The organism is uncultured Helicobacter sp. (assembly GCF_947367035.1).
Taxonomy (GTDB): domain Bacteria; phylum Campylobacterota; class Campylobacteria; order Campylobacterales; family Helicobacteraceae; genus Helicobacter_D.
The window spans coordinates 1-57,120 of the sequence record NZ_CANBCA010000002.1; the positions used below are offsets into that span (position 1 = coordinate 1).

Below are 57,120 nucleotides of genomic sequence, written 5' to 3' on the forward strand. Positions count from 1 at the left end.
CAAAAGTCTTAAAGTATTAGTGATTTGTGTGCGAGATTTTGAAAGCCGTTTTGCAACCTCTTCGTGTGTAATTCCATAGTCTTCAATGAGCTCTTTATAGGATTGTGCAAGATCAATGGGATTCAAATCTTCTCTTTGAATATTCTCAATTAAGGCTAATTCGCGGAGTTTTTCTTCTTGCACATCTACAATAATTGCTTTAATACTTTCTTTTTTTGCTAACTTACTTGCGCGTAATCTTCTTTCGCCAGCAATTAAAAAGTAGTGATCTGCGTGTTGGCTATCTTCATAAACCAAAATAGGTTGTAATAAACCGTGTTCTTCAATAGAAATAGCAAGCTCTTGCAAACTAGCGGAGTCAAAAATCTTACGCGGTTGCAAAGGATTGGGTTTAATTTTATCTAAATCAATTTCTACTACAAGTCCAGAATTATCATTTAAATCATTTTGGTAAGCTTCCTCTACTTCACCTAATATTGCGCTTAATCCACGCCCTAACCCTGCATTTTTTTTTGCCATTAAGCCCTCTTTTCTAAGATTGCTCGTGCTAAATTTTGATAGGCGATATTACCTTGAGAACGTACATCATAGAGAATTACAGGTTTTCCAAAGCTTGGAGATTCTGCAAGTTTAATATTTCTAGGAATTGCAATTGCATCTTTAGAGTTATCTTCTTTAATAAGCTGTCCATTAAAATGCTGCAATAAATCCGCATAAACTTGCCGTGAAAGGTTATTTTGTGCGCTATACATTGTCGGCAATAATCCTTTAATTTCTAAAGTAGGATTGATTTCTTTGCGCAATAATTTAATCGTATTTAACAACTGCGCCAATCCCTCTAAAGCGAAAAACTCACATTGAATAGGAATAATAACAGAGTGTGCTGCACTAAGTGCATTAATAGTTAATGGTCCAAGTGCAGGTGGAGAATCTATAATAATATAGTCATAAGCGTCCATAATATCTTCAATCTTCTTTTTCAAAATTAATTCTCGCCCATTGCGCTTTTGACTATAAAATTCTTTCTCAATTCCAACTAATCCAATATTTGAGGGTGCTAATTGCAAAGTAGGAATTGAGGTTTTTTGTATAATTTGTGAAAGTTTTTTTGTTCCAATTAAAACATGATAAATATTGAACTCTATGCTATTGCGATGGAAACCTAAACTCGTTGTAGCATTTGCTTGTGGATCAACATCTACTAAAAGTACTTTTTTTTCTTCCACTGCAAGTGAAGCAGCAAGATTGACAGCCGTTGTTGTTTTACCTACTCCACCTTTTTGATTTGCAATACAAATCACTTCACACATTCTTCCACTCCACTATCTTAAACTATAAATCTTTTCACCTTCAATGAGAACAGAACCATCTTCACAAAGCAAAGCATTATTCAAGGAAGCTAGTTTCCCTTTATGATGAAAAGTATAATTAAAATTATTCGAAAATTCTAACGAATATCTGCTGAAAATTTGCTTCCAACTAGATTTTTTTTTGTCATTTTCTAATCTCTCTACAAAAGATTCTAAAATTTTTTCTTTAGAAATTTTTATATCTAATTTACCAAAATCTTGATTCTCAACTTCTAAATTTAATCCGATTCCGCAAAGGATTATTTCCCCTAACGTTGCACATAAAACTCCCCCTATTTTCTGATGACTCATATACAGATCGTTAGGCCATTTTAACCAAACTTTTGAACCATTCTCTTGCAAAATCTCCTTAAATATAAATCCCATATAAATTGAAGTAGATTCTAAAGGCAAGTCCTTTGGTAACGAACTTATCTCAAGCGCAAAAGAAAAATATAACCCATTCTTAACATTTTCCCATACACTTCCGCGACTACCAATCCCACTATTTTGCCGATTTGCCACTATCATTATAGGTGGTTTTAATTTCCCCTTTCGGATTCCCTTGCTTAAGAAAATTTGAGTAGATTCTATACAATCAAATTCTAAAATCTGCATTTTATTCCAAAATATCTCCTAATTTCAAACGTTTTCCCTGTAAATACTGATAAGCACTCATAGCCTTTTTAGATGGAGCCTGTAGGGATTCTATCCAAACACTCCCATTTTTACAGCCTATTTTTATTTGTTCTTTTGTGATATACAAAATCTCTCCCGCAGGGTTTTGACTCACAGATTCCGCCATTTTTACTCCCTTTAATTTCAAACCATTTTTCAAATAAATTTCTGGCCACCCTTCATAAGCACGTGCCTTTTTAACTAAAGAAATTGCATCATCAAAACAAACTTGCCCAAATTCTTTTTTAATTTTTTTACAATAACTCACATCAGCTTCTATTTGCTTTAAAGGCAGAATAAAATCACATCTTTCTAAGTACTCTATTGTTAAATTCGCCGCCATTTTTGCGAGCTTTGAAAACAATTCTGTTTGACTTTGAAACTGATTTCGAATGACTTTGAAACCCAAAATATCGCCGCAATCCAATCCCTCATTCATTTTCATTGCAGTAACACCAAAATATTTTTCGTCTTTTAAGATGCTTTGTTGGATTGGACTAGCACCACGAAACTGCGGTAAAATAGAAGCGTGTAAGTTGATGCAAGTTGCAATCTCTAATATGCTTTTGGGCAAAATCTTACCATACGCTGCCACAATGATTCTATCGCAAGGAATCTGTTTTAACTTTTTTACAAAATTATCGTCTAGTTTAGTAGGTTGAAAAATTGGAATCCTAGAATCTCTTTCCAATAATAACTTTTTAGTCGCTGGCATTTGTAAGCGCATATTTCTTCCTGCTCTTTTATCTTCTTGACAAACCAATGCACAAACTTGATGGTATTTTAGTAGGGATTGTAGAATCATTGCTGCATAATCTGGTGTTCCCATAAAAATCACTCGCATAAGAATATTCCTTCTTTAAATCTTTATTTGGGCTAAAGATAATAACAAAATTATATTTAATTCTAAGAGAATAAGATTCGCAAATAAATAAAATTACAAAATTAAATTTGTAATAGTAAAATAAAATTCCTTTAATAAGTCTCTAATAAATCAAATTCTTTTATAATGGTCTTCTTTGATTTCAAAGGTGCAGCAAACTCATTACCTCTTTGATAAATTGGTAAAATACTAGAGCTGTAATCAATAGATTCCTCTCCATAAGCATAGTATCTTTGGGATTCTACTTGGGGCATTTTAGTGGAATCTTGCGTAATATTTTTCATTGTTTCTTGTGATTTCATTAAATCTCGTGGTTTGGTAGATTTAAAGTTATTTTGCGATATTTGAAACATCATTGCTTGAGTTTCTTTGCTTTGAAAATAAGATTCTAATTGTTTAACGCGCATTGCTACCTCTTGATAATATTTTTCAGCTTGTATATTGGCTTGCTCATTTTTTTGCCAACTATAACCCTTATTGTAAGATTTAATAATATTTTTCCAATTTCCGTTATGTTCTTTTTGCCAATATTTCAGTTCTGTAATGGCGATTTGCTCTGCAAAATTATCATTTTCAACCAACATAGCCCCCACCATATTTTGCGTAAAACCATTTTGCTTCAATTTCGGATAGCGATTGATCACACCCGGAATATAAGCGTGAAAGTTTCCTGCGCTTGGGTCTTGAAAGTTCATTTTATATTCACCCGCACAAGATTCTTTCCAAGCAATTGCTGCAAGTGTTAATCCGAATCCCTCGTGTTCTCCTGCCAAATAAGAACGCAATAGGACTTCTTTTTGCGATTCTGAAAATTGCGCCAAAGGAACACACGAATTTTTAAACTCTATTTGTGGTAACGCAAAATTCAAAGTAACCGCAATACATAAAATAAAAATCCATCGCATAAAAACTCCTTTTAACAGGATCTTAGCAATTTTTGTTCCTTATTTGAGGTTTGCGATTCTTAATTCAAAAGTTGCAATCGTTCCATTAGTATCTAAGCGATTTTGCAACGAGATTCTACCACCCAATGCATTGGCCGCATTTTTAGCGAGAAATAATCCAAGCCCTGCACCACTTTTATTACCTGCACGTTTAAAAGGAGCATAAATGTTTTCTAAATCTGAATCAATTCCACAACCTTCATCTACAACAACAATGCGTAGAATTTCCTGATGAATGATTTGACTTGTCAACAAAACACTTTTACCCTTTGGAGTAAATTTAAAAGCATTTTGTAAAAAATTTTGCACGATTTGAGTAAGAAGTGTTGGTTTAATTGTAATTAAAAGTTCATTAGTTTCAAGCTTACAAATAAATTGCTTTTGCTCCTTTTTACTAAGAATATGAAAATTATCTGCAATGTTTTGTAAGATTTTATGAACATCTACAAGACTAGATTTTTCAAACTGCGCACTTTCTTGCCTACCTAAATCAAGTAAAGTTTTAATAATTGCATTCATCTCATTGATACTTTGAATATTCTCTCTTAAGGCATTAATATACACTTCCTTTTCTCTTTCTTTAATCAGTGTTACTTCGCATTTGGTTTTAATAACTGCCAAAGGAGTTTTAAGCTCGTGTGCAATTCCAATAAATAATTGCTTTTGTCCTCCAAAATAACTTTTGATTCTCTGCAAAAGATTATTAATAGAAGTCACTAAGGGATAAAATTCCAAAGGCAAATCTTGACTATTTAGAATCTCTAAATCGTGTTCTTTGAGTTTGCTAAGCGTAATTGAAAGTTTTTGTATCGGTTTATAGAGAATATTTGAAAAAGCAAGTGCGAAAAGCTGGATTAGAATGAACGCAAAAAAAATTACTAGAATAATTCCCTTAAAAGTAGAATCTAAAAATCTAACATCTTGAGTAATATCCTTAGTGATTTTAAGCACTTTATTTGTTTTATAAGGAGAAGAAATTGAATAATAAATGTTATTTTGAACTTTTGATTTTGTATAAGTATTTTTAGAAATTTTTTTATCTAAAACTTCAATAAACAGGGACTCTCTTTGAAGAGGATTGGAATTTTGAATATAAAAATTCTGTCCAATTTGATAGTTAATATTATTTTTTAAAATATGATTTAGCTGTTTTTCAAGTTCAGATTCAATATGTCCATAAGTATTAAAATAGAGATAAATATAAAGTGCAGTAGAAAACATCGCCAAAAGAGCGATAAAGGAGATTGTAATCTGCTTAGTATAATCCCCTCTTATACTCCTTTTGGATAACAAAATCTATAACCCCTACGTCTAACCGTTTCAATTGTAGCAATATTAAGCGGTTTATCCATTTTTTGGCGAATTTGGTTGATTGCCACTTCAATGACATTAGGCGTTACAAGCTCTGGTTCTTCCCAAATCGCATCTAATAATTGTTCTTTTGAAACAATTTGGTCGCGATGGCGTGCAAGATGAGTCAATACTTCAAAAGGCTTCCCTTTAAGCTCAATTTCTTGATTTTTATAAGTGATTTTTTCTTCATCTGGATTAATAATCAAATCTTCAATTTCAATCAAGTTTGTCCCACCAAAACGCAAACGCGCTTCGATTCTTGCAACCAATACATTAAAGTCAAAAGGCTTAGCTAGAAAATCATCTGCTCCAGCTCTTAGTGCTTCTACCTCACTTTCCGCATCATCACGTGCAGAAATAATAACAACTGCAGTGCGTGGAGATTTATTTTTAACCTGATTAATAATTTCAAGTCCGCTACCATCTGGCAACATCCAATCTGCAAGCACTAAATCGTAATTGCGAATGCTGATATAATATTCTCCATCTTTTAAGTTTTCTGCCACATCGGTTTGATAATTAAACTCATTTAAGCCCTCTGTGATTGTCTTATTAAGACTAATTTCATCTTCAACGATTAAAATTCGCATTCCTTTTCCTTATTTTATGTTTGATTTAAAAAATTGTGGTATTGTAGCATAGTTTTAGCTATTTTTAAACAAATTTTTATGAAAAATTAAAAAATATTTAATATTAATATAAAAAGTAAATTCTTAAAATATCTTAAATCTTCTTTTAAGAATTTATGAAAAATTACATAAAAATAGCCAAAATCTTTTCTTTCATATTAGAATCCCCAAACAAATTTCCATATTGATTCTATCCTCCGCTTTGCAATAGTATCAAGAATCTTACCCGAATCTCTTTAATACAAACTTGTTAACCGCTAATTGATTTATTAGGAACCATTATTATAGCTAACTTAAGAATATTACAATATAACTACACTCTGCGATTCTTCAACACATCGGCAATAAGAAAAGATAGCTCCACTGCCTGACTAGCATTCAAACGCGGGTCGCATTGCGTATTATAATTACAACCCAAATTCTCTTCTGTAATAGCTTGCATACCTCCCACACATTCTGTTACATCCTCCCCCGTCATCTCCAAATGCACACCTCCAGCATAAGTGCCAATACCTTTATGAATCTCAAAAAATGCTTTCACTTCCTCTAAAATACTATTAAAAGAACGTGTCTTATAACCACTGCTAGCTTTGATGGTATTGCCGTGCATCGGGTCAATGCTCCAAACAATCTCTCTCCCTTCATTTTTAATAGATTCTAATAATTTAGGTAATTTTTCCTTGATGGCTTCTGCACCCATACGAATGATGAAATTTAAACGTCCTGCTTCATTCTTAGGGTTTAGAATCTCACAAATACCTAAAACATCTTCTTTACTTGCTTGAGGTCCAATTTTTACACCCAATGGATTTTCTACACCGCGCAAAAATTCTAAATGCGCCCCATTAAGATTCCTAGTCCGCTCACCAATCCACAACATATGCGCAGAACAATCATACCATTCATTTGTCAAATGATCTTTACGAGTTAGAGCCTCTTCGTAATTTAAAAGTAAAGCCTCGTGAGAAGTAAAAAACTCTGTTTCACGCAAAGTAGGAGTATTTTGTGCAGTGATTCCACAAGCCTCCATAAATGCTAAGGCTTGTGTAATTTTATCTGCCATACTTTGGAATCGCTCACTTTGCGCACTATTCACAAAATTAAGATTCCATTTTTGCACTTGATTTAAATCTGCCAATCCCCCCTGTGCAAAAGCTCGGATTAAGTTAAGTGTAGCAGAAGATTGATGGTAGGCTTGCAAAATTCGTTTAGGGTCTGCCTCTCTCGCAGTTTTTTCAAATGCGATTCCATTAATAATATCACCCCGATAGCTTGGCAATGTTACACCATTAAGAGTTTCCGTATCACTAGAACGTGGTTTGGCAAATTGTCCTGCTAAACGACCCACTTTAACAACAGGACAAGCTCCCGCATAGGTTAGAACAACTGCCATTTGCAAGATGACTTTAAATAAATCACGAATCCGTATCGCATTAAAGTCTGAAAAACTCTCTGCACAATCACCCCCTTGCAATAAAAATGCTTCACCCTTAGAAACCTTTGCTAAATGTTGTTTAAGCGTTCTTGCTTCACCAGCAAAGACAAGAGGAGGATATTTGCTGAGCTCTTCTTCAACTACTTCCAAAGCATTTAAATCATTATAAGTGGGTTGCTGAAGAGCAGTTTTGCTCCTCCAACTTTTTGGATTCCAGTTTGTATGTTGCATTGATTTTCCTAATACATCTAAAATAAACAGAAAATTCTACCCAACAAAAAATAAAACAACCCTTACTAACTCCTATTTACCCAAATATACTTGTCTTGGACGTGTAATTCTAGCGTGAGGATTTTTGATATGCTCCATAACTTGAGCACACCAACCTGGCATTCTACCAATAACAAAAATTGGTGTGAAAAGTTGCACAGGAATTTTCAATGCAGTTAAAATAATTCCGCTATAAAAATCTACATTAGGATAGAGATTTCTTTCTTTGAAATAATCGTCATTTAAAGCAACTTCTTCTAGCTTCTCGGCAATCTCACTCAAACGCGCATTCATTGTAATTCCTTTTTTATTTAATTCATCTTTTAGGGCTTTGATTGCTTTTGCGCGAGGGTCATAGCTTTTATAAACACGATGACCAAATCCCATTAACCTAAAAGGGTCGCTTTTATCTTTTGCTTTCGCAACAAATTTATCTACATTTTTTACATCACCAATTTGTTCTAATTGCACTAAAACTTTCTCATTAGCACCTCCGTGTGCAGGTCCCCAAAGAGCATTGATGCCAGCTGAAATTGCAGCATAGGGATGAACGCCTGTGGAAGCAACATTGCGAACAGTTGTTGTAGAAGCATTTTGTCCGTGGTCTGCGTGAAGAGCAAAGATTTTATCCAATGCTTCTACTTCAAGTGCCGAGATTTCTTCTTCTCCTTTTAAAGTATATTTAAGCTTTCCTCCTGGATAAGCACGCAGCATATAAAGAAAATTCTCGACATAGCTACGACTCACATCAGGATAAATAAGAGGTGCACCAATGGAATTGCGGTAAGAGAATGCAACTAAAGTAGTAATTTTGGCAATAATTCTACGCGCCATTGTTTGATAATCGCCTTCATCGTCCATTTCTTTATGATCGAAGTGAAAAGTAGAAAGTGCTGCAACTGCAGAACTCAAGTTCGCCATAGGGTGTCCGCCATCAGGAAAAGCACTAAAAATATTAATCAAACCTTCGTGTAAAAAGCTTCTATGGCGCAATTCCAAATCAAACTCTTTAGATTCTTGTTCATTCTTAGGGGCTTCACCTGTGATAAGCAATTTTGCAACATCAGTAAATTTGTATTTTTCTACAATCTCTTCAACCGGGATTCCTTTATAGAGCAATTGTCCATTTTTACCATCTATGTAGCTAATAGTGGATTCGCAACCTGCTGTTGAGCCATAACCCGGGTCATAAGAAAAGATATTCGTGCGTTCAAATAGTTTGCTAAAATCCACCGCCTTAGGACCGCGTGTGCATTCAATAAGGTTAAAGTCAAATTTCTCTCCTGTTTCGTTGTTAATTAATGTTATAGTTCCCATATTTAACTCCTTAAAATCAAAAATCATAATCTATTGTAACGAACTTTTTTAAAAAAGTGTAAAAAAATTTTAAATTTCTATCAAAATTTTTAAATCTGCTATTTTTTTACACATTAATTTTAGTTATAGATAACATCTATTTCGCTTTTTGGATTAAAATCAAAAATACTTGAATCTATAGTAATATTTATTTTTGCATTATGAAATAAGATTTCAACTTTATTACCCAATGTGTCATTAAAAATAATTTGTTTTGGGATTCCATTTTCTAAAAACACATTATATTTTTGCTCTAAAATAACTGCTTCATAGTAATTTTTTGTTATTTTCTTAGCATTTTTCAATAAATAAAGCAGATTTAAGTTCTCTTGCAATTGTGTAAAAATGGCTTGTTTTAATTTTGGTTCATAAATAATCATCGTGTTTTCTTCAATAAAAATTTCTTTGGGAATAGGCGTAATGTAACTCCACCTCAAACTTGATGGTGCAAGTGCTTGGAGCTTACCTTTATAAACAATTTGATTTTGTGCATTTGCTTCACTAGAATATAAGATTTGTGTAAAATCTGCACTAAAAGACTCTATCTCCTTTAAAGATTCAGCATTACTAAAATGAATGCAAAACAATATTGCAATTCCACATTTTAATAGAATCTTTAAATAAAATTGAAATACTTTACACATTCATCGCCTTTAATTTTTAATGCTTAGAATCTTTGTGTAGAAAATATAATCCTATCGCAAGTGCTAAAATAGAAATAGCAAAAAATAACATATCTTGCGTACTTTTCATTCCCATATTAAGCACTTTGGAAAAAAATGCTACAATTAGAGCCATTACAATAACCTTTGCAAGCTTATCTTTCAGTTGGTCTAATGTATGAATTTCTAACACCTTAGAATTACTTTCATCTTTAATTTGAATTTTAGTAATAAATAATTCATAAAGTCCAAAAGCAAAAATCAATAAAACAACTGCGATAAGATATAAATCAATTGCCATAATTATCGTGTTAAGCAAAATATTATGAATATCCGCATCAGCCCCCAATACACCAACGTAATAAAAATAAGTTTGTTTGGCAGCTTTGAGTATATCCACACTTGCAACTACAAACAATAAAATAGAGCCAATCAATGATAAAATTACAGCTAAAATAACGAAAAGTCTTGCATTCCACATTAATTTTTCAAAAATATTTTTCAAATCTATCCTTTTCAAATTGCATCGTTCAATTCTGTTCAACTTATCACAAAACTTAAAGGGCTAATTAAATCTAAATTCATTGATTTTATTTTCCATTTCTACGGCTCTTTGTTCTAGCTCATTAGAGACTGATGAAATCCTATTCATTTCATTAGTGATTTCTTGAAGATTTTGATTTAATATTTTGTTGTTGTCCAACAGCATTTCTGTATCCTTGCTTAGTATTAAAGAACTGTCAATTGTCCCTTTTGCCAACGTGCTTACAATCTTAATTTTTTCTGCTACTGAAGAAATAGTTTCTTGAATACTTTGAGACTCACCTACAATATGATAGAATACTTTTGCATTTTGCGTGATTTGACTATTTACCCCATTAATAGACTGCACAATGGTATTAATAATAGCATCAATTTCATTGAGGGATTTTTGTGTCCTCTCTGCGAGTTGTCGCACTTCATCAGCTACGACCGCAAAGCCTCTTCCGTGTTCTCCAGCACGGGCTGCCTCAATTGCCGCATTCAAAGCTAAAAGATTTGTTTGGGAAGCAATGTCGTCAATAGCACTCAGGATTCCTTTGATATTTTGAGCCTCTTCATCTAATAAGGTAACATTATGAACCAAATCCTCCTGTAATTGTGCATTTTGTGCAATATTTTGAGTAAAGTTCATAACTGCATTAGAAGCATTATCCAACTCTTCTTTTGCCAAAACAACATCTTGCATTGTCGTATTTGTTTTTTGCATATTGTCTTCTAATTCTTTTTCAACTTCTTTCCCTGTTATTTCTGTTTTATTAGATAACTCAAATCCCTCTTGTGTGCGAACCAAAATTTGCTTAGCACTATCAAGCAAATTTTTTGAAATTTGCAAATTTTGCTTACTTTGAGGAGCTAATTGTGAGAATATCTCTCGGATAGCTTCAAGAAAATCATTCATTGCCTGATTAATAACACCTATTTCATCAGAACTTCTTTCAATTATAAAATCTTTACTAATGTCTTTTGAATCCTTTAGTTCTATCAAATGTTTTCTCATTAGACGTATTCTAAAGGTAATGCTATGTGCAATAAGATACCCAACCGCTAAAGTAACAATGACTACTACCCCTGCAATACCAAGCATAAACCAAAAACTTAAAAAATTTGCTTTTTCAATTTTAGAAATTTGTTCTATTAGACCTTTTGCCAACCTATCTTCTACATTTTTCAATAAATTAATTTTTTGAGTGATTGTGCTAAACCAATAAGTTGCTTGAACTCCAAACCCTCCTTCTATAAAGTGTTCCATTGCCACTTTTCTCATTCTTTCTACTTCAGAAAAACTCTTATCTTCTGTCATTTTTAAATAATATTGATAGTCTTGTTGGTCAGCATAACGTTTAAAATCTTCTAAAAAAATATTTTGTGCAATCGTTAAAGCAATAAAACGATTATAAATACCACTAGCAAATTTATCTGCACCAAAAGTGTTGGATAACACCGCTCGTTCTTGTCCAGCATTCTCTTTGGCATCTAAAAAATTAACATAAGCAACCAAATTTCTTGTAATTTGGTCATTAGTGCTAATATTGATGATTTCGACAATAGATTGGATATTTAAAGCAATTGTGCCTGTATAATATGCTAAAATATCCCCTACTTTAACATTTAACGAATCTACCCCTTGACGAATTTCGTTAATTTTACTGATTTGATTAAGAGAATCTTGCAAAGATTTTTGTATATTTTGAGGATAAGAGTGCAAATCAAATGTGTTCAAAAAAAGATGTAATTCTTTAATCTTTTCATTACTTAATTTGCGTTGATTTTGTAAAGCTTCTCCAAAATCTCTGCCTTGTGAGCCTAAAAACCCAGCTGAAGTGCCTCTCTCTTTTTGTAATTCGTGAATCACAAGAGAAACTTTGGTAGCCAAAGTAACTCCCTGTTTTAAAAGTAAAGATTCTTGTGCAATTTGATAACGCTCACTAATCAAAACAAGAGAAAATGCAATTAAAGTAATCAAGGGAATCAACATTAAGCAAATTAACTTTGTCCCAACCTTAAGATTGTTTAAAATCAGCATATTCTATTCCTTTAGCTTTTTGGATAAAATTATTTTAACTTAAATTTTCTTAAAAAATAAGTTAAAAAAAATGATTAAACATGTTAAAACTACTTTAGTTTTCAGTAAAATTTCTATACAATTTATTGCACAATATTAAAAATTTTCACTTCCATAGTTGAGAAAGGATTGTTATGAAAAACCTTATACCAACCCTATTTACTTTTGCTTTTTGTTTCTTTCTTAATGCGTGTTCTTCCACAACGCTAACTAATCGTTCGCAACTTATGCTTTTAAACACTCAAGAAGAAGTGGCATTAGGAGAACAAAGTGCACAAAAAATATTAAAAAACTCCAAATTAAGCACAAATAAAAAACAAACACAAATGGTCAAACGCGTGGGACAAAAAATCGCAAATGTTGCGGAACGTCCAGATTTTAATTGGGAATTTTATCTTTTAGAAGACAAACAAGTTAATGCGTTTTGTCTGCCCGGAGGAAAAGTGTTTGTCTATACAGGACTTATGCCTTTAGCCGCAAATGATGATGAGCTTGCAGTTGTGCTATCTCACGAAATTGCCCACACAATTTTACGACACGGCGCAGAAAGAATGAGTATGCAGACACTTCAACAAATTGGTGGGGGATTATTGGGATTAGTTATTGGCACACAAGCCCCAGAATATAGTAATTTATTCAATCAAGCCTATAATTTTGGGAGTAATGTGGGCGTGATGTTACCCTTTAGTCGTTCGCACGAACTTGAAGCAGATAAAGCGGGCATTCTTCTAATGCAAAAGGCTGGTTATAATCCAAAAGCTGCGATTAGTTTTTGGGAAAAAATGGCTGCTAATGGAGAGAAAAGCTCTTCTGATTTCCTCTCAACTCACCCTAGTGACTCTAAGCGAATTGTAGAAATTGAAAAAATCTTAAATTCACAAAATAAATAAGCCAATATGAGGATTCGCAATCCTACGTCAGCGGAATCGTAGCACACATAGTTTTCTAGGAATTATACTTTAATTACTGCCAATGTAGCAAAAGATTTAAAAAAACAATTTTTAGCGATTCCACTTCACTTAAATGCACACGCTCATTAATAGAATGAATACTATCGTTACACACACCGCATTCTACCACGCTCACTCCATATTCCGCAAAATACCGCGCATCGCTTGTGCCTCCACTTGTGCTAAGCACTGGAGCAAAGCCACTTTGGGATTCCAACACTTTTGCGATTCTTTGCACAATATGACTTTGTTTGTTCGTCAAAAAAGGCTTGGAGCTTTGGTTCAACTCCAAAGAATGCGGAATCTTGGCAAGCAAGTTTTCTAAATACTGGCGCAAATCCTCTAAACTCGTCTGCGTAGAATTGCGCACATTAAACATTATCTTTATATCTTGTGGCGTAACATTCACGACTTCCAACCCCCCGCGAATGTCTGTAATCACAAGCTTGCTTGGCTCAAACTCCGCACTGCCTTTGTCTAGCTCATATCCTGCGATTTGAGAAAGATAAGGCGCAAGAATCTCCACAGGATTTATGCACTTTTTAGGATAAGCTACGTGTCCTTGTTTGCCAAATATTTTTAAAATTCCATTAATAGAGCCACGTCTCCCGATTTTTATCATATCGCCAAACTTTTCTACACTTGTAGGCTCTGCAACAAGAGCAAAATCAGGCAATAAATCCTGCCTTTTTAAACATTCTAAAACATATTTTGTGCCAAAAATCGCCTCCCCCTCTTCATCACTTGTTAAAAGCACCGATAGGATTCCATTAAAACCTTGTGAAGAGATTGGACTATCTACAAACTCCCTAATTGCACAGAGAAAAGCACTTACTCCCGCTTTCATATCCTGTGTGCCTCTACCATAGAGGAATCCCTCTTTTACCATAGGAGTAAAAGGCTCACTCGCCCAACCCTCACCCGGCGGCACAACATCAATGTGTCCTGCAAAGCACAAATGTGTTTTTTTAGCTTCATATAATTCTGTATTTGTAGAATTAATATCTATCTTTTGTGATTCCGCATTTTGCAGACTTAAATCCTTATAAAGAAAAAGATTCTTGACTCCCTCTTTCTCAAACTCTAAGACTTCAAAATCGCTTAAAATTTCCTTAATATACTCATAGATTCCACATTCCTTCGGTGTAATGGTTGGATAAGTAATCAGCTTTTGTAAAACTTCTATCACATTAGTTTGCATTATAATCCTTTATAAATCAATTTTTACAGTCTTAAATTCTATATGTGTGTTCTTTGTCCTTTGTGGAAATATTTTGAATCTTTTGTAAATAGGCTTGCAAAAGATTCCATCTTACTGTTTCATCACAATAAAACTCACAAAATTCACCCAACGGAAAAGCGTCTCCACACACGAAAATCCTGCTTTTAAAAACATCTCGCAATTCTCCGTCTCACTATAAGGCACAAGCACATTCTCCAAAGCCTCGCGCTTTTTGGCTATCTCAAAATCGCTATATCCCTGCTTCTTTTTGTTCGCTAAATAATATTGAATCATCTTAAAATCTAGCTCCTTATGCTCCACCATTACCTTTTCAGAGACGATGAAAATACCCCTAGGATTCAGACAATTATAAATCTTTTGCACCAACTTTTCACGCTGCATTGGGCGGATAAATTGCAAAGTATAATTGGCTATCACAACATCACTTTTAGGAAAATCCACCTCCAAAATATCGCCGTAGATGAGGTTTGCGCACATTTCATACGCACTTAATTTATTCCGTGCTTGGGCTAACATAGATTCCGCATTGTCTATCCCATAGAGATTCAGTGGAAACCCCGCTTTAGAGGCAATCTCTATCAACATCGCCCCCGTGCTTGTCCCTAAATCTAGCAAGGTGGAATCAGGCTTTAAATACATCAATGCAAAGTCCGCACAAAGCCCTAAAACTTCCTTATAATAAGGGATTGAGCGGCTCACCATATCATCAAACACACCCGCAACTTTTGCATCAAATTCAAATTGCTTTTGTGGATTTTCTGCAAAAATCTTATCCATTTGCTTCCTTTGTTAGTGATAATATTTTTTGATTGTTTGTGTTTTGCGATTCTGTATTTTTGAGCTTTAAAACCTTATAAGCTACTTCTATGTCTTTATACATTTGCTCTTTTAAATCGCTTAAATACTCAAAATGCCTATTTTCCCTAAGATATTTAATGAGAAAAAATCCCGCCTCCTTTTCTACTACTTCTAACTCTAAGCCTAGTAAATGCCCCTCAATTGCAAAAGATTTATCCGTGCTGACACGATTACCAATGAAAATCACTGCTGGATACTTTGGAGATTCTGTACTTTGTGCGCCTAACTGCACAAATCCTGCATAAACCCCCTCTTTTGGTAATAAAAATCCATCATTTTCAAGATTAATTGTTGCAATAAGTTTTTTTGCCCCAATTCCTTGCCCACGCACGATTGAACCACGAATCTCATAGGGGCGTCCTAGCAATTTATTTGCTTGTTTTAAATTGCCATTTACTAATAACTCTTTAATCAACCCACTATGAATAGAGAGTTTTTTATAAAATACTTCCTCAATGACAACCACTTCACCTGTGAAACATTTACTCAAATCAAAAGTATAATAATGCCTATTTTTCCCAAAACGAAAATCATATCCTACAACCAAACGTTTTAAATTTGGTAAAACTTTTAGCAAAAATTCCACAAATTCTTTGTCGCTTTTCTCTTTAACATCCCTCAAATCCAAATGAAAAATTGGATAAGAAGCATAAAAAGCGCGATATTTCTTGGGTAACAATTCACCTTGATCGCTTTCAATACACAAAATCGCACCCTTAACATCTAATTGCTCAAAAAGAGCTTGATGTGCTTTGTGCATTCCATCAAATTTTCCAAGTGCAAGACTTGTAATATTATATGCAAGATTCGGCTTTTGTAGCAGCGATAAAAAACTCCACATTCCCTTCCTTTCCTCTCACCTTAGATTTCTCACAAACTAGAATCTTAAAGCCTTCTTGATTTAATAACATCAGCATTTGCTCTAATGTTCGTATTATACTTTGTGAATCCATTAAAACGCCTTTTTTATTGCGTTTCACCCTAATACCCACTTCAAATTGTGGCTTAAAAAGCAAAATGACCAATCCACTTGCCAATACTTTAATTGCACTTAAAATCTCTTTTAAGGAGATAAAAGAAACATCACAAACCACTAGAGAAAAGGCTTGTGATTCTTTATATTCTTTTGCAAACTTACGAATATCTGTGCGCTCATAAAATTTCACGCGTGGATTTTGCCTTAAGCTTATATGCAGTTGATTGCTTCCCACATCTACACAAACGATTGAAGGCACACCTGCTTTTAATAAAACTTCACTAAATCCTCCAGCACTTGCGCCAATATCTAAAGCCTTTAAAGAACCAAACTCTTGTGTCAGATGAGGATTGGACTTTAAGAAATAATATAGTTTCTCTCCTGCACGACTAACAAAACACAAAGGATTCAAAAGAGAAATGGAATCGTGCGGTGAAACTTCATAAGAGACCTTTTGGCACACTTCGCCATTCACACAAACTTTGCCATTTTTAATAAAGTTTTGTGCCTTGTTGCGTGATTCACACAAACCCAATTTCACACAAGCAATATCTAGCCGTGTTTCTTGTATATCCTGCGATTGCAAATCACTTTCCTTTAAGTTCCTCTCTACTTAAGCCCTTAAATCCAAATTTCAAAGAATTTTCACCAAATTTTGGGTGGCTTAAAACAAGCGTTAAACTATCTTGTATGCGTTTATTTTGTGGTTTAAATCGCACCAAATAATATTCTCCCCAACGCATTGCATTATCCTCCATAAAATTTTCCAAATACTCTTTCTCTAGTCGCGTGAATTTTTCTGGCAATTCTCCATTACTTAAAGTCAAACGATAGCCATTTTCTAGGAATCCTAAGGAATTCTGTTCGCTTTGATAAACATCTACAAAAAATAGTTCCCCATTCTCGTGCGGATATCTCTCCTCATCATAAGCATTTAAATGCACTGCAATCAATACAATACGCGTAATTTCATCAAAAACTAATTCGCTTTTTCTCGTAGCTTGAATATAAGATTCTTCGGGTTTAGAGGGAATCAATCTTGATTTAAAAGATTCCATTTTAGCACACCCACTTAAAATCACTAGACTTAAACTTAAGATTCCAACCTTTAAGAATTGCATAGAATAATTTAAACTCATTTTTGCACACCAATTTGATAATAAGTAAAACCAAGTTCTTTTAATCTTCTAGCATTGTATTGATTGCGTCCATCAAAAATAATAGGGGTTTTCAAACGCTCTTTGATTTCTAAAAAATCCGGACTTCTAAACTCTTTCCATTCTGTAACTAAAACCATACAATCACAATTTTCTAATGCGTCATATTTATTTTTGGCGTACAACAAGTTTGGAGTATCTTTTAGGTAAAATTGCTGCGCTTCTTGCATTGCTTTTGGGTCATAAACTTTTACCACTGCACCACGTGCAATGAGTTCATTAATAAGAATTATAGAAGTAGCCTCACGCATATCATCAGTTTCTGGTTTGAAACTAAGCCCCCATAGACAAATTTGCCTTTCACTTAAATCATTTCCAAAATGTTGCACAATTTTTTTACCTAAAATGCGCTTTTGTTCGTAATTGACTTGCTCTACTGCGTGAATAATCTTGGGATTCACTCCATTATCTAATGCAATTTTTGATAAGGCTTTCACATCTTTTGGAAAACAGCTCCCACCATAACCACAACCTGGATAAATAAAGCTATACCCTATACGTTTATCGCTTCCAATTCCAACACGCACATCATTCACATTTGCGCCAACCGCTTCACAAATATTCGCTATTTCATTAATAAAGCTAATTTTTGTTGCTAGCATTGCATTTGCAGCATATTTTGTCATCTCTGCACTTTTTATATCCATAACAATCAACCTATCGTGGCTACGACAAAAAGGTGCATAAAGCTCCTTTAGCCTCTCCTCTGCCCACTTCTCTTCTACACCAATCACTACACGATCTGGCTTCAAAAAGTCATTTATTGCATCGCCTTCTTTTAAAAATTCTGGATTACTCACGACACTAAAGGAAATTTTTTGATTGCGTTTTCTTAAAGATTCCTCAATAATAGCTCGGACTTTTTGCGCAGTGCCAACAGGAACGGTGGATTTATCCACAATAATTAATTGCGATTCCATTTGCTCCCCAATTTCTTTTGCAACTTTTAGCACATATTGTAAATCTGCATTTCCATCTTCTCCCATAGGTGTGCCAACGGCAATAAATGCAATGGCACAATTTTTTAATGCGTCTTTTAAAGAAGTTGTGAAATGAAGATTTCCATTTTGATAATTTTTATTAACAAGTCCCTCCAAACCTGGCTCATAAATTGGAATCTTGCCTAATTTAAGTTGCGTGATTTTAGATTCTACCACATCCACACACACCACTCTATTACCCATTTCTGCAAAACAAGTTCCACTGACCAATCCCACATATCCCGTGCCAATCATTGCTATATTCATCTAAAATTTACCTTGATAAGATTCATAATTCGCATTTTAGCATAATCTTATCCCAAATAACAAAGCCGCAAAGGAAACTTAAAGCAAAATAAATTTATAATTTTTCATTTAAAAATAAAGACTTTGCAAGGTTTGATTATGGCACGACATCTCTTAGAAACCAAAGATTTGAGTAAAAATGAAGTAGAACAAATTTTGGATTTAGCCCAAAGTTTTTTGGAATCTAAACCTAGAAACAGCTTAAATGGACACATTGTTATTACAATATTTTTCGAAAACTCTACACGCACACTCTCTAGCTTTGAAGTTGCTACAAAAAGATTAGGTGGGAGTGTAGTGCGTTTAGATGTTTCAAGAAGTTCCACGACAAAGGGTGAAACACTCTTTGATACTGCAGCAAACCTCAATGCAATGAATCCAAGCGCCATTGTCGTGCGACATAGAAATTCTGGTGTGCCAAATATCCTTTCTCAATATGTTTCTTGCTCTATTATTAATGGAGGAGATGGAGCACACGCACACCCTACACAAGCACTTTTAGATTTGCTAACTTTGCGCAAACATTTAGGCAACCTAGAGGGTAAAAAAATCGCCATAGTTGGTGATATTCGCAATTCGCGTGTGGCAAATAGTAATATTGAACTTTTAGGAAGATTTGGAATGGAAGTGATTTTAGTTGGTCCTCCTCATTTTATTCCTAAAACCTCTTTACGTCATTGTCTATTTCTAAAAGAGGTAATTAACGAAGTAGATGCGGTGATGAGTTTGCGCACACAAATAGAGCGCCATAATTGCCCTATTTATTCAAGCTTAAAAGACTATGCGAGTGATTATTGTATCACACAAGAACTTTTTGGTAATCGTGAGATTATTTTATTGCACCCTGGACCTGTACATCGCAATATTGACATTAGCGATGCGATGTTAAAAGATCCTCGCTGCAAAGCACTAGAACAAGTAACAAATGGTGTCGCTATTCGTATGGCAGTTCTAGAAACACTTATTACACACAATAATCATTCAAAAATTCCTAAAAACTTCCCTTATTTTTAATGCTTGAATTACTTAGTTTAGCAGCAGTAGGATTTATCACTGCATTAACGCCTGGTCCAGATATTTTATTTGTGCTTAGAAACACACTGGGCTATGGTGCGAAAATTGGATTTTTAAGCCTTTTTGGAATCTTTTGTGGCTGGATTATATTTCTAAGTCTTGTGTATTTTGGCTTTGCACATTTCATACAAGGGACACTGATTCAAGGTATTCTTTGCACAGTTGGAGGAATCTATTTAGGTTATATTTCCTACCTTTTACTATTTAAAGCAAATCCAAATGTTGATTTAAATCAAACAGATTCCAAAACACAATTCCATAGCACATATACTTTTATGATTAAAGGAATGTTTGTCAATCTCTCAAATCCCAAGGCAATTCTATTTTTTGGACTTATTATCACTCCTTTTATGGATAAGCATTTAGAATTGAGTATTCTTGTGTTGCTCATTGCTCTAACTTTAGCCTTTATATTTGTAATTTTTATTGCAACATTTTTCAAAAAATTTATCAATAACGCACTTTTTAGATTGATTGACAGAGTTTGTGGAATCGTGTTTATTATTTTTGCGATTCTACTTCTAATGTCAAGCTATCAAAGTTTTACTTTATACTTTAATCCAATTTAATTTTTTAGAATCTTGACAAGTGCATATTTTTAGATTAGAATTCTCCCATTACTTCAAATTTTAAATTAAAAGGCTTCAATGGATTTCAATATCCAATTCTATCTACTTTTTCAAATTTTTTAAGAAACTTTTGAAAAGAATCCTAAATAAAACTTAAGGGAACAAATGAGCGAAAATAATCCAAACAAAAAAGAACACAAAACCCGCACTCATACACCTGTGGAAGGCTACACGATTGAAGATTTGCGCGCCAAATCCATCAACAAACTAGCAGAAATTGCCAAATCTTTAGGCATTGAAAATCCACAAGAATTTTTGCGTCAAGATTTAATTTTTGAGATTCTAAAAACACAAGTTAGCAAAGGTGGATTTATTCTTTTTACTGGAATTTTAGAAATCACATCAGAGGGATATGGGTTCTTACGTGCAATTGATGAAAATTTCTCTGGCTCACAAAACGATGCGTATGTGAGTAGCACTCAAATTCGGCGATTTACTTTAAGAAATGGCGATATTATTACCGGACAAGTTCGAAGCCCAAAGGACCAAGAGCGATATTATGCTCTTTTAAAAGTAGAAGCTATTAACTACCAATCACCAGAGGAAATGAAAAATCGCCCACTTTTTGATAATCTTACTCCTCTTTTTCCAACAGAACAAATTAAGCTAGAATATAATAGCTTCAAAATCACAGGTAGAATGTTAGACCTTTTTGCTCCGATTGGAAAAGGACAGCGCGCACTTATCGTTGCACCTCCAAGAACGGGTAAAACAGAACTGATGAAAGAGCTGGCATATGGAATCACACACAACCACCCAGAAATAGAACTAATTGTTTTACTTGTAGATGAGCGTCCAGAGGAAGTTACTGATATGGAGCGAAGTGTTAAAGGGGAAGTTTATAGCTCCACCTTTGATATGCCAGCAAATAATCATACGCGTGTTGCAGAACTTGTGATAGAAAAAGCAAAACGTATGGTAGAAATGGGGAAAGATGTCGTGATTTTGCTAGATTCCATTACGCGACTAGCACGTGCTTATAATACTGCAACGCCGAGTAGTGGCAAAGTGCTAAGTGGTGGGGTTGATGCAAATGCTCTGCATAAACCTAAACGATTCTTTGGCGCAGCAAGAAATATTGAACAGGGTGGAAGTTTGACAATTATTGCTACCGCACTCATTGAAACAGGTTCAAGAATGGACGAAGTTATCTTTGAAGAATTTAAAGGCACAGGAAATAGTGAAATCGTTCTAGCGCGACATATAGCGGAGCGTAGAATCTATCCTGCAATGGACATTTTAAAAAGTGGCACACGCAAAGAAGAATTACTTTTAGGACACGACAAATTACAAAAAGTTTGGGTGCTTCGCAATGCAATTCATCAAATGAATAATGAAATTGACGCACTTACTTTCCTCTATTCCCAAATGCAAAAAAGCAAAGATAATGAAGAGTTTTTAAATATGATGAATGACAATATGAAAGACTGAATAAATGATTCCACATAGAATCGGGGTATTTGATAGTGGTGCGGGTGGCATCAGCGTCTTAAAAAGTCTCATTCATTCGCATAATTTTAATGAAATTATTTATTATGGCGATACGGCGCGCGTCCCCTATGGTGTGCGTAGTGCAGAAACTATTGAACAATATTCACTAGAAGCCTTAGAGTTTTTTAAATCTTTTGATTTAGATTTGTTAGTCATTGCGTGTAACACAGTAAGTGCTTATGGATTAAAAGCGATGCAAAAAGTCGCTCCTTACCCTATTATAGGCGTGATTGAACCAGGCGTTTTAGCTCTGAAAAACAAAATCACCAATAAAGATTCTAAAATTTTAATTTTAGGCACGAAAGCAACAATTCAAAGCAATCTTTATAGCAAGCTTCTAGCCTGCGAAGGTTATTGCAATACTTTTGGACTTGCAACAAGCCTTTTTGTTCCGATTGTAGAGGAAGGAATTTTTAAAGGCAAAATCCTACAAGCAACAATGGAGCATTATTTTACCAACTATCCACAAAAACCAGAAGCTATTATTTTGGGTTGTACACATTTTCCACTCCTTGCAGATTCTATTTCTAAATATTATCATAACCAACCCCTTTTAATTCATTCTGGGGAAGCAATTATGGAATATTTACAAGCTTTTTATATCCTAAAATCCTTTGATTCTCCTCCGAAAGTTACTTTTTATGCAAGTGATTGTGTGGAAAAGTTAGAACAAATTGCTAAAATATGGCTTACAAAGTAAAAATATTGTTTTTTATGATAAATTCTAAAAAGAAAGCTAAATTTTATTTTTATTTTGATACTTTATGTATTCTATAAAACAAAAATTTATAAATTCAAAAACATACAAAGGAAATTCTATGCGAAAAGTATGGGTAAAAGCTAGAGAAGCAGATAAAATCAAAACACAGTTACATTACGCAAAACGTGGAATCCTTACACCAGAAATGGAATATGTCGCTAACATTGAGCATTTAAATCCAGAAACAATCCGTAAAGAAATTGCAAAAGGAAGACTTATCTTACCTGCAAATATCAATCACACAAATTTAGAGCCAATGGGTATTGGAATCTCTGTGCGAACAAAGATTAATTCCAATATCGGTAGCTCCGCACTTGCAAGCTCCATTGAAGAAGAAGTGCAAAAAACACTGATTTCTATCAAATATGGTGCAGATACCATTATGGATTTAAGCACTGGGGGAGATTTGGACTCTATTCGTCAAGCCGTGATTCAGAGTTCTAGTGTGCCAATAGGGACAGTGCCGATTTATCAAATCTTACACGATGTAAAAAACGATATTAATGCCTTAAATATTGATAAAATGCTAGAAGTAATGGAGAGACAGGCTAAACAAGGTGTGAGTTATTTTACGATTCATTGCGGATTTTTACTAGAACATATGCCGATGTTATCCAAGCGTAAAATGGGCATTGTAAGTCGCGGAGGAAGCTTGATGGCATCGTGGATGTTACACTATCATAAACAAAATCCATTCTATGAAGCTTTTGACGATATTTTGGATATTTGCCAACGCTATGATGTTTCTTTAAGTCTTGGAGATTCCTTGCGACCGGGTTGCTTAGCAGACTCTAGTGATGAAGCACAACTCAATGAATTGAAGGTAATGGGAGAACTTGCTTTACGTGCTTGGGAAAAAGATGTGCAAGTAATGATAGAAGGACCAGGGCATACGCCGATGAATGAAATTGAACGCAATGTGGAATTACAAAAAGAACTTTGCCACGAAGCACCTTTTTATGTTTTAGGACCACTTGTTACAGATATTGCCGCGGGTTATGACCATATTGCTTCAGCCATTGGTGCAGCTATTGCAGCGTGGAAAGGAGTTGCAATGCTTTGTTATGTTACACCCAAAGAACATTTGGGCTTGCCTAATGCAAAAGATGTGCGTGAAGGAATTATTGCCTATAAAATTGCGGCTCACGCTGCAGATATTGCACGAGGACGTATCAATGCACGCATCAAAGATGACGCAATGAGTAATGCACGATACAATTTTGATTGGAACAAACAATTTGAACTTGCTCTTGACCCTGATAGAGCACGTGAATATCACGATGAAAGCTTACCTCAAGAGGTTTTTAAAGATGCGAAATTCTGCTCTATGTGCGGACCAAAATTTTGTAGTTACAAAATTTCACAAGAAATTATTGAACAACATCAAATAAAGGAAAGTTTATGAATCAAGAACAACTTGTTAATTTACTAAAAGAAGTGATTTATCCAAATTTTGAAAAAGACATTGTTACCTTTGGATTTGTCAAAGAAATGCTTGTAGAGGGAGATTCTGTGGCTGTGCGTGTAGAGATTCCATCTGCTTCACCTGATGTGGCAGAAGAGATTAGAAACAGCATTACTCAAAAACTCAAAGCGCAAGGGATTCAGAGGATTAATTTAGACATTAAACAGCCAAAGCCACAAGAACAAAAACCACAAAGCACAAAAAATCTAGCTCCTCAAATCAAAAACTTTGTTATGGTAAGTAGTGGCAAAGGGGGTGTGGGTAAATCTACTACAAGTGTCAATCTTGCTATTGCCCTAGCAATGCAGGGTAAAAAAGTCGCTTTACTAGATGCGGATATTTATGGACCTAACACGCCTAGAATGCTCGGCTTAGAAAAAAACAAGCCCGAAGTAGATTCCAAGCTTAAAAAGCTTATTCCTCTCCAAGCATTTGGGATTGAAATGATTTCTATGGGTGTGCTGTATGATGAGGGACAAAGCCTTATTTGGCGCGGACCTATGATTATTCGCGCGATTGAACAAATGTTAAGTGATGTTTTGTGGGGAGATTTGGATATAATGGTAATTGATATGCCTCCAGGAACTGGTGATGCACAACTTACTCTTGCTCAAAGTGTCCCTGTAACTGCTGGAATCTCTGTTTCTACTCCACAAAAAGTTGCGCTTGATGATGGCGCAAGAGCATTAGATATGTTTTTAAAACTCAAAATTCCTGTGGCGGGAATCATAGAGAATATGAGCGGATTTATTTGTCCGAGTTGTGGAGAAGAATACGATATTTTTGGCAAAGGCACGACAGAAGAAGTTGCTAAAAAGTTCAATACAAAAACTCTTGCGCAGATTCCTATTGAACCTATTGTGCGTGAGGGTGGCGACAATGGCAAGCCAATCGTATATTTCAAGCCAGATTCCAAATCTGCTAAAGAATATCTAAAGGCTGCCAAAGAATTATGGGAGTTTATAGAGGAAGTCAATGCTAAAAAATTAGCAGATAATAGTGCGATTCAGCCTGTGGATAATGGCAAGTCTGCTTGCAATAGCTAGGCGGATTCCCCGCTTTTACCCTACCCCTTTAACAAATGATTCAAAAAGGTATTCATCTTTTCTTGTTTGCTTAGTGCTTGAAGTTCTTGAACATTGAGAGAATGAGAATCTAAAATCTCTTGAAAGACTTTGAGGAAATGCGTTAAAGAGTTTGCAAACTGCTCTCTATCTTCGCCCCATTGAATCGTATTATTATGCGTATAACCTAAATCTATCAACTCTTGTAAATGGGATTCCACAGAGATTTTACCATTTAACAAATCCCAGAATCTTTGGTCTGTATCGTAATGAATAAGGTAGTTGTTGAGGGTATTAGGGAAGTTACGCCTTGATTGTAGCTCCCAAAAAAGATTTAAAATCATTCAATTTAACCCTGCCCCGCTCTTTAAATCTCATTTTTCTCCTTTTAGCTTGCATTGAGTTTGTATTCTTGCGCACAAAATCTATCTCCTTTTAGGCACCTTAAGATAAGATTATTAGAAATATTTGGCTAAATATACTTTTTGTGTAAAAAATATACATCTCATACATAGAGAAAATAAAAATATAAAACTAGGTCAGAATATTAATTTAATTTTTGTTAATATATTAGACTATCCAAAAACAATAAAAGCAAAAGGTTATTTTTATGGACCTTAAAATCTTAAAAACACAAAACATTAAAATATCTCAAAAATGGTTCAAAAAAGCCTTAAAGGGATTTGAAAGCAATATGCAAAATCAAGATTTTCCTTGTATTTTTGCGCTTAAAGCTTATAAACTTCAAGGTATCTTATTTTTGTTTGTCCCTATTTGCCAACCAAACAAATTAATAAAGGGTATGATTGAATACACAGAATTTACAAAAATTACTCCGATTCACAAAAGAATTTACAACCCTTTAGTTATATTTTTCAGAATCAATTCACTAACCTTGTTGAAGAGCAAACTTTTGCGTGGCAACAACTTCAATTCTTGCACAACAATGATTTAAAAAAATGGCTAGAACATATTCCTATGGATCCAAATAATTCTGCGTGGAGCTTTTGTTTCAATGAAGTAGAGTTGTTCTTTAATATAAGCTGTCCTTATCATCAAATTTTTAAAAATAGAAATTTGGGCGATTTTATTACATTTATAGTAAATTCTAGAGAAAATTTTGATTATGTGGCAAATGGAAATAAAAAATAGGGTGTCAATGTAAGAGAAATTATGAGAAATAGAGTTAAACAATATAACAATGGCTATCTACCGCAATCATTAGGATTCTTTGGTTCAAAAGACAACTTTGAGTGGAAACAATATACTTTAGATGAAAACTATCTATATACCAAACAAGAAACATTTTTACAATGCCCTTTAACAATCTCTAAGGGGAATCCCAATGTTTGAAATTTTACTTGCCTATATTCTAGCGGTTTTTCTACTCATTGCGACACCCGGTCCTGTGGTTGCACTTGTGATACGCAATGCTTCAATGTATGGATTCAAAACAGCATTCTTCACAAGCATAGGGACAAACTTCGCCTCTTTGCTCTTGATAACCTTTGCCATTGCAGTGATTCTAGGTGCATTTGAAATTTCTCCCTTTGCATTATCCCTCATCAGTATTGCAGGTTGTGCATTTATTTTTTATTTAGGATTTAGCTCTTTGTATCATACATTGAAAAACTATCAAAATCAGCCCCAAAAGGAATCCAAACTGCAATTCAATCAAACCAAAACTAACAAAACCTTTGTCTCTAGCTTTTTAGAGGGTTTTGGCATTGCAATAGGCAATCCAAAAGACATTTTATTTTTTGTAGCATTTTTTCCGCAGTTTATCCATATCACCGATTCTATTCTTACGAGTTTAAGCATTCTAGTAGCAGTATGGATTCTCCTTGATTTCTGTATTCTTATGAGCTATGCGCTTTTGATGCAAAAGGCAATTTTATTGCGGTATAAAAACATTATTGGAATCATCAGTGATATTATTTTAATGCTTGTTGGAGTGTTTGGGGCTTATTATTTACTGCAAGCATTTTAATAAAATTTGCTTATTGGATAAAAAGAATCTTGCTTGATGATTTTGTCTAGTTTTCATCTTTTAGGCATTAAATTTAAATCGGATTTAGATTATCATAAAGAATAAAAAAGTAAAAAATTGCTAAAATATTGATTTCAAATTCATTATTAAGGCGCGCTCAAGTGGAATCCCAAGCCAATCCTTTAAACATTACTTTACCAAGCTATACAATTCATTTTGGGGATTTACCCAAGCTCACCCACAAAGGCAAAGTCCTTATCATCACGAATCCTAAAATCGCCGGGCTTCATCTACAAACCCTCCTTGCAAATCTAGAAGCCAAGGAGATTTATTGCCACACGATTCCAGATGGAGAAAGCTATAAAAACTTTGAAACCATTAATGGAATCCTAGAAGCAGCATTCAATCACCGCCTAGATAGACATTCTTTGATGATTGCATTTGGGGGCGGTGTCATTGGCGATATAGTAGGATTTGCTTCTGGAATCTTTATGCGCGGAATTGATTTTATTCAGATTCCAACCACGCTTTTAGCACAAGTAGATTCTAGCATCGGCGGGAAAACAGGCATTAACAATCATTTTGGCAAAAACCTCATCGGCTTGTTTCATCAACCCAAAGCAGTTTATATTAATCCTAGATTCCTTGCAACTTTGCCCAAACGCGAATTTAATGCAGGAATGGCGGAAGTCATCAAAATGGCGGTGTGCTTTAATAAAAGCTTTTTTGAATCTTTGCAAAATGCCGATATGATGAATCCAAACGCACTTTTAGAAATCATTTATCAAGCAATCAGCACCAAAGCAAAAGTGGTCGCAGAGGACGAGAAAGAACACGGAATCCGCGCGGCACTCAACTATGGGCATACTTTTGGACATATTATTGAACGACAGAGCGGTTATGGAACTTATTTACACGGCGAAGCAGTCGGCATTGGAATGGTAATGGCAAATCAACTTGCCCTACACTTAAACCTCATCACGCAAGAAGAATTTGACGTAATTTTGACACTACTCCAAAAATACCAAATTCCAACAACCTATAACATACGAAATATAGAATCCTTTTATCAAGCATTCTTTTTAGATAAAAAAATCTCTAATGATTGTATTAAATTTATTTTACCCAATGGAATCGGCAATGTATGTTTTAAAGAAAATATTTCTAAAGAAATTATTTTAAAAATATTGGGTAAATTTGCCAAATGAAACTTATAAGATTCCTAATCTTTCTATTTATTCTATTAACAAGTGCGTTAAGTGAGGAACTAGTAGAAGAAATAAAAGCTATCAAACAGCTGGATTCTCAAATCATTGAAGCAGATAATTTCTTAAATAATCCCAATAATTTATGGATGAAAAAATATTCCAACTATCAGGCTTACCAACAAGCAATTTTTAATGTTATGCAAACACAAAATGAAATTGACCTTTTAGAAAAACAACCCAAAAGCTTTGAAAAACAAAATCAGCTTAATATTTTAGAACGTAACTTAACTGCATTAGAACAGCAAAAGGAAGTTTTGGGCATCTATAAAGATTCTCCTTTTCGCGAACTGACAGAAGCTAAAAAGTTCGAAGAAGCACCCAATGTTACAAACCTCCTACTTATTGCGCGCGCTTATTCTTATATCAAAAAAGTTGATTCGGAATTAACTATTTTGCGACACAATCATCAATCTCTAAAAGAAAATCTAAAATATCTTAAGCAAAAAGAGGAATCTCTTAATAAACTTTTAGAGATTTATAACACCACATCAAATTTAAACAAACTCTATAATCTTTGCAGCTCTGATTATTGTCTATTTCCCAACAAAGAAGCTATTATTAAAACTTATCAGGCAAATAATAACGCCTTAACTGTGCTTGAAACTACACAAGAAGTCTTTAGCACAACCTTAGAAATATTTACCAAAGAAATGGAGGAAACCAAAACACACTTAAAAACTCAAATTAAAGAACAATTTATCAAAAGTATTTATGTTGGCATTACGATTCTAATTCTCATTGGAATTGCTTTTTCTCTCAAGGTTGGAGTGCGTAAGTATATCCACGATAACGAACGTATCTATACGACAAACAAAATTATCAACTTCCTCAATATTACCCTTATTATCTTGCTCTTGCTCTTTGCTTATTTGGATAATGTAAGCTATCTCGTAACGGTGCTTGGATTTGCATCTGCAGGTTTAGCAATTGCAATGAAAGACCTTTTTATGTCTGTTTTAGGCTGGATTGTAATTGTCGTGGGCGGTTCTGTGCACGCAGGAGATAGAATCAAGGTTATTAAAGAAGGCGCGATTTATGTGGGCGATGTGCTAGACATTTCTGTCCTTAGAATTACACTTTATGAGGATATTACACTAACAACCTACAAAGAAAACCGCAGAGCGGGGCGGATTATTTTTATTCCTAATAACTTCGTCTTTACAACAATGTTTTCCAACTATACACACGGGGGAATGAAAACAGTTTGGGACGGAATTGATTTCACTATTACTTTTGATTCTAACCACGAAAGAGCTTGTCATATCGCAAGAGAATGTGCCAAAAAATATGCTAAAGGCTATACAGATAGCACACGCAAACAATTCATTAAAATGCGTGACCGCTTCAGTTTGCGCAATACCAATGTAGAGCCAAGAGTCTTTAGTCTGCTTGAACCAAATGGAATCCGCATTTCTGTATGGTATCTAACGAATGCTTATGCTACTTTGGCTCTGCGCAGTAGTATCAGTGCTGAAATCATTGATGAAATCTTGCTCCAACCTGATATTCAAATTGCTTATCCTAGCACAACAATTTATGAGGGTAAGCAAAAAAATCTCTCACACACAAATGAAAATGAAACATTTAAAAACGTTTCTTTAAAAAGTGATGGCGAGATTCCACCACAACACTTTTTCTAAAGAATCCTAATGCAAAAACAAAAAGTTTATTTTAAAACCTTTGGTTGTCGCACGAATGTATTTGATACACAAGTGATGATAAATGCGTTAAAGGATTTCAGTCAAACACCTTATGAAGAAGAAAGTGATATTGTCATTGTTAATTCTTGTGCCGTAACCAATAATGCAGAAAGCGGAGTTAGAAACTATATCAACCGACTACAAGGAGAAGGTAAAAAGATTTATTTTACGGGTTGCGGCACACAAACACAAGGACAAAATCTACTAGATAAAGGTCTAGTCTTTGGTGTCTTTGGGCATTCTCATAAAGAAAATATCAATGCAATTTTAAAACAAAAGACTTCCTTTTACTTAAACGATAATTTAAAAAGCTTAGAAAATGAAATTTTGGGTGATTTTATCGGGAAAAGTCGTGCCTTTATCAAAATCCAAGAGGGTTGCGATTTTGCTTGTTCGTATTGCATTATCCCAAGTGTGCGCGGTAAAGCGCGTAGCTTCACACAAGAAAAGATATTTTCACAAATCAGCCAACTTGCCCAAAAAGGATTTACTGAATTTATCTTAACAGGCACAAATATAGGCAGTTGGGGCAAAGAATTTGGCAAAAATATCGCAACTTTAATAGAATCTCTCTGTGAGATTCCAAACTTAAAACGTCTTAGAATCGGTAGCTTAGAACCTTCACAAATTGATGAACACTTTTTAAATGTGCTAGATAATCCAAAGATTGAACGTCATTTACATATTGCTCTACAACATACTGCACCTAAAATGTTAAAAATTATGAATCGTTTAAATACCTTTGATACAGATTTAGAGCTTTTGACCTTGTTAGCTGATAGAGGCTTTGCATTAGGAAGTGATTTTATTGTTGGACACCCAGGAGAAAGTGAAGAAATATGGCAAGAGGCTTTTGTAAATTTTTCTCTTCTGCCCTTGACACATTTGCATAGCTTCATTTATAGTCCGCGCGACAACACACCTTCTGCCAAACTCCGAGATAAGATTCATCACAATATTGCAAAACAAAGAAAACAACAAATTGAATCTCAAATTGTAAAGAATAATTTAAAATTCAGAGAAAACTTAAAAATACAAAACAAAACACTCAATGTCTTAATAGAGAATGTTACTACAAAAGATTCAGAATCTAACAGCCAAAGTCCTTGTCTCATACATATTGCACACGGTTTTGATGAATATTACAACAAAGTGCAGATTCACACGCAAAATCCTATCTACAAAGACAGCTGGATTCCACTTACACACTTCACACCAAAAATGGACAAAAACTATGCAGAAATTTAAAAATTTGTATTTTGGAATCTTTGCGATTCTATTAGCATTAGCTTTATTCTTTATTTTCTCTCTTAAAAGTAAGCCAATATTAATTAGTGCGACCCATTCACAGACTATCACACAAAATACACTCCCAAAAGTTGCAATCATCAAAGGAGATTATTTATACTTCACATTAAATAACAAAGAATACAAAGTTGCCAAGAGTAGCATCAATCTACAAGAATTTGGACAAAAAGTGCCTTTAGAAATCAAAAGTAATTTTGATTTATTGCAAAACTTAACGGAAATTGCAATCATCTTTATTGCTTTGCTCGTGATTTTGTTTTTTTTCTCAAACTTTAAAAAGATAAAATCACAGAATATTACAAGCCAAAACTCTCCAAAATACAAAAATCCCAAGGAATCTTATGAAAATACTGCGAAATCTTTTGTTAATGAAGCTTTTAACCTGCATTATATCCAACCCATTACTTCAAACCTTACTTTTGAAGATGTTGCAGGCATTAGCGAAGCTAAAAATGAATTAGAAGAAATTATTGATTATTTAAAATCACCTAAAAAATATCAAGATTTTGGCGTAAAACTACCCAAAGGCGTATTACTAGTTGGCGTTCCGGGTGTGGGTAAAACACTGATTGCCAAAGCATTAGCAGGAGAAGCAAAAGTGCCATTTTTTTATCAAAGTGGTGCAAGCTTTGTGCAAATTTATGTTGGTATGGGAGCAAAACGTGTCCATGATTTATTTACAAAAGCCAAACTCAATGCTCCCTCTATTATTTTCATAGATGAAATTGATGCTGTAGGAAAAGCGCGTGGCGGTATGCGAAACGATGAGAGAGAAGCAACACTCAATCAACTTTTAACAGAAATGGACGGCTTTGAAGATAGTTCAGGAGTTATGGTTATTGGTGCGACCAATAATGTAGAATCTCTAGATGATGCTTTGTTGCGAAGTGGTAGATTCGATAGACGCATTTTTGTAGAACTGCCTGATTTGCAAGAGAGAATTAAAATTTTAAAAGTGCATACGCGCAATAAAACTTGCAATTTTGACTTTGAAGAGATTTCAAAACTCTGCGTAGGTTTTAGTGGTGCAGCCCTTGCATCACTAATTAATGAAGCTGCATTATACGCGATTAAACGCAATTCTAACACTATTACCAAAGAAGATATTTTGAATGTGCGAGACAAAGTAATGTTAGGTGTGCGCAAGAAATTAAGCTTTAGCGATAAAGAAAAGGAAATTCTAGCTTATTATCAAGCAGCGAAAGCCTTTAGCGCATATTCCTTGGAAATACCTTTTGAGAAAGCAACCCTAATGAGTGATGGTTTAAAATCTATTGATAAAGAATTTTTGAGTAAAAATGAAATAGAAAGTAAAATCAAAATTTACCTATCAGGAATCGCAGTACTTGAATTGCTCTACCAAGAGCGCTATTCCCACGCTAAAGAAGACTTAAATACCGCAAAAACCTTAGCACGTCAAATGGTAGAATCCTATGGTATGGGAGAATACTTATTAGGACGAGAAGAAGATGTGCTAAAGATTTTAGAAGAATGCAAAAATGAACGTTTTGTGTTTTTTAAAAATTATCGTGCAATTTTGGAAAGCATCAAAACTTCCTTACTCCTCAATGAAAAACTAGAATATAATGAAATTGGGCAATTAGTCCAAGCACAATTTAATGGATAAATCGTAATGAAATCTTTTGGTTTTGTAAATTTAGAATCCTTAACGATTCCATCATCTCTCTTAAATGATTTTTGTGTTATTGGCATAAAAAAACATTGTATGCAAGCCATTACCTATACTTTTGATGCACTTATCTCCCACAAACGGATAGAAAATTTAATCTTAATTGAACCAATGATAAATTTAAATTCCCTCTCTCCACAATTCAATACAATTATTTCTTATGGTTGCAAAGTTTATAGCTATTTTACGAGTGAAAGAGAGATTAATTTACAAACTTACAAAATTTTCACGCAATTTGGCTTAGTCATTATTGCTAAAATATAAAATTTTTAGGATTCTATATTTATAACTTAATAAGCACGTTTTTTATAACATTCAATCTCAATCTCATAAGCGATAGGATTCGCTCTTTCATTACCATTGTTGAAATTTTGAAAATATAATTTAATTTCTACAAAAGTCCCGGGTAATAAATTCTTGAAAGTTCCGTATTTACCCATACCAAATACTCCACAATCATCTAATTCAATTTCTGTATTGGGCAAAACTTGCACAACGATAGAATCTCCATAAATAGAATCCACCGTGATAGTTTTATTCGTATTATCCACACTTGCAATTGTGCCTTCTAATTTAAAGCTATCTCCCCACGCCAATGCGCTCAAACAGAACACTAAAGCAAATTTAAATATTCGCATAAGATTTCCTAATAAGCCCTTCTACCGCACTTCCATTCTATCTCTTGCGCTCCAAATACTTGCCCTTGAGGATAACCATCAATCTCAACAAACATTCCGGGTTTTAAAGCTGCAAAATTATGATAAGTATCATTACCAAATAGTCCACAATCATCGCCTTTTAATTTTGTATAAGGAAAAACTTGTACAACCATATTGCTACCATTCATTCCGGAAATTGTAATTGTTTTGTTGGCATTATTGACACTAACAATTTGTCCTTGTATGTCCATATCTGCAAAAGCTGGGATACTAATTGCTATACCAAATAACACTGCTACAACGACTTTTAAAAACTTCATTATAAACTCCTTTGAAATTCATTGGGTAAAATTTTAATCAATTATTGTTAGTTTTTTGTTAAGATTCTACAAATTTTTTAAAGGTCTACTTTGGAATCTATTATTAACCAAAACACTCTTATGTTAGCTCCTCTAGCCGGCTATAGTGATTTACCCTTTCGTGAGGTGGTTAAAAAATTCGGTGCAGACATCACGGTTAGTGAAATGATTAGCGTTCATGCGCTTGCTTTTAAAAACAAAAAAACACTTAAAATGGTAGAAAAATCTCCTCTTGAAAATCCTTTTGCCTTGCAGATTGCAGGCAACGATATGGACATTATCACACGTGCAGTTGAACGGCTAAATCCTTTGAAAGAAAACATTCAAATCTTGGATTTAAATTGTGGTTGTCCTGCTCCAAAAGTTTCCAATCACGGGAGTGGAAGCTCTTTACTAAAGGATTTAAATAAGCTTGTAGAAATTTTAAAGTTAATCAGAAAAGTGAGTGAAATTCCTTATTTAAGCGTCAAAGTGCGATTAGGCTTTGATAAAAAAATCCCATTAGAAATTGCAAATGCTCTTAATGATGCGCCTATTAATTATGCTGTGGTGCATGGTCGCACAAAAACAGATGGATATAAAAAAGAGCGAATAGATTATGATTCCATTGCTTTAATGAAACAAATTTTATATGTGCCACTCATTGCAAATGGTGAAATCAATAATGTGCAGAAAAGTCAAGAAGTTTTAAAGCATACTGGTGCAGATGGGCTTATGATTGGGCGCGCAGCTGTGGAAAAGCCGTGGATTTTTACCCAAATCAAAGAGGGATTACAAGATGAAACCATAGAACTACGACAAAAAGTAAGTTTAGAACATTTTAATCGCACGATTTCTTTTAGAGGCGATTATGGAGCAATTATGTTTCGTAAGAACTTACACGCTTATTCTAAAGGATTAAAAGGCGCAAGCGAATTTAGAATGCTTGTAAATACTATTACTAACCCTACTCTTATGCGAGAAGCAATAATAGAGTTTTTTAGCACCACTACATTTGAACATTAGTTTAATTAGTATTTCAAATTGAATATTTATTCAATATTCAATACCTGCATTTCTTAAAGCATCACGAATTGCACGCATTTGAATATTCTTATCAAAGCACCATTTAGGTGCAAGTAAGGTATTATCACGCACACCAGCACTTACACGATGAATGACAATATTTTTAGGAATCCTCTTTAAAGATTCCACAATCAAATCAATATAATCGTTTAAAGAGATTGGTTTATATTCACCTTTTTCATACAAATTTGCCAAAATTGTTTTTTCAATAATATAAAGTGGATGAATCTTAATCCCATCACTTCCCCATTTGATAACAGATTCCAAACTATACAACATCATTTCTTTTGTCTCTTTGGGCAAACCATAAATAATATGCGAACAGGTTTTCAAACCACGATTTTTGCTTTCTTTTATCCAATATTCCATATTTTCTGTGCTATGCCCACGATTAATGAATTTTAAGGTTTCATCATAAACGGATTGGATTCCATATTCTATCCAAATTTCCTGCCCCCTCTTTTGTGCCAAATCCCCTAAAAAATCAAGTAATTTTAAATCCACACTATCTGTGCGAGTGCCTATGGACATTCCTATGACATTAGGTAAATTTAATGCTGTAGTATAAAGTTTTTCTAAAGTTTCAAAAGGTGCATAAGTATTTGTAAAAGATTGAAAATAAATCATATATTTTTCTACACTAAATTTCTTACGATGAAAATCAGTTTGCCAATCATATTGACTTTGTAACTGCCTAAGTTGCATTTCCAACAACGGATTTTCAGTCATTTTGGGATTCATCTTAAGAGAAACTTTTGGTTCTTTACCCAATGTGGGTGAAAAGCTCTCATTTTTGCAAAAGATACAACCTCCACGCGCTACACTTCCATCAATATTAGGACAAGTAAAACCTGCAAGCGCAATCGGCACTTTACGCACACGCTTTCCAAATCTTCGCTTACAATAACGTCCAAAGGTTAGCATTTGTTTCACTCATTCTACCTCAATATATTTACCATCAAAACAAGCTTGACAATATTGGAAATTTTCTACACTAATACTTCGCTTCAAACCTTCAATAGACAAAAAGGATAAAGAATCTGCGCCAATAAATTTACAAACTTCCTCGTTGCTCATTTTTGCACTAATCAAGTCTTCTACACTAGGTGTATCCACACCATAATAACAGGGGCATATGGTAGGAGGGGAAGAAATTTTCATATGAATTTCCTTAGCACCACAATCTCGCAAAATTTTTACAATTTGACGACTTGTTGTTCCTCGCACTACAGAATCATCAATCACTATGATACGTTTATTTTCAATTAATTCACGAATTGGATTTAACTTCAGCTTTACTTTTAATTCACGAATTTGCTGCGTTGGTTCAATAAAAGTTCTTCCCACATAATGATTGCGAATAATTCCAAGCTCAAAAGGGATTTTACTTTGCTTAGAATATCCAAGTGCAGCAGCGACACCACTATCTGGCACAGGAATTACAATATCTGCTTCGACAGGATTTTCTTTTGCCAATTCTTCACCCATATTTTTACGAATACTATAAACAAGCTTTCCAAACACGCGACTATCAGGACGTGCAAAATATACATATTCAAAAACACAAGGATGAGGACTAGGGGTCATAATACGATGAGATTCCATACCCTCTTTAGAAAACATTAGCATTTCACCCGGCTCCACATCACGTAAATATTTTGCACCAACTAAGTCAAAAGCGCAAGTTTCACTAGCAACAATATAACCTTTACTTCCATCGGGATTAATAATTTCTCCAAGGCTTAAGGGACGAAATCCGCACCTATCACGAATCACAAACATTTTTTTACGGCTTAATATTACAAAACAAAACGCTCCTTTAAGCTGTAAAACCACTTCTTTGATTCTATCTATCAAATGTTCTTGCTTAGCTCTTGCAATCAAATGAATCAAATTTTCCGTATCCATATAACTTTGGAAAATTGCTCCCTCTTTAATAAGTTCATTACGAATTTGACGAGCATTTGTAAGATTTCCATTATGCACGATTGCGATTTCACCCAAGTCATAACGTGCAAAGAGTGGCTGTGAATCTGCAATAGAATCATTCCCAGCGGTAGAATAACGATTATGCCCCACTGCACTAAAGCCTTTAAGTTTGTTTAAAGTCTCATCACAGAATACTTCTGTTACTAACCCACTGTTTTTAATTGTAGTAATTTTTTCACCATTGCTTGTTGCAATTCCTGTAGCTTCTTGCCCACGATGTTGCATTGAAAAAAGTGAGTAATACGCAATACTTGTAGCATTTTTGGCATTATAAATACCTACAACCGCACATTCTTCTTTCCAATTATTATTTTCAGAAAGCTGACTGTTAAGAATTTTATTTTTAACTAGCTTTTGCACTCTTATAATCCTAATGAATCTTCAACACTATATAATCCATTAGACTGCTTATGTAGCCAAAGGGCAGCTTTGATTGCTCCTTGTGCAAAAGTTGTGCGAGAAGTAGCAGTATGGATTAATTCTAAATATTCTCCCTCACCATAAAACCCAACATTATGGATTCCAGCAACATCTCCTCCACGCAAGGACATTACACCGATCTCATCTTTACTGCGCTCACCAATATTACCATTTCTACCACTTGTGCGCACTTTATCTAGCTCCAAACTTCTAGCTCTTGCACAAGTTTGTGCTAAACGCAAAGCTGTCCCGCTAGGAGAATCTTTTTTATAATGGTGATGAGTTTCTATAATTTCAATATCAAAATCACTTAAAGCACTTGCTACTAATTTAACTGCTTTATTTAATACTGCAATACCCAAAGACATATTGCTAGCATATAAAATAGGCATTTTTTTAGAAGCTTCTCTAATGAGATTCTCGTGGTGGAATTCTAACCCTGTTGTGCCAATTACAATTGGTTTTGGATTATCAAGAGCCACTTCCAGCAATGCCCTAGTGCCTTCTGCGGTTGTAAAATCAATAACTACATCAGAGCTTTCAAGCAGAACTTTCAAATCACCTGTAATTAAAACACCTGGGTCAATAGAAAAATCTAAATCTTTACGCACATACACGCATTCTAATTTTATGTCTTGACTTCTTCTTGCCAAATCCACAACCAATTTTCCAACACGCCCACCAGCTCCAAAGACTCCAATGCCTAACATAAAAAATACTCCTTATTTATGATGTTCAATGTATTCAATTGCTCCAAGTGCTGCTGTTGCACCATCTGCTGCCGCACATATAACTTGCTTTGACGCTTCTGCTCTCAAATCTCCTGCAACAAATAATCCCGGAATATTTGTTTCCATTTTAAGATTCACAATTGCCTGTCCATATTCATTGATTGCGCACAAAGTGCTACCATCTTCTTGCATAAGCACTGTATTATTCACATTAAAACCAATCAACACAAAGATTCCATCTACTTTAATTTCTTTTGAAGTTTGATTTTCTATATGTTTCAACTTCAATCCAGTAACACCTGATGTATCGCCACAAATCTCTTCAATACTATAAGGAGTTAAAAATTCAATTTTTGTCTCCTTTTTAGCACGTTCCAATGTAACAGGAGAAGCACGAAAAGCATTTCTACGATGAATCAATGTAACCTTAGAACAAATCTTAGCAAGATAAATAGATTCCTCTACTGCTGTATCGCCTCCACCAAGCACTGCAACTTCTTTATTTTTATAAAAGAATCCATCACAAGTTGCACACGAACTCACTCCTTTTCCCCAATAGACATCTTCACCCTTGACGCCTGAACGTTTTGGACTACCACCTGTTGCAACGATAACTGCTTTAGCTTCTATTTCCCTGTGATCATTTAATACAACTACAAAATAATGGTCCTTTTTTTTAACTCGCAACACTTCTGACATTTCGTGCTTTAAACCAAATCTAAAGCATTGCTCTTGCCAAGGCATCATAAAATCAAATCCACTTTTGACTTCTGCAACACCTGGATAATTTTCCATTTCACTGCTAGAAGTAATCTGACCTCCGGGCATACCCTTTTCAAACATTACAACTTCTCTTAATCCTCCACGTGTCGCATATAATCCTGCGCTAAGTCCAGCAGGTCCCCCACCAATGATTGCTAAATCTAACATTTTTGCTCCTTACTTTTCATTTTCTCTAAAATTAACTAATTTATAAATTCCATTCTCTTTTAAATACGTATAAAGTTTGGAATCCTTACTATCTTGTTTCACAATAAAACATTGCGGTAATATCTTTACATCAAACTCATGAATTAATTTCAGCATTAAAGTGCTAGAAATTTTCAATTCTATAAGATTTTTGATATGTTTTTGCATCTCTTGACCTTGTTGATAAAAGTCAATTGCTAAAGTAGGACTTTCTTGTGTGTTTTTTGTTAAAAACTCTATAAAATTTGGGGTGAATGAACTATAAAAACACAATTTATATCTTGAAGATTGTGGCACAAAAAGGCTAATTGAGTCATCTTGCTTTTGATAAAAGGAATCCTCATTAAAATTAATTTTTGAAGTAGATGTAAAAGAGTATTGGTAATATAAAAATGCACCAACTATGAAAACAATAACGAATACGAGGGGAAGACCAGGGCAGCACTTCTTCATACTACTTCTCCCCGTTGATAAGTTTTTAAAAACACTTATAATAAGCCATCTAATTTTTCTTTAAAGTCCTGTTCGGAAGCTGCTCCAATCATTTCATCTACCTTTTCTCCATTTTTATAAAAGAAGATAGTTGGGATAGAGCGAATCCCAAATTTAGTTGCAAGTTCTTGTTGTTCATCAGTATTAACTTTACAAATTTTTGCTTTACCTGCATATTGTGATGCAAGATTATCAATCACAGGGGCAATCATTCTGCAAGGTCCGCACCAAGGAGCCCAAAAATCCACCATTACAACACCTTCTTTGATGATTTCATCAAAATTTTTTTCTGTTAATTCAATATAGCCAGCCATAATTTTCTCCTTAAAATTTTAAATTTTATCTGCGCATTATACAACGAATAACTTAAAAAATAAAAAATTTTGAAATTCTTTTAGTTAAATATTTTTTTACTTAAGGTATTATTTTTTAATTATTGCATAAGCTCAATTAATTTTTGAACGCTTTCTTCATAGCTAATTGTTTCATTGTAGCTTTGTTTTAAATATTCTTCCATTCCATTTTTTTTTGCAATTGCCTCATCTAAATCTTTATCACTTCCTGCCTGATAAGCACCGATTCTAACCAACACTTCATTTTCTTTTAGTAAAGAATAGAGGCGTCTAAACTTCCTTGCTGCCTCTATATGCTCCTGTTTTGTTATATCTCCCATAAGCCTTGAAGCAGAATTTAAAATATTAATAGGGGGATAGATTCCAAAATCTGTCAAAGAGCGGTCTAACACAATATGTCCATCTAAAATACTTCTACTTTGGTCTGCAATTGGGTCACTCATATCATCACCTTCTACAAGCACCGTAAAATAAGCAGTAATTGAGCCATGTCCCTCTTCTTTTCCTGCCCTTTCCATTAATTGAGGCAAAAGTGTCAAAACAGAAGGGGGGTATCCTTTGCTTGTTGGTGGCTCTCCAAGAGCAAGTCCAATTTCTCTTTGAGCCATTGCAAAACGGGTTACAGAATCCATCATAAATAAAACATCTTCACCTTTGGCTTTAAAGTATTCCGCTACACTCATTGCAGCAAAGGCACCATATTTCCTCATCAAAGGTGAATCATCACTTGTAGCAACTATAAGCACGGTATTAGTTAAATCTCCTCCTAGGTTTTTTTCTACAAACTCTGGCACTTCTCTTCCACGCTCTCCAATAAGGGCAATTACTTTAATCTTTGCTGTTGCACCACGCACAATCATTCCCATTAAGGTAGATTTTCCAACCCCACTTCCAGCAAAAATCCCTAGTTTCTGTCCTTTACCACAAGTCAGTAGTCCATCAATACTTTTAACCCCTACACTAAAAACCTCATTAATCATTCCACGTTGCATTGCTGCAATAGGAGGACGAATAATTGGCATTGCACCTTCAGCTTTCAAAACACCTTTACCATCTATGGGCTCTCCTAATGGGTTAATCACTCTTCCAAGTAATTCAAGACCAATAGGAATCTGCAATCCACGTGTATTCAAATAAACTTTATCCCCTACTTTCATTCCTTCAATAAATGAAAAAGGTGTAATTTTGAAACTCTCTTTTTCTAAAGCCGTTACCATACCCATTGCATTATTATCTTCCCCTACAATTCGGACAATATCGCCAATACGAGGAACTAATCCATTAGCAGATAAAAACCCTTGTTCCACTTTGATAATCAAACCAAATGCAGGAGAAAGATTCAAACTATTAAGACGTTCTTTTAAACTTTGTAGGGACATTAAGGCTCTTTTATTTTAATTTCAACGAAGTAGAATTTTAATATATTTTTACTAAAATTATCACTTCAAAAATTAAATTTGATTTTTCAAGGATAAAAATGCCAAAAATAAGCGTATTTGGTGGAGGTGCGTGGGGAAAGGCTTTACATTTTGCCTTTAGCCAAGCAAACGATTGCTACATTGTTTCTCGTAAAAATCTGGGGATAAAATCACAAATCACTTCTCAAGAGGCACAAAATAGCGATTTTTTCATTGTTGCAATTGCTAGCTCTGCGTTACATACTTGGCTTGCAACTTCACCTCTACCGACACACGCCAAAATTTTAGTTGCCTCCAAAGGAATCGCACAAGGACAATTTGTCAGTGAAATCTTTGAAAACTTTTATCCGCAAAGCAAACTCTGTTTTTTAGCTGGACCAAGCTTTGCAAAAGAAGTGCAAGCTTCACTCCCTTGTGCATTAAATGTTCATTCTAGTGAAATAAATAATGCTAAAGAATGGTTAGGACTATTTCCAAATTCTATTAAACCTTACGCTTGCAATGATGTGATAGGTGGTGAAATCAGTGGAGCATATAAAAATGTCATTGCAATTGCAAGTGGAATTTGTGAAGGAATGAAACTTGGTAACAATGCACGCTCTTCACTTGTGGCGCGCGGACTTGTAGAAATGACACGTTTTGGAAAATATTTTGGCGCACAGGATTCTACATTCTTAGGACTTTCTGGTGCGGGGGATTTATTTTTAACTGCCAACTCAATTCTCTCGCGCAATTTTCGCGTAGGAATTGGCTTGGCTTCGGGTAGAACATTACCTATAATTTTAAAAGAAATTGGAGAAATTGCAGAAGGTGTAAAAACTTCTCAAGAAATTTATTCTATTAGTCAAAAACACAACATTTACACCCCAATTGCGAAAGAAGTTGCACTCATTATGAAAGGGAAAAACCCAAAACAAAGCCTAAACGATTTAATGAAAAGCTAATAGTTAAATGGTTAAATTAAATTGTCAAGCCAAAAAGGCTTGAAAGTTAAAAAGTGCGTTTTAAAAGTTCTTCAGGTCTCAAAATCGTAATAATTCTGTCGTCTCTCTTTCCTACACCATAAATTAAATTTTCATCTTGACTAATGGTTTCTGGCGTAGGGTCAATGTCTGATTCTTTAATACGCACAGCCTCTGTTAAGCGGTCAATAACGAATCCTGCGCGCTCTTCTTGATTCCGAATTACAATATAACGAGTATCCTCTGTTGGCTTTTCATAAGGCAAACCAAATTTCAAACGCAGATTAATTAGTGGAACAACCCAACCACGCATATTAAACACTCCCAATACATAATTAGGCACTCCTGGAACTCTTGTGTATTCTAAAGGTTTAATGATTTCTTGAATACTCAAGATTGGCACTGCAAATTCTTCTGACCCAACTACAAAAGCAACAAGCTGAATAACATTTTCTGTCTCAACTGCTGGTTTTTTTTGTGCTTGTTGTTTTTGTAAAACATCTTGTAATTGATTACTCATTATTCTGTTACCTCCACAGTTAGGTTAATATTTCGCTTCACAACATTCATTAGATATTCTGGTGAATAAGGTTTAGTAATATACTCTGTCATTCCAGATTCTACACCGCGCATTCTATCAGTCTTACTTGTCCGACTTGTAACTGCAACAAGTGGTAGATTTTTAAATTTAGCATATTTACGAATTTCCGCAGCTAATGTATAACCATCCATTTTAGGCATTTCAATATCAATTAAAACTGCATCAAAATGCTTATCTCCATTTTTAATAATATCTAGCGCTTCTACTCCATTGGTTGCTTCTGTCAAAGTAATTCCTAGCGGTTTTAGCGATTTTCTCATAATTGCTCTATCTGTCATAGAGTCATCTACAATTAAAACTTGATAATCACTTGGCGAGCTTTTTTCTTTTTTAGTTTCACTTTCTTGAATCAGTTTATTGATACTAACCTTGACTTGTTTTGCCATTTGCATCATCGCAGCAATATCAACAATCAATGTTACTCTACCATCACCACGAATTGTCGCACCTGCAATTCCTTCTGTGCCTTTTAAATAAGAACCGAGTGATTTAATAACAACCTCTTCTTGTCCAATCAAGAAATCAACAATAATGCCAATCTTATTTTCTGCTAAACCAATAACAACAACATAAGCTTGTTCTGAATCATCAAAAACAGAATCTACTCCAAAAATATCCGCCAAACGCACCAATGGCAATACTTCATTTCTTAAACGCAACACGCTTTTATTTTCTACCGTGTAAATTTCATCTTGTGAGATTCTAACTGTCTCAATAACTGAAGCAAGAGGAATCGCATAAAACTCTTCTTGCACTCCAACAAGCAGGGATTGAATAATTGCTAGAGTGAGTGGAATCTTGAGTTTTAAAGTCGTGCCTTCTCCATTGACACTCTCTACATCAATAATACCATTAAGTTTCTCAATATTGGTCTTAACAACATCCATTCCCACTCCACGTCCACTGACATTAGTAACAACTTTTGCAGTTGAGAAACCTGCCTTAAAGATTAAACCATAAGCTTCCTTATCTGTCATAGAATCTGCTTCACGCTCACTAATTAAACCTTTTTCTACTGCTTTAGAACGCAAAATATCTGCGTCCATTCCTTTACCATCATCTTTAATTTCTACAACAATATGATTACCTTCATTGTAAGCTTTCAATTCAACCGTTCCTTGCTCTGGCTTACCTGCTGCAACCCTATCTTCTTTAGATTCCACACCGTGATCACACGCATTTCTAATTAAATGCACTAGAGGATCACCAATTTCTTCTACAATGGATTTATCAAGTTCGGTTTCTTCTCCACTAATAACCAAATCAATATTTTTACCAAGATCCCTTGAAAGATCGCGAACCATACGAGGGAATTTATTAAATACTCTACCAATGGGTAACATTCTTGTTTTCATAACTGCAAGTTGAATATCAGTTGTTACCATAGAAACACTAGCAACGACCTGATTAAGTTCTTCTAAGAACTTTTCACCTTCATAACGTTCTTCTACATCATTATAGATTTTAATTAAACGATTCTTGCCAAGAACAAGCTCACCAATTAAATTCATCAAGCTATCAAGACGTTTGACATCTACACGAATCGTTTGTTCCATTGCAGTTGCAGGGGCTTTAGCTTCTTCGCCCCCTGCGCGAGGTTTCGCTGGAGTGGGCTTTGCTGCCACAGGTTTCGCGGTAGCTGCTGGAGCTGCAGGCTTTACCGCGACAGCAGGAGCTGGAGCTGTTGCAGGAGTTGCCCCTTCAGTTACTTCTCCGGGTGCTTGCACATCACCTAATTCACCTTTTGCACGCTTTTCTTCACGTTTTTTCTTATCTTCTTCTTGTCGCTTATTAAGTAGTCTTTCTATTTCTTTTTCAACTTCTTCAGGGGACATATTCGCATAATCAGGATCTGGTTCGTCTGATTCTGGCTCTGATGCTTGTGGGGCAGCCTCTGCTACAGGAACTTCTGCAGAATCAGAAGCCTGTGGAGACTCGCCTTTAGAAATCGCATCTAATCTTTCAACGACACTAGCAATATCTCCATCTAAGCCTGTATTTGCATCTGTTCCAGTATCACGAATTGCATTTAATAACTTTTTCATAAAGTCAATAGACTCTAAAACAACATCCATAATATCTGGAGTAATTGCTAATTCACCGTGTCTTGCTTTATTTAAAACATCCTCCATATGATGTGTTAAATGTGTTAGCACTGAAAAATTTAAAAATGAACCAGAACCTTTAATAGTATGAGCCACCCTAAAGATTCTATTTAAGAGGTCTAAATCATCAGGATTATTTTCTAACTCTACTAAATCTTGGTCAAGCTGCTCAACCATCTCAAAAGCTTCAATAAGAAAATCCTCTAGTATTTCTTGCATTTCATCCATAGTTATACCTTCCTTATAAAATAAAATCTACACTAATTACCGCTGTATTTATTAACAATTCTTGAAATTTCATCGTGAAATTTGTTTCCATCAAATTTAACAAGATAAGATTCTGCACCCGCCTCTTTACCACGAATTTCGCTAAATTTATCACTAATAGATGAACTAAAAACAATTGGAATTTTAGCAAATCTTGGGTCTTCTTTAACTTTTGCTGCAAAATGAAATCCGTCCATTTGTGGCATTTCAATATCCGAAATGATAATTTTGAGTTGCTTAATTAAATTATCACCATAATTTTCGTAGAGTTTTTGAAGTTTTTGTAATCCTGCTTCTCCATTATTGGCTTCTGCAACATCAAATCCCATTTTTTCCAAAAACTCTTTTAAAATTTTTCTGGCTATGGCACTATCATCAAGCACTAATGCCAACCCATTAAATTTATTATAAGTGCGTTCTGCGCTCATTTCAGGATGATAGAAGCCCAAATCTTGCACAACACTCTCTAAATCTAAAACCAATAGAACTTGGTCGCCTTCAATCCTCGTAACACCTGTAATTTTACTTTTATCCATATTAGATTCAGCAGAAGAACTAAAATGTGCAGGCTCAATATCTTTCCAATTAATGCGGCGAATACGTTTTGCCTCATGCACAATAAAACCTATCATAATATTATTAAACTCTGCTATGATTACACGAGGCTTAATTTTTTTATTTTTTGGAACTTCAACATTCATCCATTTTGCAAGGTTAATCACAGGGATTACAACACCTCGCAAATCAAAAATCCCTTCTATATAATCAGGCACACCTGGTAATTCTGTAAGTTCCGGTAAGCGGATAATTTCATTAACTTTTGCAACATTAATGCCATAAATCCCCTCATATAACTTACCTTTTTCAAGCTTATGAATTCTAAAATCTACCAGCTCCATTTCGTTGGTTCCGATTTTTAGAGCATCATCTCGTCCAAAGTTTGACACCTCAAAACTCCTTTTCAATTAAGGATAAACAATAATTTGTATATTCTACAACAAAATATTGTTTTTTACAAGCAAAAAATGGTAACCCAATATAATTTACAGAATGAAATCTTGCACTTTTCCCCCAATGAAAATGCCCTTCTATAATATAAGAATCTATTGGAATTGCTAAAGTTTTTTGATAACTCTCAATACGCAAAAGTGCTAATTTATCATCATTTGATAGCGCTTTGCTTGCAGAATAGCTTTGATTTTTTAATCTTTTTTTGTTTTGTAAATAATGCAAAATTTTTGGATATAAAAAAGAAGAAAAAAGATTTAAAAACTTAATAAAAAAATTTTGACGAATTATTTTAGTATAAAACGCATAATGCCAATTTAAAAACACATCGCCGTGCGCCAAATAAGCCTTGTTTTTTCCAAAATCAAAGCAAATCGGTTGGGATTCTAAAGGAAAGCAACAAATATTTTTAAAATACGAAATTTGTGACAATAAAAAATCATGATTCCCCTCAAAATAATAAATTTCGTGTTTTAAGGATAATTGCTCTAGCAATTCAAGTGCTTTTTGATTGTCTTTTATTGATTTTTGCACTCCACCGACTAAAAAATCAAAAATATCGCCCATTAAAAATATTTGCTTTCTAGAAGATTGCAAAAGCTCCTGAAATATAGAATCTAATGTATTTTGATAAAGACTATGATGAGAATCCGCAATAAAAATTGCCCCTTCTTGAATCCTCAAAACTTTGCTTATCATTACAAATCACTTTAAGGTGCATAGGCAATCTGCGGTAATCCTAAGGATTCCTCTAAACCAAACATTAAATTTGCATTTGCAAGGGCTTGCGAACTTGCACCACGTAGGAGATTATCAATACTTGCAGTGATGAATAAATCTAAACCATCTGTTTTGGCAAAAATATCACAAAAATGTGTTCCTGCTATATTTTTAATCTGTGGACAAGTAGTGCGAATACGGATAAAAGGTTCATTTGCGTATTTTGCTTGCAGAATCTCTAGTGCATTAATTGGTTCTTTTAATTTCGCATAAACAGAGACCAACATACCACGTGTAAGTGGGATTAAATGCGGGACAAACAAAGCTTTAAGATTCTGTTTTCCTAGTTGGTTTAGCTGTTCATTAATCTCTGGTGAATGCCGATGATTAATGGGAGAATAAGCAAAAAGATTTTCATTAATTGTTACAAAATGTGAAGTTTGCACCAATTTTTTCCCTGCTCCACTCACACCACTCTTAGCATCAATATAGAGTGTTTGGTTAGAATCCAAATAAGACACAAAAGGTAAAATTGCCAATAAAGAAGCAGTTGGGTAACAACCTGGATTTGCAACCAAATTTGTTTTAGAAATTTGTGTACGATTATATTCTGGCAATCCATAAACAGCATTTTTAAGATTTTCTTTATCTAAATGGGGACAATAATTTTCTTCATATTGTTCCAAACTTAAGCGGTAATCCGCTGATAAATCTACAATTTTAATCCCTTTATCATAAAGCCCTTTTACATATTCCATTGCTTTTTGATGGGGTAAGGCCAGGAAAACCAACCCACTCTCTTGCGCAATTTGGATAAGGTTTGTTTCGCAAACAGGTAGATTTACAACCTCTTTCAAACAAGAGTGAATCGTGGATAATTCTTGATAATTTTCACTTGCATAAACAGCATTTAATTCAAATACAGGGTGATTGATGAGTAATTTCACGAGTTCTAGCCCTGTATAACCACTCACTCCAATAATAGAGGTTTTAATTTTCATAAAAATTCCTTTGTAAATCTCGAATATTTTAATTTTAATAAAAATCTTTTATAACTTATCAACTTTAACATTGAACCCAAATACACTATAATTTACCCTCCACCCATAAAGGTGAGGCATTCTACAACATCATTTTCTTGTAACAAATAAGAATTCCAATTCTCTTGCTTGATGATTTCAAGATTAATAGCAACCGCTATACTTTTGCTTTCAATTTTATATTCTTGCAATAATTCTAAGATATTTTTAGACTCCGTATGAATCGTATTTCCATTCAGTTTGATTTGCATAATTTTCCTTTTTTAAATTATTAAATTACGACTTTTGATTAAAAAATTTATAAAAAAATCCCTCTTTAACTACTTCTTCTCCACGCGTAACAAACAACTCACCCTTTTTAAGATTCCGCCTTATTGTGCTTCCTGCACCGACTAGACAATCATCTTCAATGACCACAGGCGCTACAACTTGCGAATCACTACCGATAAATACATTTTTCCCGATAATCGTTTCATATTTGTTTTTGCCATCATAGTTACAAGTAATGAAACCTGCACCAATATTTGTTCCGCTTCCTATTCTGCTATCGCCAATATAACTTAAATGCCCAGCTTTCACACTTTCTAGTTGCGATTTCTTTACTTCTACAAAATTTCCAATATGTGTGTTTCTCACTACACTTTGCGGACGCAAATGCGCTAAAGGTCCTATATCGCTAGATTCCACTAAGCTAGACTCTATTACGCTATGCGCTTTAATATGTGAATGAATAATTTGAGAATCTCCACAAATTCTCACGCCATTTTCCACGACACATTCCCCTACAAACTCTACACCCTCTTCAATATAGATTGAATCAGGTAAGCACATCGAAACACCCTTTTGCATTAAAGATTGCTTAATACGGTGGCATAAAATCTCCTCTGCTTTGGCTAAATCCAACTTATTATTCACTCCCTTAAAACCCTCTATATCTACAAACAAAGGCTTAATACAAATAGAATCTTGTCTTGCCAGCAAGATAATATCTGTTAAATAATATTCTTTTTGTGCATTCCTGTTATCCAAACGCGGGACATAATATTCCAAAATCTCTTTTGCAAAACAATAGACACCAGCATTTAATGTGCTAAGAGCTAAAATTTCAGGACTTGCGTCTTTTTCTTCTATAATTTCTTGCACTTGATTTTTTTCAATCACAACGCGTCCATAGCCATTGGTATTTGGCAAATCAAGCACACTCATCACAATTTTCGCTTCTTTGGTGGAAAATTTCTCTAGCTCGTTTGCCTGCACCAAAGGCATATCACCATTTAATACCAACACTTTTTCATATTTTGGTGTATAATTTTTAAGTGCACCCCCTGTGCCGGGAAAATCTATCAAATCTTGAATTAAAAAACGAATCTTCCCTCCAAAATATTTTTGCATTTTATTTTGAATTAATTCTGCTTCAAATCCTAAAACTACACAGACATCATCACTTAATTTCAGGGATTCCTTAATACTATAATATAACATTTCGCGCCCACAAATTTTATGCAAGACTTTAGGTGTAGCAGACTTCATACGCGTGCCTTTACCAGCAGCTAAAATCACGATTGATAAGGAGTTTTTATTCATAAAAAGATTCCATGCTTTTAAAGATAATTTAAACAAATTTTAACACAATAAAGTTTAAAACAAATGTGCCTAATTAATTTTAGCTATTATATATTCGTGAAACTTTAAAAAAGTTTAATATTTATTTTGTGTGTCATAAATATGTATGCTTACATCATCAACATTTTTGCATTCATAACAACCTAAAAGTATTTCATAGTATTCTTGAGGATTCTTTTTATTAACTGCAAAAACATAAAGTTTGCCTTCTCTTTTCCATTCCTCTTTTTCTTTGTTTTGGGCTTCTATAAGGTTTTCCACACTTGGGCAAAAAGCACTAAACTCAGGCACTTCTTTCATTTCTTTTTTGCACTCTTTTTCTTTCTTTTTGATTATTTCTTTTATAGGCGTATATTTCAGCATACTATCAATATGATAGAAATCATACTCGGAAGTTTTTATTGTTTTTTTAAAATTAGGGTTTTTACTACTCCAGCTTCCACCCTTGATTTCGCTTTCTTGTAGCTTTTTCACATACAAATCATACTTCTTTTGGTCTATCGTAGGATTCTTATTTTCTAGCTTCACCAATCCACTATCTCCACAACCTACAACAAATAATCCTGCCAATGCAACAGCAACACCTAACTTACTTAATTTTTTCATTTTGTCTCCTTAATAAATTTAAAATAAAGTGAGTATTGTATTTTTTATTTCCTTAATTCCAAAGCAAAAGATAACGATATTTAACAAAGTTTTAAACATTCAAATAAGAATTTTAAAAATATTATAAATAGTTTTAAACTAATATTTTTTATATTATAAATATATATTAAAAACATATAATAAAAACTTTAAATATTTTAAATATAATTTAATATAAATAATAAACATATAATAAAAACATTTAAAACTTTTAATTAGATATTTTAAACATTTTAATATTTTTTAAAACACTTCACATTATAATTTCATAATCTATAAAACAAGGATTCAACGATGATTTATTCTATCTGCAATGAAAAGGGGGGAAGTGGCAAGACAACTCTCGCGATTAATCTTGCTACAAAATTGAATACAAAAGGCAAAACCCTCCTGATTGATTTAGACCCGCAAAAAAGCATTAGTGCATTTCTATCCTTTAGAGATGAGAATACAATGCCTTTTGATTTTAAAAGCAGCAATAATGAGGAATTGCAATCTCTTATCACAAAAGCATTGCAAAATTATGCTAATATTGTAATAGACACAGGCGGGAGAGATTCTAAAGAAATGCGTAGTGCAATGATTTATAGTGATATTTGTATTATCCCTACAATTCCTAATGGATTAGACGCTTCAGTGTTAGATAAAATGCTAGATTATCTAAAAGAAGCTAAAAAGATTCAAGAAAAACTCAAAGGATTTGTTCTTATCACAAAGGCAAATTCTAATCCATTTTTAAAGAATAAAATCAAAGAATTTCAAGAGTTTTTAAAAAGCAAGAATACAAAAAAAGATTTTTGCCTTTTAGATTCTATTCTGTATGAGAGAGAGGCTTATAAAGAATCTATTTTGCAAGGCAAAGGGATTACAGAAAATTTAAAAAATTCTAAAAAAGCACAAGAGGAATTTTTACAAGTGTTTCAAGAGCTAGAAAGGAATATCAATGGGAACAAATAAATTTGAAGCTAAAAAGAAAAAAGTGAGTGAAAGCAAAATAGAAAATTTCATTGAAAATAAAAAAGAAGTCTCTAAGGTTGGTAGAAAACCAAAAGACTTAGAGCAAAAGAAAACAAAAATGGTGAGCCTTTATTTCTCCGAAAGTGATTATCAAATCATCAAAGAAAGAGCAGATAAGAAGCGATTAAGCGTTAGTCAGTATATTATTTCAAATCTTTTTGAATAGCGAGGTAAATACAATGCGATTCTACAAGCTATATTTTGAACTAGGCGTTATGATTGTTGTTAGCGTTACGATTTTTTCAGTGCTTATGTATCATTTTTTCTCTTATGGGGATATTCTAAGTTTTATTAGCAATTTATGGCTGTTAATCCTTATTTTGGCAATCTTGCTTATAGGGATTTTTGATACCTTAAAAGGTATCAAACGCTATAAAAAAATGTCAGAAACAAGAAATGATTAAGAATTAAAAAATTTACTCCGCCTTTCTCATTTCTTTTAATCCTATTATCAAATACAACAAAAAACAAAAGCAACCATAGCAGAGAAAATAAATACATAAGAGATAATACTCTTGCTTTCTAAAGGATTCCAAAATACTATCAATAGAATTTGGCAAACCAAAATGGTAAAGCAAAATATTTCCTGCAATTCCTACAAAATGAATCCCAAAAAACACAATCCAAAACTTCCTTATTTCTTGTTTCATTCCTCACCTCCTAGTAACTTGGGATTCTCGTGGATATTGCCGATGACTTCAAGTTGCCAATCCTCATAATCGTCTAAAGAATCTAATGTTTCTTGCAATATCCACCCCTTGCTTTTTTCAAACTTTACAACATCTCTAAAATCACCTGCATCAATTATATCCCCATCATAAACCTTTACATTATCAGAATCTCTAAACCCTGTCCAAAATTCAACCTCTAAAGATTCGTCTTTTAGTTGTTGCAACTCTCCTGTGATTGTGTGGATTCTATAAATTTTATTATCACTACTTAAAAGAACTTCTTTATTTTTATTGTATTCTTTGCCCTCATTATCCCACACCCTAAAATCAATGTCTTTAAGCTTCATTTCACTCCTTTATATCCAGAACGATTCTTTGTTGTTCTAATTCCTCTTGATTATCCGCAATAATTTCCACTTCTTCATCACTTAAGGCTAATTTTATTTTTAATTTTTTGCATACAACCATAAGCATTTCTGCATTGAAGGTATTAATATCAGAATCCACAATAATTTTTTCAATCAATTTACCTCTAGCAGTTCTCAAATCCCATTCTTTCCCAACTTCTGCTAACTCCTTATTCTTATTGAAAGCCAAAAGCATATTAGATTGTTTTTCTAATACCGCCACCAATTTATTGTTTTGATAAAATTTCATTATTCACTCCTTATAAAATACACAAAAGTGTGAGGTTTTGGAAGTCTTTTGCATAAGCAAAGGCTCTTTATCAAAGCACTTTAGAATCTCACTTAATGCAATTTGCGTCTCACTCCATTTAAAAATCAAAGTGCCATTTGCCTTTAGCACTCGCATACACTCCTGAAATCCTTGCGTTAAATCCTCGCGATAAGATTTTTCAAGCTTCCCATATTTTTGCACCATAAAAGATTTTTCACTGCCTCTTATTATGTGTGGTGGGTCAAAAATCACTAAATAAAAACTTTCATTCTCAAAGGGTAAGTCTCTAAAATCTACAATCCTATCGGGCTTAATGCTAAACTTTTCGTCTTTACCCACTTTTTTAAAGGTGGTTTCAAAGAATCTTTTGTCGCAAAAAAGCACATTAGGATTTTCTTTGTCTGCATAAAACATTCTGCCACCGCAGCACACATCAAGGATAGGTTTCATTTATCGTCCCCTACCTAAAGATTGCTCTTTTGTGGGCTTAGGTTTTTCTAGTGTTTTGGAATCCTTTTTAGGTAATTCTTTTACTTTACTTGCTTCTTTTTGCGCTTGTATTGCTTCATAATTTGGGGGTTGTTTTTGTGAGGATTCCAAAGGAATCTCACTTTGTTTTTTATAGGCTTTGTATGCTTGTTGTTGGTAGGCTGGGGTTTGTTTGTATTGTTTCTCAATCTTTTTGCTAAATTCGTGTATCTTTACTCTTTCTTGTAGGCTTAATTTTTGTTGGCATATTTTGCTGTCATAAAATTGATGAAACTCTCTATCTCTTGCCCCAATTTCCTCGCCTCTGCTAATCTCTGCTCTGCTCTCTCTGCTCTCTGCTCTGCTTCTATCCTCTCTTTCCTTGATAACTCCTCTAACTCGTCTAAGGAATATAGTGGAACATTCTCGTAATGTGCTTGTGGTAGGATTGGCTCTTGCATTTTCAATCTCCTTGTTATAATCTAATGTTGCAAAAGGTATTGTAGCGTTTGGTTCTGTAAGATAAAATAAATTTTTATTGTTTTTATCTTGCTCTATTTTGAAGCTTGTTTCTAATGCTAACTTTTTAAGTTCTAAGAGTAATTCAAATTCAATTTCTGGATTTTTTTCTGCCATTATTGTTTCCTCCTAAACTCACTAGGCTTCAGTGGATTTGCTTCACCCCATAATCCCATAGTGTTTTTTCTAGCCTTGTTTTCCAAAGCAACATAATCCTTAGAATATTCTCTATAAGCCCAAGCAAAGCCATTTTCTACAAGTTTTTCATTCACATTGATTGCATTGCAATACACAATTCCAACTACTCTTTTATATTTGTCTTTATTGATTATTTTTACTTTTGCTTGTGAGTGCAAAGGACATAGATTTAAAAGATACTCTCTTGCTTCTTTTCCAAAACTTTGATTGAGTTCTGGTGCGTCTAAGCCATAAAGCCTAATCTTTACTTTCTCTTGATTCTCAACAAGCGTAATAGTATCGCCATCATAAACTTTAACAATCTCACCTTGAATCTCTTTGTTTAAATCTCCTACAATAAAAGATAAGCCATACAAGACAAATAAAACAATCATTGCAAACTTTAAAGGGGAGAAAGTCCCCTTAAGATTTAATTTTAAAAACCTTGAAATCCTCATAAAATTCCTTAGATTTGCATTAAAAAGGAATATCGGCATCGGTTATGGTTATAGGTTCTGCATTTTCTGCTATCTGTGCCATTTCCTCAATTTGTTGTTGTGGAGCTTGTGTTCCCTCATAAACAATTTCAGGTTCAGGTTGTGCATTTTGTGTCTCTTTTGGTTTAGAGGTTACAAATTCAAAGTTTTTCACTAACACTTCCCACGAATATTTTGGTTGTCCATTTTCATCAGAATAAACAGAAGTGTAAATCTCTCCATTGCATAAAAACTTATCGCCTTTCTTAAAGTATTGTGAAGCAACTTCAGCTCTCTTGCCAAAGATTGTTAAGGGAATCCAATCTGTGCGGTCTTTTGTGATTGTCTGATTTCCTTCTTTCCTTGTAGTTCTCTTTGAGATTGCAAGAGAGTTTTTCGCATAAGCAACTCCATTTGTTGTAGAGAAAAGTTCAAAATCTCTACCTAAATTCCCACATAGTGTAACTTGATTCATTGTGTATCCTTTCATTTTTAATTATTAAAAATCATTTAAAATTTATTAAAAAATGTTTAATAACATTTATAAATATTTTTAAAATCAATTAACAAAAAGTTTAAAACAATTCTTAATAATTTTAAACTTTAAAAATTCTTTGATTTTCATCAAAAAACTTCGCCTTTACCCTTTTACTTTTTCTTGCTGTTTTTAGAGATAAAATCACTGCATATTTGCCAATCCTCCTTATAGTTGTTTGGAAGCTTCAAGTTTTGTTCTTTTGCAATCTTTTCTGCAAAAGAAATTTGCTTCTCACTTGCTGGTTTTTTAGATTTATTTTGATTTTCATTGATAAATTTTTGACAGATTCTATAATCGCTCTCAATCCCCTCTGGTAATTCCAAATTTGCTTCCTTTGCTATTTTCTTAGCAAAATTTAGCGAACCCTCTTTTGTCGGCAATGGTGCATTAGAATCTTTGGTGCTAACTTCTGCAAATTCTAGCTTTTGATGAATAAGTTTAATGTAGTCTAAATAGCTAACTTTTCCTTGTGAGATTTCATCAAGTGTGCTTTCCATTTGCTTTGTAAATTCGCTTTGCGTAATCCATTCATCATTCTTTTTTACAATGGAGAGAAAATCTATTCCTTTTTTTGTAGCAACGATATTGCTGTTCTTGCCTTTTTTTACAATCTCAATATAGTCTCTCTCAAGTAATTTTGGCAAATAGGTGGCATAAGTGCTAGGTCTCCCGATTCCATTTTTCTCTAAAAGGGAGATAAAGTTGCTTTCTTTATAGTGTTTTGGGACTTGTTTTTTCACTTCGGATAATTCAAAGCCTAAAATCTCAACACTCTCTTTTTGATTTAAATCCAAATTTAACTCTTGAGATTCTGTCTCTGCTTCCTCATTGTCTATTGAAATTTCTTTAAATCCTTTGTAGATACATTTGCTAACCTTTGCCTTAAAGCTAAAAGTCGTAATGCTAAAATCATAAGTGATATTTTCATTAATGGCATTTTTCGCTTGTGAGGCAATAGAGTTTAAATAAATAAGCTTGTAGGCTTTCTTGAGATTGTCTTTATTCACTTCTTTGTTTTCTTTAAAATCCCCTTTGTCTATTAAAGAATCTAGCATATCTAAAGCGTGATAGTGCGTGATTCTAATTGCTTCGTGTGCTTCTGCTTGGCTTTGACTTCCTGCCTTGTATTCTCTCCTTTGATAATATTCCTTGTCTTTTAAATGCGATTGCAATTCCTCTAAAAATTCTTTAGAGAGTGCATTGGAATCGGTGCGATGATAAGTGATGAAGCCTTTTTCAAAAAGAGCTTGGGCTAGTTTCATACTAATTTCTGGTTCAAAGCCATACACACAATTCATTGCCTCTTGAAATTGTGAAGTTCTATAAGGCTCTTTAGGTTTAATTTGGGCTTCTTTCATCTCTTTTGCAAAAACAAAAGCCTCTTTGGTTGTGCTTAGATTGTTGAGAATTTCTTGTGCTTCCTCTTTACTCTCATAGAGATTTTCTCCTAAGGCTGAAAACTCTAAATTACCGCTTTTTAGCTTGGCTTTTATTTTGTATTCTACTTTTTTATTTGCACTAGAGTTTAAAAAGTCTTGGATTTGCAATTCTTTACTTACAATAAGACTTAAAACAGGTGTTTGCACTCTCCCTATGGAGTTGTTTTTATCGTTGCAAAGTTCCATATATTTTGGGCTTAAGAGGAATCCCACTAATTTATCACTTACCGCTCTTGCTTTCCAACTCTCATAATCATTGAAATTGCTTTGTGTAAATGGAATTGCGTCTTTGATTCCTTTTTCAATTCCGCTTTCTGTAATCTCAAAAAATTCTGCTCTCTTGATGCTTGTTGCAAGATTTTTAATGAGTTCATACACCATATATCCGATTCCATATCCCTCTCTATCTGGGTCGGTAGCAATATAAACCTCTTTACCCTTAGAAGCATTAATAATTTGATTAATACGATATTTTGTGTTGTCATCTTTGTAATCTAAAATAGGCTCATAAGATTCATAATCTTTCACAACTTGTTTTGTTAAGCCTTTAAAGTGTCCTATGGTAGCTAAAACTAAAG

63 protein-coding genes and 2 pseudogenes (1 of these 65 only partly in view) are annotated in these 57,120 nt (G+C 34.0%); 21 read left to right on the forward strand and 44 right to left on the reverse strand.

The genetic code is table 11. From position 1 onward, the window contains the following. The 12 genes from Q0Y61_RS00840 to Q0Y61_RS00895 form a co-directional block, all read right to left on the reverse strand. Positions 1-519: ParB/RepB/Spo0J family partition protein (locus Q0Y61_RS00840; protein ID WP_297809864.1), on the reverse strand; the 519-nt coding region annotated here is incomplete at its 3' end. Then, positions 519-1,310 (reverse strand): AAA family ATPase, encoded by a 792-nt coding sequence (locus Q0Y61_RS00845; RefSeq protein WP_297809867.1) that lies wholly within the window; start codon positions 1,308-1,310, stop codon positions 519-521. The genes Q0Y61_RS00840 and Q0Y61_RS00845, both read right to left, overlap by 1 nt. A 12-nt stretch (positions 1,311-1,322) precedes the next feature. Continuing rightward, positions 1,323-1,967, reverse strand: a complete 645-nt coding sequence (locus tag Q0Y61_RS00850) for a biotin--[acetyl-CoA-carboxylase] ligase (RefSeq protein WP_297809870.1) — start codon at positions 1,965-1,967, stop codon at positions 1,323-1,325. Position 1,968: 1 nt separating this feature from the next. Continuing rightward, positions 1,969-2,871, reverse strand: coding sequence for a methionyl-tRNA formyltransferase (locus Q0Y61_RS00855; protein ID WP_297809875.1), 903 nt, complete (start codon positions 2,869-2,871; stop codon positions 1,969-1,971). Positions 2,872-3,002: 131 nt separating this feature from the next. Further along, the gene (locus tag Q0Y61_RS00860) at positions 3,003-3,815 is read right to left on the reverse strand and encodes a hypothetical protein (protein WP_297809878.1); all 813 of its coding nucleotides are present in this window, start codon (positions 3,813-3,815) and stop codon (positions 3,003-3,005) included. Between the two features lie 39 nt (positions 3,816-3,854). After that, positions 3,855-5,147 carry a HAMP domain-containing sensor histidine kinase gene (locus Q0Y61_RS00865; RefSeq protein ID WP_297809880.1) on the reverse strand — a complete coding sequence of 431 codons (1,293 nt, stop codon included), beginning with the start codon at positions 5,145-5,147 and terminating at the stop codon, positions 3,855-3,857. Beyond that, positions 5,126-5,797 carry a homeostatic response regulator transcription factor HsrA gene (hsrA, locus tag Q0Y61_RS00870; RefSeq protein WP_138123722.1) on the reverse strand — a complete coding sequence of 224 codons (672 nt, stop codon included), beginning with the start codon at positions 5,795-5,797 and terminating at the stop codon, positions 5,126-5,128. The genes Q0Y61_RS00865 and hsrA overlap by 22 nt, the downstream gene beginning before the upstream one ends. A gap of 352 nt (positions 5,798-6,149) precedes the next feature. Beyond that, complete coding sequence (locus Q0Y61_RS00875; RefSeq protein ID WP_297809887.1) at positions 6,150-7,502, reverse strand: class II 3-deoxy-7-phosphoheptulonate synthase; 1,353 nt, start codon at positions 7,500-7,502, stop codon at positions 6,150-6,152. Between the two features lie 72 nt (positions 7,503-7,574). Continuing rightward, positions 7,575-8,858, reverse strand: coding sequence for a citrate synthase (locus Q0Y61_RS00880; protein WP_297809890.1), 1,284 nt, complete (start codon positions 8,856-8,858; stop codon positions 7,575-7,577). A 119-nt stretch (positions 8,859-8,977) separates the two neighbouring features. Then, the gene (gene lolA, locus Q0Y61_RS00885; RefSeq protein WP_297809893.1) at positions 8,978-9,541 is read right to left on the reverse strand and encodes a LolA-like outer membrane lipoprotein chaperone; all 564 of its coding nucleotides are present in this window, start codon (positions 9,539-9,541) and stop codon (positions 8,978-8,980) included. Between the two features lie 16 nt (positions 9,542-9,557). Beyond that, complete coding sequence (locus Q0Y61_RS00890; protein ID WP_297810321.1) at positions 9,558-10,040, reverse strand: YqhA family protein; 483 nt, start codon at positions 10,038-10,040, stop codon at positions 9,558-9,560. An 84-nt stretch (positions 10,041-10,124) separates the two neighbouring features. Then, positions 10,125-12,125, reverse strand: coding sequence for a methyl-accepting chemotaxis protein (locus Q0Y61_RS00895; protein WP_297809896.1), 2,001 nt, complete (start codon positions 12,123-12,125; stop codon positions 10,125-10,127). Positions 12,126-12,298: 173 nt separating this feature from the next. On the opposite strand from Q0Y61_RS00895, the gene Q0Y61_RS00900 reads away from it, so the two are divergent. Further along, a complete protein-coding gene (locus Q0Y61_RS00900; RefSeq protein ID WP_297809898.1) occupies positions 12,299-13,054 on the forward strand; it encodes a M48 family metallopeptidase in 756 nt (251 codons plus the stop codon). Between the two features lie 73 nt (positions 13,055-13,127). On the opposite strand, the gene dapE is transcribed toward Q0Y61_RS00900, so the two are convergent. From dapE to Q0Y61_RS00930, 6 genes are all read right to left on the reverse strand, one after another. Continuing rightward, positions 13,128-14,315: a succinyl-diaminopimelate desuccinylase gene (dapE, locus tag Q0Y61_RS00905; protein ID WP_297809901.1), complete on the reverse strand. Its 1,188-nt coding sequence runs from the start codon at positions 14,313-14,315 to the stop codon at positions 13,128-13,130. Positions 14,316-14,426: 111 nt separating this feature from the next. Next, positions 14,427-15,134, reverse strand: coding sequence for a carboxy-S-adenosyl-L-methionine synthase CmoA (gene cmoA, locus Q0Y61_RS00910; protein ID WP_297809903.1), 708 nt, complete (start codon positions 15,132-15,134; stop codon positions 14,427-14,429). Then, positions 15,127-16,056, reverse strand: a complete 930-nt coding sequence (locus Q0Y61_RS00915) for a bifunctional riboflavin kinase/FAD synthetase (RefSeq protein WP_297809906.1) — start codon at positions 16,054-16,056, stop codon at positions 15,127-15,129. Before Q0Y61_RS00915 ends, cmoA begins: the two co-directional genes overlap by 8 nt. Next, on the reverse strand, positions 16,010-16,777 hold the full coding sequence (locus Q0Y61_RS00920) for a TlyA family RNA methyltransferase (protein ID WP_297809911.1): 768 nt from the start codon (positions 16,775-16,777) through the stop codon (positions 16,010-16,012). The genes Q0Y61_RS00915 and Q0Y61_RS00920 overlap by 47 nt, the downstream gene beginning before the upstream one ends. A 1-nt stretch (position 16,778) precedes the next feature. Further along, positions 16,779-17,330, reverse strand: coding sequence for a hypothetical protein (locus tag Q0Y61_RS00925; protein ID WP_297809914.1), 552 nt, complete (start codon positions 17,328-17,330; stop codon positions 16,779-16,781). Then, on the reverse strand, positions 17,327-18,655 hold the full coding sequence (locus Q0Y61_RS00930) for a UDP-glucose/GDP-mannose dehydrogenase family protein (RefSeq protein WP_297809917.1): 1,329 nt from the start codon (positions 18,653-18,655) through the stop codon (positions 17,327-17,329). The genes Q0Y61_RS00925 and Q0Y61_RS00930 overlap by 4 nt, the downstream gene beginning before the upstream one ends. 138 nt (positions 18,656-18,793) lie before the next feature. Between Q0Y61_RS00930 and Q0Y61_RS00935 the strand changes: the two genes are divergently transcribed. From Q0Y61_RS00935 to Q0Y61_RS00960, 6 genes are all read left to right on the forward strand, one after another. Further along, positions 18,794-19,708 (forward strand): aspartate carbamoyltransferase catalytic subunit, encoded by a 915-nt coding sequence (locus Q0Y61_RS00935; protein WP_297809920.1) that lies wholly within the window; start codon positions 18,794-18,796, stop codon positions 19,706-19,708. Further along, on the forward strand, positions 19,708-20,337 hold the full coding sequence (locus Q0Y61_RS00940; RefSeq protein ID WP_297809923.1) for a LysE family translocator: 630 nt from the start codon (positions 19,708-19,710) through the stop codon (positions 20,335-20,337). The genes Q0Y61_RS00935 and Q0Y61_RS00940 overlap by 1 nt, the downstream gene beginning before the upstream one ends. 165 nt (positions 20,338-20,502) lie before the next feature. Then, positions 20,503-21,828, forward strand: a complete 1,326-nt coding sequence (gene rho, locus Q0Y61_RS00945) for a transcription termination factor Rho (RefSeq protein WP_297809926.1) — start codon at positions 20,503-20,505, stop codon at positions 21,826-21,828. Between the two features lie 4 nt (positions 21,829-21,832). Beyond that, positions 21,833-22,588 (forward strand): glutamate racemase, encoded by a 756-nt coding sequence (gene murI, locus Q0Y61_RS00950; protein WP_297809929.1) that lies wholly within the window; start codon positions 21,833-21,835, stop codon positions 22,586-22,588. 118 nt (positions 22,589-22,706) lie between these two features. Then, positions 22,707-24,053, forward strand: a complete 1,347-nt coding sequence (gene thiC, locus Q0Y61_RS00955) for a phosphomethylpyrimidine synthase ThiC (RefSeq protein ID WP_297809932.1) — start codon at positions 22,707-22,709, stop codon at positions 24,051-24,053. Then, entirely contained in the window at positions 24,050-25,159 is a 1,110-nt protein-coding gene (locus tag Q0Y61_RS00960) for an Mrp/NBP35 family ATP-binding protein (protein WP_297809935.1), read from the forward strand. The genes thiC and Q0Y61_RS00960 overlap by 4 nt, the downstream gene beginning before the upstream one ends. 20 nt (positions 25,160-25,179) lie before the next feature. On the opposite strand, the gene Q0Y61_RS00965 is transcribed toward Q0Y61_RS00960, so the two are convergent. Beyond that, on the reverse strand, positions 25,180-25,521 hold the full coding sequence (locus Q0Y61_RS00965; protein WP_297809938.1) for a hypothetical protein: 342 nt from the start codon (positions 25,519-25,521) through the stop codon (positions 25,180-25,182). On the opposite strand from Q0Y61_RS00965, the pseudogene Q0Y61_RS00970 reads away from it, so the two are divergent. The 9 genes and pseudogenes from Q0Y61_RS00970 to Q0Y61_RS01005 all read left to right on the forward strand — a co-directional run. Beyond that, positions 25,476-25,579 (forward strand): annotated as a pseudogene (locus tag Q0Y61_RS00970) (peptidase C39); the annotation flags it as partial. The gene Q0Y61_RS00965 and the pseudogene Q0Y61_RS00970 sit on opposite strands and share 46 nt — an antisense overlap. Positions 25,580-25,787: 208 nt before the next feature. Beyond that, positions 25,788-26,132, forward strand: a complete 345-nt coding sequence (locus tag Q0Y61_RS09455; RefSeq protein WP_366517278.1) for a hypothetical protein — start codon at positions 25,788-25,790, stop codon at positions 26,130-26,132. Then, positions 26,048-26,530: pseudogene (locus Q0Y61_RS00975) on the forward strand (YqcI/YcgG family protein). The gene Q0Y61_RS09455 and the pseudogene Q0Y61_RS00975 overlap by 85 nt, the downstream one beginning before the upstream one ends. Next, complete coding sequence (locus Q0Y61_RS00980; RefSeq protein ID WP_297809941.1) at positions 26,523-27,167, forward strand: LysE family translocator; 645 nt, start codon at positions 26,523-26,525, stop codon at positions 27,165-27,167. The pseudogene Q0Y61_RS00975 and the gene Q0Y61_RS00980 overlap by 8 nt, the downstream one beginning before the upstream one ends. Before the next feature lie 161 nt (positions 27,168-27,328). After that, the gene (aroB, locus tag Q0Y61_RS00985; protein ID WP_297809944.1) at positions 27,329-28,375 is read left to right on the forward strand and encodes a 3-dehydroquinate synthase; all 1,047 of its coding nucleotides are present in this window, start codon (positions 27,329-27,331) and stop codon (positions 28,373-28,375) included. Continuing rightward, entirely contained in the window at positions 28,372-30,075 is a 1,704-nt protein-coding gene (locus Q0Y61_RS00990; protein ID WP_297809947.1) for a mechanosensitive ion channel domain-containing protein, read from the forward strand. Before aroB ends, Q0Y61_RS00990 begins: the two co-directional genes overlap by 4 nt. A 9-nt stretch (positions 30,076-30,084) precedes the next feature. Continuing rightward, positions 30,085-31,383 (forward strand): tRNA (N(6)-L-threonylcarbamoyladenosine(37)-C(2))-methylthiotransferase MtaB, encoded by a 1,299-nt coding sequence (mtaB, locus tag Q0Y61_RS00995; protein ID WP_297809951.1) that lies wholly within the window; start codon positions 30,085-30,087, stop codon positions 31,381-31,383. After that, a complete protein-coding gene (locus Q0Y61_RS01000) occupies positions 31,370-33,070 on the forward strand; it encodes an ATP-dependent metallopeptidase FtsH/Yme1/Tma family protein (protein WP_297809953.1) in 1,701 nt (566 codons plus the stop codon). The genes mtaB and Q0Y61_RS01000 overlap by 14 nt, the downstream gene beginning before the upstream one ends. 6 nt (positions 33,071-33,076) lie before the next feature. Further along, positions 33,077-33,397: a hypothetical protein gene (locus Q0Y61_RS01005; RefSeq protein WP_297809957.1), complete on the forward strand. Its 321-nt coding sequence runs from the start codon at positions 33,077-33,079 to the stop codon at positions 33,395-33,397. A 26-nt stretch (positions 33,398-33,423) separates the two neighbouring features. On the opposite strand, the gene Q0Y61_RS01010 is transcribed toward Q0Y61_RS01005, so the two are convergent. After that, positions 33,424-33,771, reverse strand: a complete 348-nt coding sequence (locus tag Q0Y61_RS01010; protein ID WP_297809960.1) for a hypothetical protein — start codon at positions 33,769-33,771, stop codon at positions 33,424-33,426. Between the two features lie 8 nt (positions 33,772-33,779). Continuing rightward, the gene (locus Q0Y61_RS01015) at positions 33,780-34,112 is read right to left on the reverse strand and encodes a DUF5666 domain-containing protein (protein WP_297809963.1); all 333 of its coding nucleotides are present in this window, start codon (positions 34,110-34,112) and stop codon (positions 33,780-33,782) included. 120 nt (positions 34,113-34,232) lie between these two features. Between Q0Y61_RS01015 and Q0Y61_RS01020 the strand changes: the two genes are divergently transcribed. Beyond that, on the forward strand, positions 34,233-35,156 hold the full coding sequence (locus tag Q0Y61_RS01020; protein ID WP_297810324.1) for a tRNA-dihydrouridine synthase family protein: 924 nt from the start codon (positions 34,233-34,235) through the stop codon (positions 35,154-35,156). A gap of 30 nt (positions 35,157-35,186) precedes the next feature. Here Q0Y61_RS01020 and Q0Y61_RS01025 read toward each other — a convergent pair whose 3' ends face one another. The 7 genes from Q0Y61_RS01025 to fliI all read right to left on the reverse strand — a co-directional run bounded on the left by Q0Y61_RS01025 (position 35,187) and on the right by fliI (position 41,549). After that, positions 35,187-36,140, reverse strand: a complete 954-nt coding sequence (locus Q0Y61_RS01025; RefSeq protein ID WP_297810327.1) for a TIGR01212 family radical SAM protein — start codon at positions 36,138-36,140, stop codon at positions 35,187-35,189. Positions 36,141-36,149: 9 nt separating this feature from the next. After that, on the reverse strand, positions 36,150-37,565 hold the full coding sequence (purF, locus tag Q0Y61_RS01030; protein WP_297809965.1) for an amidophosphoribosyltransferase: 1,416 nt from the start codon (positions 37,563-37,565) through the stop codon (positions 36,150-36,152). Positions 37,566-37,567: 2 nt separating this feature from the next. After that, complete coding sequence (dapB, locus tag Q0Y61_RS01035) at positions 37,568-38,335, reverse strand: 4-hydroxy-tetrahydrodipicolinate reductase (RefSeq protein ID WP_297809968.1); 768 nt, start codon at positions 38,333-38,335, stop codon at positions 37,568-37,570. 12 nt (positions 38,336-38,347) lie between these two features. Continuing rightward, positions 38,348-39,286, reverse strand: a complete 939-nt coding sequence (trxB, locus tag Q0Y61_RS01040; RefSeq protein WP_297809971.1) for a thioredoxin-disulfide reductase — start codon at positions 39,284-39,286, stop codon at positions 38,348-38,350. Between the two features lie 9 nt (positions 39,287-39,295). Next, positions 39,296-39,778 (reverse strand): hypothetical protein, encoded by a 483-nt coding sequence (locus Q0Y61_RS01045; protein WP_297809975.1) that lies wholly within the window; start codon positions 39,776-39,778, stop codon positions 39,296-39,298. Positions 39,779-39,813: 35 nt separating this feature from the next. Further along, a complete protein-coding gene (trxA, locus tag Q0Y61_RS01050) occupies positions 39,814-40,131 on the reverse strand; it encodes a thioredoxin (RefSeq protein ID WP_297809977.1) in 318 nt (105 codons plus the stop codon). A gap of 119 nt (positions 40,132-40,250) precedes the next feature. Continuing rightward, positions 40,251-41,549 (reverse strand): flagellar protein export ATPase FliI, encoded by a 1,299-nt coding sequence (gene fliI / locus Q0Y61_RS01055; RefSeq protein ID WP_297809980.1) that lies wholly within the window; start codon positions 41,547-41,549, stop codon positions 40,251-40,253. A gap of 98 nt (positions 41,550-41,647) precedes the next feature. Between fliI and Q0Y61_RS01060 the strand changes: the two genes are divergently transcribed. After that, positions 41,648-42,532, forward strand: coding sequence for an NAD(P)H-dependent glycerol-3-phosphate dehydrogenase (locus Q0Y61_RS01060; protein ID WP_297809983.1), 885 nt, complete (start codon positions 41,648-41,650; stop codon positions 42,530-42,532). Positions 42,533-42,578: 46 nt separating this feature from the next. On the opposite strand, the gene Q0Y61_RS01065 is transcribed toward Q0Y61_RS01060, so the two are convergent. The 8 genes from Q0Y61_RS01065 to Q0Y61_RS01100 form a co-directional block, all read right to left on the reverse strand. After that, a complete protein-coding gene (locus tag Q0Y61_RS01065; protein ID WP_297809986.1) occupies positions 42,579-43,070 on the reverse strand; it encodes a chemotaxis protein CheW in 492 nt (163 codons plus the stop codon). Beyond that, positions 43,070-45,484, reverse strand: a complete 2,415-nt coding sequence (locus tag Q0Y61_RS01070; RefSeq protein WP_297809989.1) for a chemotaxis protein CheW — start codon at positions 45,482-45,484, stop codon at positions 43,070-43,072. Before Q0Y61_RS01070 ends, Q0Y61_RS01065 begins: the two co-directional genes overlap by 1 nt. 32 nt (positions 45,485-45,516) lie before the next feature. Beyond that, the gene (locus Q0Y61_RS01075) at positions 45,517-46,470 is read right to left on the reverse strand and encodes a chemotaxis protein CheV (protein WP_297809992.1); all 954 of its coding nucleotides are present in this window, start codon (positions 46,468-46,470) and stop codon (positions 45,517-45,519) included. A 1-nt stretch (position 46,471) separates the two neighbouring features. Further along, a complete protein-coding gene (locus Q0Y61_RS01080) occupies positions 46,472-47,230 on the reverse strand; it encodes a metallophosphoesterase (RefSeq protein WP_297809996.1) in 759 nt (252 codons plus the stop codon). A gap of 11 nt (positions 47,231-47,241) precedes the next feature. After that, positions 47,242-48,252 (reverse strand): N-acetyl-gamma-glutamyl-phosphate reductase, encoded by a 1,011-nt coding sequence (gene argC, locus Q0Y61_RS01085; protein WP_297809999.1) that lies wholly within the window; start codon positions 48,250-48,252, stop codon positions 47,242-47,244. 92 nt (positions 48,253-48,344) lie between these two features. Continuing rightward, positions 48,345-48,542, reverse strand: a complete 198-nt coding sequence (gene thiS, locus Q0Y61_RS01090; RefSeq protein ID WP_297810003.1) for a sulfur carrier protein ThiS — start codon at positions 48,540-48,542, stop codon at positions 48,345-48,347. Positions 48,543-48,567: 25 nt separating this feature from the next. Next, on the reverse strand, positions 48,568-49,875 hold the full coding sequence (gene glmU / locus Q0Y61_RS01095) for a bifunctional UDP-N-acetylglucosamine diphosphorylase/glucosamine-1-phosphate N-acetyltransferase GlmU (RefSeq protein ID WP_297810007.1): 1,308 nt from the start codon (positions 49,873-49,875) through the stop codon (positions 48,568-48,570). A 114-nt stretch (positions 49,876-49,989) separates the two neighbouring features. Beyond that, positions 49,990-50,520 (reverse strand): hypothetical protein, encoded by a 531-nt coding sequence (locus Q0Y61_RS01100; RefSeq protein WP_297810010.1) that lies wholly within the window; start codon positions 50,518-50,520, stop codon positions 49,990-49,992. A gap of 333 nt (positions 50,521-50,853) precedes the next feature. On the opposite strand from Q0Y61_RS01100, the gene Q0Y61_RS01105 reads away from it, so the two are divergent. The 3 genes from Q0Y61_RS01105 to Q0Y61_RS01115 are packed head-to-tail and all read left to right on the forward strand — an operon-like array spanning position 50,854 to position 51,980. Next, complete coding sequence (locus Q0Y61_RS01105; RefSeq protein WP_297810013.1) at positions 50,854-51,516, forward strand: ParA family protein; 663 nt, start codon at positions 50,854-50,856, stop codon at positions 51,514-51,516. Beyond that, entirely contained in the window at positions 51,503-51,742 is a 240-nt protein-coding gene (locus tag Q0Y61_RS01110; protein ID WP_297810016.1) for a ribbon-helix-helix domain-containing protein, read from the forward strand. Before Q0Y61_RS01105 ends, Q0Y61_RS01110 begins: the two co-directional genes overlap by 14 nt. A gap of 13 nt (positions 51,743-51,755) precedes the next feature. Then, complete coding sequence (locus Q0Y61_RS01115; RefSeq protein ID WP_297810019.1) at positions 51,756-51,980, forward strand: hypothetical protein; 225 nt, start codon at positions 51,756-51,758, stop codon at positions 51,978-51,980. Between the two features lie 12 nt (positions 51,981-51,992). On the opposite strand, the gene Q0Y61_RS01120 is transcribed toward Q0Y61_RS01115, so the two are convergent. The 8 genes from Q0Y61_RS01120 to Q0Y61_RS01155 all read right to left on the reverse strand — a co-directional run. Then, on the reverse strand, positions 51,993-52,226 hold the full coding sequence (locus Q0Y61_RS01120; protein ID WP_115550604.1) for a hypothetical protein: 234 nt from the start codon (positions 52,224-52,226) through the stop codon (positions 51,993-51,995). Further along, positions 52,223-52,594 (reverse strand): YopX family protein, encoded by a 372-nt coding sequence (locus tag Q0Y61_RS01125; RefSeq protein WP_297810025.1) that lies wholly within the window; start codon positions 52,592-52,594, stop codon positions 52,223-52,225. Before Q0Y61_RS01125 ends, Q0Y61_RS01120 begins: the two co-directional genes overlap by 4 nt. Position 52,595: 1 nt before the next feature. Then, complete coding sequence (locus Q0Y61_RS01130; RefSeq protein WP_297810027.1) at positions 52,596-52,904, reverse strand: hypothetical protein; 309 nt, start codon at positions 52,902-52,904, stop codon at positions 52,596-52,598. Between the two features lie 3 nt (positions 52,905-52,907). Then, on the reverse strand, positions 52,908-53,375 hold the full coding sequence (locus Q0Y61_RS01135; protein WP_297810030.1) for an SAM-dependent methyltransferase: 468 nt from the start codon (positions 53,373-53,375) through the stop codon (positions 52,908-52,910). After that, positions 53,376-54,029 (reverse strand): hypothetical protein, encoded by a 654-nt coding sequence (locus tag Q0Y61_RS01140; protein ID WP_297810032.1) that lies wholly within the window; start codon positions 54,027-54,029, stop codon positions 53,376-53,378. It abuts the gene before it with no gap. Then, entirely contained in the window at positions 54,029-54,547 is a 519-nt protein-coding gene (locus tag Q0Y61_RS01145) for a thermonuclease family protein (RefSeq protein ID WP_297810033.1), read from the reverse strand. The genes Q0Y61_RS01140 and Q0Y61_RS01145 overlap by 1 nt, the downstream gene beginning before the upstream one ends. Before the next feature lie 19 nt (positions 54,548-54,566). Continuing rightward, a complete protein-coding gene (gene ssb / locus Q0Y61_RS01150) occupies positions 54,567-55,040 on the reverse strand; it encodes a single-stranded DNA-binding protein (RefSeq protein ID WP_297810036.1) in 474 nt (157 codons plus the stop codon). 173 nt (positions 55,041-55,213) lie between these two features. Next, positions 55,214-57,120: the 3' portion of a type IA DNA topoisomerase gene (locus Q0Y61_RS01155; protein WP_297810039.1), read on the reverse strand. 406 nt of this gene lie beyond the right edge of the window; 1,907 of the gene's 2,313 nt are visible here — the last part of the coding sequence; its start codon lies off the right edge, out of view; its stop codon occupies positions 55,214-55,216.

Bases quoted from the DNA above. Each gene is read 5' to 3' on its own strand.
- Q0Y61_RS00845 (WP_297809867.1), bottom strand. From the start codon at position 1,310: ATGTGTGAAGTGATTTGTATTGCAAATCAAAAAGGTGGAGTAGGTAAA.
- Q0Y61_RS00850 (WP_297809870.1), bottom strand. From the start codon at position 1,967: ATGCAGATTTTAGAATTTGATTGTATAGAATCTACTCAAATTTTCTTA.
- Q0Y61_RS00855 (WP_297809875.1), bottom strand. From the start codon at position 2,871: ATGCGAGTGATTTTTATGGGAACACCAGATTATGCAGCAATGATTCTA.
- Q0Y61_RS00860 (WP_297809878.1), bottom strand. From the start codon at position 3,815: ATGCGATGGATTTTTATTTTATGTATTGCGGTTACTTTGAATTTTGCG.
- hsrA (WP_138123722.1), bottom strand. From the start codon at position 5,797: ATGCGAATTTTAATCGTTGAAGATGAAATTAGTCTTAATAAGACAATC.
- Q0Y61_RS00875 (WP_297809887.1), bottom strand. From the start codon at position 7,502: ATGCAACATACAAACTGGAATCCAAAAAGTTGGAGGAGCAAAACTGCT.
- Q0Y61_RS00880 (WP_297809890.1), bottom strand. From the start codon at position 8,858: ATGGGAACTATAACATTAATTAACAACGAAACAGGAGAGAAATTTGAC.
- lolA (WP_297809893.1), bottom strand. From the start codon at position 9,541: ATGTGTAAAGTATTTCAATTTTATTTAAAGATTCTATTAAAATGTGGA.
- Q0Y61_RS00890 (WP_297810321.1), bottom strand. From the start codon at position 10,040: ATGTGGAATGCAAGACTTTTCGTTATTTTAGCTGTAATTTTATCATTG.
- Q0Y61_RS00895 (WP_297809896.1), bottom strand. From the start codon at position 12,125: ATGCTGATTTTAAACAATCTTAAGGTTGGGACAAAGTTAATTTGCTTA.
- Q0Y61_RS00900 (WP_297809898.1), top strand. From the start codon at position 12,299: ATGAAAAACCTTATACCAACCCTATTTACTTTTGCTTTTTGTTTCTTT.
- dapE (WP_297809901.1), bottom strand. From the start codon at position 14,315: ATGCAAACTAATGTGATAGAAGTTTTACAAAAGCTGATTACTTATCCA.
- cmoA (WP_297809903.1), bottom strand. From the start codon at position 15,134: ATGGATAAGATTTTTGCAGAAAATCCACAAAAGCAATTTGAATTTGAT.
- Q0Y61_RS00915 (WP_297809906.1), bottom strand. From the start codon at position 16,056: ATGTGGAGTTTTTTATCGCTGCTACAAAAGCCGAATCTTGCATATAAT.
- Q0Y61_RS00925 (WP_297809914.1), bottom strand. From the start codon at position 17,330: ATGAGTTTAAATTATTCTATGCAATTCTTAAAGGTTGGAATCTTAAGT.
- Q0Y61_RS00930 (WP_297809917.1), bottom strand. From the start codon at position 18,655: ATGAATATAGCAATGATTGGCACGGGATATGTGGGATTGGTCAGTGGA.
- Q0Y61_RS00935 (WP_297809920.1), top strand. From the start codon at position 18,794: ATGGCACGACATCTCTTAGAAACCAAAGATTTGAGTAAAAATGAAGTA.
- Q0Y61_RS00940 (WP_297809923.1), top strand. From the start codon at position 19,708: ATGCTTGAATTACTTAGTTTAGCAGCAGTAGGATTTATCACTGCATTA.
- rho (WP_297809926.1), top strand. From the start codon at position 20,503: ATGAGCGAAAATAATCCAAACAAAAAAGAACACAAAACCCGCACTCAT.
- murI (WP_297809929.1), top strand. From the start codon at position 21,833: ATGATTCCACATAGAATCGGGGTATTTGATAGTGGTGCGGGTGGCATC.
- thiC (WP_297809932.1), top strand. From the start codon at position 22,707: ATGCGAAAAGTATGGGTAAAAGCTAGAGAAGCAGATAAAATCAAAACA.
- Q0Y61_RS00960 (WP_297809935.1), top strand. From the start codon at position 24,050: ATGAATCAAGAACAACTTGTTAATTTACTAAAAGAAGTGATTTATCCA.
- Q0Y61_RS00965 (WP_297809938.1), bottom strand. From the start codon at position 25,521: ATGATTTTAAATCTTTTTTGGGAGCTACAATCAAGGCGTAACTTCCCT.
- Q0Y61_RS09455 (WP_366517278.1), top strand. From the start codon at position 25,788: ATGGACCTTAAAATCTTAAAAACACAAAACATTAAAATATCTCAAAAA.
- Q0Y61_RS00980 (WP_297809941.1), top strand. From the start codon at position 26,523: ATGTTTGAAATTTTACTTGCCTATATTCTAGCGGTTTTTCTACTCATT.
- Q0Y61_RS00990 (WP_297809947.1), top strand. From the start codon at position 28,372: ATGAAACTTATAAGATTCCTAATCTTTCTATTTATTCTATTAACAAGT.
- mtaB (WP_297809951.1), top strand. From the start codon at position 30,085: ATGCAAAAACAAAAAGTTTATTTTAAAACCTTTGGTTGTCGCACGAAT.
- Q0Y61_RS01000 (WP_297809953.1), top strand. From the start codon at position 31,370: ATGCAGAAATTTAAAAATTTGTATTTTGGAATCTTTGCGATTCTATTA.
- Q0Y61_RS01005 (WP_297809957.1), top strand. From the start codon at position 33,077: ATGAAATCTTTTGGTTTTGTAAATTTAGAATCCTTAACGATTCCATCA.
- Q0Y61_RS01010 (WP_297809960.1), bottom strand. From the start codon at position 33,771: ATGCGAATATTTAAATTTGCTTTAGTGTTCTGTTTGAGCGCATTGGCG.
- Q0Y61_RS01015 (WP_297809963.1), bottom strand. From the start codon at position 34,112: ATGAAGTTTTTAAAAGTCGTTGTAGCAGTGTTATTTGGTATAGCAATT.
- Q0Y61_RS01020 (WP_297810324.1), top strand. From the start codon at position 34,233: ATGTTAGCTCCTCTAGCCGGCTATAGTGATTTACCCTTTCGTGAGGTG.
- Q0Y61_RS01025 (WP_297810327.1), bottom strand. From the start codon at position 36,140: ATGCTAACCTTTGGACGTTATTGTAAGCGAAGATTTGGAAAGCGTGTG.
- dapB (WP_297809968.1), bottom strand. From the start codon at position 38,335: ATGTTAGGCATTGGAGTCTTTGGAGCTGGTGGGCGTGTTGGAAAATTG.
- trxB (WP_297809971.1), bottom strand. From the start codon at position 39,286: ATGTTAGATTTAGCAATCATTGGTGGGGGACCTGCTGGACTTAGCGCA.
- Q0Y61_RS01045 (WP_297809975.1), bottom strand. From the start codon at position 39,778: ATGAAGAAGTGCTGCCCTGGTCTTCCCCTCGTATTCGTTATTGTTTTC.
- trxA (WP_297809977.1), bottom strand. From the start codon at position 40,131: ATGGCTGGCTATATTGAATTAACAGAAAAAAATTTTGATGAAATCATC.
- fliI (WP_297809980.1), bottom strand. From the start codon at position 41,549: ATGTCCCTACAAAGTTTAAAAGAACGTCTTAATAGTTTGAATCTTTCT.
- Q0Y61_RS01060 (WP_297809983.1), top strand. From the start codon at position 41,648: ATGCCAAAAATAAGCGTATTTGGTGGAGGTGCGTGGGGAAAGGCTTTA.
- Q0Y61_RS01065 (WP_297809986.1), bottom strand. From the start codon at position 43,070: ATGAGTAATCAATTACAAGATGTTTTACAAAAACAACAAGCACAAAAA.
- Q0Y61_RS01070 (WP_297809989.1), bottom strand. From the start codon at position 45,484: ATGGATGAAATGCAAGAAATACTAGAGGATTTTCTTATTGAAGCTTTT.
- Q0Y61_RS01080 (WP_297809996.1), bottom strand. From the start codon at position 47,230: ATGATAAGCAAAGTTTTGAGGATTCAAGAAGGGGCAATTTTTATTGCG.
- argC (WP_297809999.1), bottom strand. From the start codon at position 48,252: ATGAAAATTAAAACCTCTATTATTGGAGTGAGTGGTTATACAGGGCTA.
- thiS (WP_297810003.1), bottom strand. From the start codon at position 48,542: ATGCAAATCAAACTGAATGGAAATACGATTCATACGGAGTCTAAAAAT.
- glmU (WP_297810007.1), bottom strand. From the start codon at position 49,875: ATGAATAAAAACTCCTTATCAATCGTGATTTTAGCTGCTGGTAAAGGC.
- Q0Y61_RS01100 (WP_297810010.1), bottom strand. From the start codon at position 50,520: ATGAAAAAATTAAGTAAGTTAGGTGTTGCTGTTGCATTGGCAGGATTA.
- Q0Y61_RS01105 (WP_297810013.1), top strand. From the start codon at position 50,854: ATGATTTATTCTATCTGCAATGAAAAGGGGGGAAGTGGCAAGACAACT.
- Q0Y61_RS01110 (WP_297810016.1), top strand. From the start codon at position 51,503: ATGGGAACAAATAAATTTGAAGCTAAAAAGAAAAAAGTGAGTGAAAGC.
- Q0Y61_RS01115 (WP_297810019.1), top strand. From the start codon at position 51,756: ATGCGATTCTACAAGCTATATTTTGAACTAGGCGTTATGATTGTTGTT.
- Q0Y61_RS01120 (WP_115550604.1), bottom strand. From the start codon at position 52,226: ATGAAACAAGAAATAAGGAAGTTTTGGATTGTGTTTTTTGGGATTCAT.
- Q0Y61_RS01125 (WP_297810025.1), bottom strand. From the start codon at position 52,594: ATGAAGCTTAAAGACATTGATTTTAGGGTGTGGGATAATGAGGGCAAA.
- Q0Y61_RS01130 (WP_297810027.1), bottom strand. From the start codon at position 52,904: ATGAAATTTTATCAAAACAATAAATTGGTGGCGGTATTAGAAAAACAA.
- Q0Y61_RS01135 (WP_297810030.1), bottom strand. From the start codon at position 53,375: ATGAAACCTATCCTTGATGTGTGCTGCGGTGGCAGAATGTTTTATGCA.
- Q0Y61_RS01140 (WP_297810032.1), bottom strand. From the start codon at position 54,029: ATGGCAGAAAAAAATCCAGAAATTGAATTTGAATTACTCTTAGAACTT.
- Q0Y61_RS01145 (WP_297810033.1), bottom strand. From the start codon at position 54,547: ATGAGGATTTCAAGGTTTTTAAAATTAAATCTTAAGGGGACTTTCTCC.
- ssb (WP_297810036.1), bottom strand. From the start codon at position 55,040: ATGAATCAAGTTACACTATGTGGGAATTTAGGTAGAGATTTTGAACTT.